General features: G+C 65.8%; 54 protein-coding genes and 3 tRNA genes (1 of these 57 cut by a window edge). 19 read left to right on the top strand and 38 right to left on the bottom strand.

Features of this window, described 5'->3' with window-relative positions; translation table 11 throughout:
* From lepB to QX010_RS00240, 10 genes are all read right to left on the bottom strand, one after another.
* Positions 1-113: the beginning of a signal peptidase I gene (gene lepB / locus QX010_RS00285; RefSeq protein WP_316176930.1), read on the bottom strand. Its footprint begins 670 nt before the window's first position; 113 of the gene's 783 nt are visible here — the first part of the coding sequence; it begins with the start codon at positions 111-113; its stop codon lies beyond the left edge, outside the window.
* Positions 114-271: 158 nt separating this feature from the next.
* Positions 272-1,615, bottom strand: coding sequence for an RtcB family protein (locus tag QX010_RS00280; RefSeq protein ID WP_316176928.1), 1,344 nt, complete (start codon positions 1,613-1,615; stop codon positions 272-274).
* A 159-nt stretch (positions 1,616-1,774) separates the two neighbouring features.
* Positions 1,775-2,263 (bottom strand): 2OG-Fe(II) oxygenase, encoded by a 489-nt coding sequence (locus tag QX010_RS00275; RefSeq protein ID WP_316176927.1) that lies wholly within the window; start codon positions 2,261-2,263, stop codon positions 1,775-1,777.
* Positions 2,264-2,401: 138 nt separating this feature from the next.
* Positions 2,402-3,553: a slipin family protein gene (locus QX010_RS00270; protein ID WP_315801112.1), complete on the bottom strand. Its 1,152-nt coding sequence runs from the start codon at positions 3,551-3,553 to the stop codon at positions 2,402-2,404.
* 356 nt (positions 3,554-3,909) lie between these two features.
* A tRNA-His gene (locus QX010_RS00265) sits at positions 3,910-3,975 on the bottom strand.
* 2 nt (positions 3,976-3,977) lie between these two features.
* Positions 3,978-4,050, bottom strand: a tRNA-Phe gene (locus tag QX010_RS00260).
* Between the two features lie 438 nt (positions 4,051-4,488).
* Positions 4,489-5,025 (bottom strand): HNH endonuclease, encoded by a 537-nt coding sequence (locus QX010_RS00255; protein ID WP_315801113.1) that lies wholly within the window; start codon positions 5,023-5,025, stop codon positions 4,489-4,491.
* Between the two features lie 42 nt (positions 5,026-5,067).
* Positions 5,068-5,142 (bottom strand) — tRNA-Asp (locus QX010_RS00250).
* Between the two features lie 42 nt (positions 5,143-5,184).
* Positions 5,185-5,373, bottom strand: coding sequence for a hypothetical protein (locus QX010_RS00245; RefSeq protein WP_315801114.1), 189 nt, complete (start codon positions 5,371-5,373; stop codon positions 5,185-5,187).
* A gap of 1,197 nt (positions 5,374-6,570) precedes the next feature.
* Positions 6,571-7,758 (bottom strand): tlde1 domain-containing protein, encoded by a 1,188-nt coding sequence (locus QX010_RS00240; RefSeq protein ID WP_316176924.1) that lies wholly within the window; start codon positions 7,756-7,758, stop codon positions 6,571-6,573.
* A gap of 540 nt (positions 7,759-8,298) precedes the next feature.
* Between QX010_RS00240 and QX010_RS00235 the strand changes: the two genes are divergently transcribed.
* Positions 8,299-9,096 carry an FkbM family methyltransferase gene (locus tag QX010_RS00235; protein WP_315801116.1) on the top strand — a complete coding sequence of 266 codons (798 nt, stop codon included), beginning with the start codon at positions 8,299-8,301 and terminating at the stop codon, positions 9,094-9,096.
* 8 nt (positions 9,097-9,104) lie between these two features.
* On the opposite strand, the gene QX010_RS00230 is transcribed toward QX010_RS00235, so the two are convergent.
* From QX010_RS00230 to QX010_RS00220, 3 genes are all read right to left on the bottom strand, one after another.
* Positions 9,105-10,622: a glycosyltransferase family 39 protein gene (locus tag QX010_RS00230; protein WP_316176922.1), complete on the bottom strand. Its 1,518-nt coding sequence runs from the start codon at positions 10,620-10,622 to the stop codon at positions 9,105-9,107.
* Positions 10,619-11,752: a glycosyltransferase family 2 protein gene (locus QX010_RS00225; protein ID WP_315801118.1), complete on the bottom strand. Its 1,134-nt coding sequence runs from the start codon at positions 11,750-11,752 to the stop codon at positions 10,619-10,621. Before QX010_RS00225 ends, QX010_RS00230 begins: the two co-directional genes overlap by 4 nt.
* A 351-nt stretch (positions 11,753-12,103) precedes the next feature.
* The gene (locus tag QX010_RS00220; RefSeq protein WP_315801119.1) at positions 12,104-12,304 is read right to left on the bottom strand and encodes a hypothetical protein; all 201 of its coding nucleotides are present in this window, start codon (positions 12,302-12,304) and stop codon (positions 12,104-12,106) included.
* A gap of 157 nt (positions 12,305-12,461) precedes the next feature.
* Here QX010_RS00220 and QX010_RS00215 point away from each other — a divergent pair, with 157 nt between their 5' ends.
* A complete protein-coding gene (locus QX010_RS00215) occupies positions 12,462-13,286 on the top strand; it encodes a DUF72 domain-containing protein (RefSeq protein ID WP_316176920.1) in 825 nt (274 codons plus the stop codon).
* Positions 13,287-13,302: 16 nt separating this feature from the next.
* On the top strand, positions 13,303-13,764 hold the full coding sequence (locus QX010_RS00210; RefSeq protein ID WP_316176918.1) for a DUF488 domain-containing protein: 462 nt from the start codon (positions 13,303-13,305) through the stop codon (positions 13,762-13,764).
* A gap of 4 nt (positions 13,765-13,768) precedes the next feature.
* Here QX010_RS00210 and QX010_RS00205 read toward each other — a convergent pair whose 3' ends face one another.
* The 18 genes from QX010_RS00205 to QX010_RS00120 form a co-directional block, all read right to left on the bottom strand.
* Positions 13,769-15,454, bottom strand: a complete 1,686-nt coding sequence (locus tag QX010_RS00205; protein ID WP_316176917.1) for a tannase/feruloyl esterase family alpha/beta hydrolase — start codon at positions 15,452-15,454, stop codon at positions 13,769-13,771.
* A gap of 91 nt (positions 15,455-15,545) precedes the next feature.
* Positions 15,546-16,856 carry an adenylate/guanylate cyclase domain-containing protein gene (locus QX010_RS00200; protein ID WP_316176915.1) on the bottom strand — a complete coding sequence of 437 codons (1,311 nt, stop codon included), beginning with the start codon at positions 16,854-16,856 and terminating at the stop codon, positions 15,546-15,548.
* A gap of 40 nt (positions 16,857-16,896) precedes the next feature.
* A complete protein-coding gene (locus tag QX010_RS00195; protein ID WP_315801124.1) occupies positions 16,897-18,054 on the bottom strand; it encodes an ABC transporter permease in 1,158 nt (385 codons plus the stop codon).
* Complete coding sequence (locus QX010_RS00190) at positions 18,051-18,989, bottom strand: ABC transporter ATP-binding protein (RefSeq protein ID WP_316176913.1); 939 nt, start codon at positions 18,987-18,989, stop codon at positions 18,051-18,053. The genes QX010_RS00195 and QX010_RS00190 overlap by 4 nt, the downstream gene beginning before the upstream one ends.
* Positions 18,986-19,777 carry an efflux RND transporter periplasmic adaptor subunit gene (locus tag QX010_RS00185; RefSeq protein WP_315801126.1) on the bottom strand — a complete coding sequence of 264 codons (792 nt, stop codon included), beginning with the start codon at positions 19,775-19,777 and terminating at the stop codon, positions 18,986-18,988. Before QX010_RS00185 ends, QX010_RS00190 begins: the two co-directional genes overlap by 4 nt.
* Complete coding sequence (locus tag QX010_RS00180) at positions 19,774-20,442, bottom strand: TetR/AcrR family transcriptional regulator (RefSeq protein ID WP_316176912.1); 669 nt, start codon at positions 20,440-20,442, stop codon at positions 19,774-19,776. The genes QX010_RS00185 and QX010_RS00180 overlap by 4 nt, the downstream gene beginning before the upstream one ends.
* A gap of 121 nt (positions 20,443-20,563) precedes the next feature.
* The gene (locus QX010_RS00175; RefSeq protein WP_315801128.1) at positions 20,564-21,844 is read right to left on the bottom strand and encodes an alpha-glucosidase/alpha-galactosidase; all 1,281 of its coding nucleotides are present in this window, start codon (positions 21,842-21,844) and stop codon (positions 20,564-20,566) included.
* Between the two features lie 96 nt (positions 21,845-21,940).
* On the bottom strand, positions 21,941-22,966 hold the full coding sequence (gene adhP, locus QX010_RS00170; RefSeq protein WP_315801129.1) for an alcohol dehydrogenase AdhP: 1,026 nt from the start codon (positions 22,964-22,966) through the stop codon (positions 21,941-21,943).
* Between the two features lie 122 nt (positions 22,967-23,088).
* Positions 23,089-23,502 carry a DUF2000 family protein gene (locus QX010_RS00165; protein WP_315759242.1) on the bottom strand — a complete coding sequence of 138 codons (414 nt, stop codon included), beginning with the start codon at positions 23,500-23,502 and terminating at the stop codon, positions 23,089-23,091.
* A gap of 121 nt (positions 23,503-23,623) precedes the next feature.
* On the bottom strand, positions 23,624-24,028 hold the full coding sequence (locus tag QX010_RS00160; protein ID WP_316176910.1) for a DUF4189 domain-containing protein: 405 nt from the start codon (positions 24,026-24,028) through the stop codon (positions 23,624-23,626).
* A 90-nt stretch (positions 24,029-24,118) separates the two neighbouring features.
* Complete coding sequence (locus tag QX010_RS00155; protein ID WP_316176908.1) at positions 24,119-25,723, bottom strand: molybdopterin-binding/glycosyltransferase family 2 protein; 1,605 nt, start codon at positions 25,721-25,723, stop codon at positions 24,119-24,121.
* Complete coding sequence (locus QX010_RS00150) at positions 25,720-26,421, bottom strand: XdhC family protein (RefSeq protein ID WP_316176906.1); 702 nt, start codon at positions 26,419-26,421, stop codon at positions 25,720-25,722. The genes QX010_RS00155 and QX010_RS00150 overlap by 4 nt, the downstream gene beginning before the upstream one ends.
* Positions 26,422-26,424: 3 nt before the next feature.
* The gene (locus QX010_RS00145; RefSeq protein ID WP_315750017.1) at positions 26,425-26,748 is read right to left on the bottom strand and encodes an XdhC family protein; all 324 of its coding nucleotides are present in this window, start codon (positions 26,746-26,748) and stop codon (positions 26,425-26,427) included.
* Between the two features lie 13 nt (positions 26,749-26,761).
* The gene (locus QX010_RS00140; protein WP_316176904.1) at positions 26,762-27,967 is read right to left on the bottom strand and encodes a VWA domain-containing protein; all 1,206 of its coding nucleotides are present in this window, start codon (positions 27,965-27,967) and stop codon (positions 26,762-26,764) included.
* 169 nt (positions 27,968-28,136) lie between these two features.
* Positions 28,137-29,045, bottom strand: a complete 909-nt coding sequence (locus QX010_RS00135; RefSeq protein ID WP_316176902.1) for a MoxR family ATPase — start codon at positions 29,043-29,045, stop codon at positions 28,137-28,139.
* A 31-nt stretch (positions 29,046-29,076) separates the two neighbouring features.
* Positions 29,077-29,934, bottom strand: coding sequence for a xanthine dehydrogenase family protein subunit M (locus QX010_RS00130; protein WP_316176900.1), 858 nt, complete (start codon positions 29,932-29,934; stop codon positions 29,077-29,079).
* 48 nt (positions 29,935-29,982) lie between these two features.
* Complete coding sequence (locus QX010_RS00125; protein WP_006612357.1) at positions 29,983-30,468, bottom strand: (2Fe-2S)-binding protein; 486 nt, start codon at positions 30,466-30,468, stop codon at positions 29,983-29,985.
* 131 nt (positions 30,469-30,599) lie between these two features.
* The gene (locus QX010_RS00120; protein ID WP_315801136.1) at positions 30,600-31,046 is read right to left on the bottom strand and encodes a carbon monoxide dehydrogenase subunit G; all 447 of its coding nucleotides are present in this window, start codon (positions 31,044-31,046) and stop codon (positions 30,600-30,602) included.
* A 232-nt stretch (positions 31,047-31,278) separates the two neighbouring features.
* Here QX010_RS00120 and pcaD point away from each other — a divergent pair, with 232 nt between their 5' ends.
* The gene (gene pcaD, locus QX010_RS00115) at positions 31,279-32,061 is read left to right on the top strand and encodes a 3-oxoadipate enol-lactonase (RefSeq protein ID WP_316176898.1); all 783 of its coding nucleotides are present in this window, start codon (positions 31,279-31,281) and stop codon (positions 32,059-32,061) included.
* Between the two features lie 22 nt (positions 32,062-32,083).
* Here the strand turns inward: pcaD and QX010_RS00110 are convergent, their stop codons facing one another.
* Entirely contained in the window at positions 32,084-32,632 is a 549-nt protein-coding gene (locus QX010_RS00110; protein ID WP_315801138.1) for a hypothetical protein, read from the bottom strand.
* A gap of 529 nt (positions 32,633-33,161) precedes the next feature.
* Between QX010_RS00110 and QX010_RS00105 the strand changes: the two genes are divergently transcribed.
* The 8 genes from QX010_RS00105 (at position 33,162) to QX010_RS00070 (ending at position 42,851) form a co-directional block, all read left to right on the top strand.
* Positions 33,162-34,367, top strand: a complete 1,206-nt coding sequence (locus QX010_RS00105) for an HlyD family secretion protein (protein ID WP_315801140.1) — start codon at positions 33,162-33,164, stop codon at positions 34,365-34,367.
* Complete coding sequence (locus QX010_RS00100) at positions 34,367-36,337, top strand: glycosyltransferase (protein WP_316176895.1); 1,971 nt, start codon at positions 34,367-34,369, stop codon at positions 36,335-36,337. The genes QX010_RS00105 and QX010_RS00100 overlap by 1 nt, the downstream gene beginning before the upstream one ends.
* A 10-nt stretch (positions 36,338-36,347) precedes the next feature.
* A complete protein-coding gene (locus tag QX010_RS00095; protein ID WP_316176893.1) occupies positions 36,348-37,460 on the top strand; it encodes a hypothetical protein in 1,113 nt (370 codons plus the stop codon).
* A gap of 297 nt (positions 37,461-37,757) precedes the next feature.
* Entirely contained in the window at positions 37,758-38,675 is a 918-nt protein-coding gene (locus QX010_RS00090) for an ABC transporter permease subunit (protein WP_315801143.1), read from the top strand.
* Positions 38,676-38,688: 13 nt separating this feature from the next.
* Positions 38,689-40,017: a high-affinity branched-chain amino acid ABC transporter permease LivM gene (livM, locus tag QX010_RS00085; protein ID WP_315801144.1), complete on the top strand. Its 1,329-nt coding sequence runs from the start codon at positions 38,689-38,691 to the stop codon at positions 40,015-40,017.
* Positions 40,014-40,847 carry an ABC transporter ATP-binding protein gene (locus QX010_RS00080; protein ID WP_315801145.1) on the top strand — a complete coding sequence of 278 codons (834 nt, stop codon included), beginning with the start codon at positions 40,014-40,016 and terminating at the stop codon, positions 40,845-40,847. Before livM ends, QX010_RS00080 begins: the two co-directional genes overlap by 4 nt.
* Complete coding sequence (locus QX010_RS00075; protein WP_315801146.1) at positions 40,844-41,575, top strand: ABC transporter ATP-binding protein; 732 nt, start codon at positions 40,844-40,846, stop codon at positions 41,573-41,575. Before QX010_RS00080 ends, QX010_RS00075 begins: the two co-directional genes overlap by 4 nt.
* A gap of 157 nt (positions 41,576-41,732) precedes the next feature.
* A complete protein-coding gene (locus QX010_RS00070) occupies positions 41,733-42,851 on the top strand; it encodes a branched-chain amino acid ABC transporter substrate-binding protein (RefSeq protein WP_315714776.1) in 1,119 nt (372 codons plus the stop codon).
* 124 nt (positions 42,852-42,975) lie between these two features.
* Here QX010_RS00070 and QX010_RS00065 read toward each other — a convergent pair whose 3' ends face one another.
* Complete coding sequence (locus QX010_RS00065; protein ID WP_315801147.1) at positions 42,976-43,377, bottom strand: response regulator; 402 nt, start codon at positions 43,375-43,377, stop codon at positions 42,976-42,978.
* 236 nt (positions 43,378-43,613) lie between these two features.
* On the opposite strand from QX010_RS00065, the gene QX010_RS00060 reads away from it, so the two are divergent.
* Both QX010_RS00060 and QX010_RS00055 read left to right on the top strand, forming a co-directional pair.
* Complete coding sequence (locus QX010_RS00060; protein ID WP_316176891.1) at positions 43,614-46,388, top strand: PAS domain S-box protein; 2,775 nt, start codon at positions 43,614-43,616, stop codon at positions 46,386-46,388.
* Between the two features lie 77 nt (positions 46,389-46,465).
* Positions 46,466-47,464 (top strand): P1 family peptidase, encoded by a 999-nt coding sequence (locus tag QX010_RS00055; protein ID WP_316176890.1) that lies wholly within the window; start codon positions 46,466-46,468, stop codon positions 47,462-47,464.
* Positions 47,465-47,466: 2 nt separating this feature from the next.
* Here QX010_RS00055 and QX010_RS00050 read toward each other — a convergent pair whose 3' ends face one another.
* Complete coding sequence (locus QX010_RS00050; protein ID WP_316176888.1) at positions 47,467-48,240, bottom strand: EF-hand domain-containing protein; 774 nt, start codon at positions 48,238-48,240, stop codon at positions 47,467-47,469.
* A gap of 229 nt (positions 48,241-48,469) precedes the next feature.
* On the opposite strand from QX010_RS00050, the gene rpe reads away from it, so the two are divergent.
* From rpe to QX010_RS00035, 3 genes are read left to right on the top strand one after another with little or no spacing between them, the layout of a single operon-like run.
* Complete coding sequence (rpe, locus tag QX010_RS00045; protein ID WP_315801151.1) at positions 48,470-49,171, top strand: ribulose-phosphate 3-epimerase; 702 nt, start codon at positions 48,470-48,472, stop codon at positions 49,169-49,171.
* Between the two features lie 15 nt (positions 49,172-49,186).
* The gene (locus QX010_RS00040) at positions 49,187-49,672 is read left to right on the top strand and encodes an ureidoglycolate lyase (RefSeq protein WP_316176886.1); all 486 of its coding nucleotides are present in this window, start codon (positions 49,187-49,189) and stop codon (positions 49,670-49,672) included.
* 45 nt (positions 49,673-49,717) lie between these two features.
* Positions 49,718-50,548, top strand: a complete 831-nt coding sequence (locus QX010_RS00035) for a bifunctional allantoicase/(S)-ureidoglycine aminohydrolase (protein ID WP_316176884.1) — start codon at positions 49,718-49,720, stop codon at positions 50,546-50,548.
* Positions 50,549-50,634: 86 nt separating this feature from the next.
* On the opposite strand, the gene QX010_RS00030 is transcribed toward QX010_RS00035, so the two are convergent.
* Together QX010_RS00030 and QX010_RS00025 are read right to left on the bottom strand one after the other, a co-directional pair.
* Positions 50,635-52,092: a bifunctional serine/threonine-protein kinase/universal stress protein gene (locus tag QX010_RS00030; protein ID WP_316176882.1), complete on the bottom strand. Its 1,458-nt coding sequence runs from the start codon at positions 52,090-52,092 to the stop codon at positions 50,635-50,637.
* A gap of 3 nt (positions 52,093-52,095) precedes the next feature.
* A complete protein-coding gene (locus tag QX010_RS00025) occupies positions 52,096-52,836 on the bottom strand; it encodes a metallophosphoesterase family protein (RefSeq protein ID WP_316176881.1) in 741 nt (246 codons plus the stop codon).
* A gap of 619 nt (positions 52,837-53,455) precedes the next feature.
* Between QX010_RS00025 and QX010_RS00020 the strand changes: the two genes are divergently transcribed.
* On the top strand, positions 53,456-53,686 hold the full coding sequence (locus QX010_RS00020; protein ID WP_315801156.1) for a hypothetical protein: 231 nt from the start codon (positions 53,456-53,458) through the stop codon (positions 53,684-53,686).
* A 111-nt stretch (positions 53,687-53,797) separates the two neighbouring features.
* Here the strand turns inward: QX010_RS00020 and QX010_RS00015 are convergent, their stop codons facing one another.
* Positions 53,798-54,688, bottom strand: coding sequence for a LysR family transcriptional regulator (locus QX010_RS00015; RefSeq protein WP_316176878.1), 891 nt, complete (start codon positions 54,686-54,688; stop codon positions 53,798-53,800).
* Positions 54,689-54,787: 99 nt separating this feature from the next.
* Here QX010_RS00015 and QX010_RS00010 point away from each other — a divergent pair, with 99 nt between their 5' ends.
* Positions 54,788-55,507, top strand: coding sequence for an SDR family oxidoreductase (locus QX010_RS00010; RefSeq protein WP_410051403.1), 720 nt, complete (start codon positions 54,788-54,790; stop codon positions 55,505-55,507).
* Between the two features lie 13 nt (positions 55,508-55,520).
* Here the strand turns inward: QX010_RS00010 and QX010_RS00005 are convergent, their stop codons facing one another.
* Positions 55,521-56,459, bottom strand: coding sequence for a S1/P1 nuclease (locus QX010_RS00005; RefSeq protein ID WP_316176873.1), 939 nt, complete (start codon positions 56,457-56,459; stop codon positions 55,521-55,523).
* Between the last annotated feature and the right edge of the window lie 206 nt (positions 56,460-56,665).

The raw sequence follows: 56,665 nt of genomic DNA, 5'->3' as shown, positions 1-56,665 counted from the left end.
ACCGGCGAAGCCAGCAGCAGGCAAAGAGCCACGAAGCCCGCGATGAAGATCGCTACGATCGCCCACCACGGCTCGCGCCTCGGCCCGGTCGCGCCCACCTCCAGGCTCGTCATCGCGTCTTCCCCCTCTTCACACCCTGAGGATGAGGGAAGGCCCGAGCCTGCGCAATCACCAAATGAACCGGAAGCCACGCGGCTGCCGATGATCTCCAGCCCCTGCCCATTCGTCAACGAGAGGCCGCCCGTGGGCGACCTCTCCCTGATCGTAGCTCTCACCGTCCCTTTCGCCACGGCGCGTCGGCTTCCCAGTCGCCGGCCATGATCGAGCCGTAAGGGATCACCTCGTCAATCACCTCGCCGAGCCCGTAGCGTGCGATCTGCGCCCGCACCGACGCGGCGTTCTTGTAGGCCTGCGGCAGCTCCGACAGATCGGGCTTGCCGCAATAGAAGCGCGCGTCGATGCCATCAGGCAGCTCGGGACGATTCTCGCGCAGAAAAGCCTTCCGCCCGAGATTGCGCCCGGCGCCATGTGGCGCGAAGCCGAGCGCGTCCTTGTTGTCCCGGTGCTTCAGGATCAGCACCGGCTCGGCCATGTTGAGCGGCACGATGGTGCGTCCGTCATCATCGGCCGAGAAGCCGGACCAGTTCGGCGTCGCCCCCTTGCCGTGATAGAACAGGCCGTCGCTCTTCTGGAAAACGAAGTTGTGCTCGTTCCAGAACCGGTCCGTGACGGCGTTGCCGAGCTTCGCCGCCGCGAGGTCATGGATCGCGTGGTGGTTGGCCCTGGTCCACAGCCGCGCCACCTGCAACGCCTCCCAATACGCCCGGCCGTCGTCGCTCGACGCCTTGATCCAGGCGCTGTGCTCCGGGACCTTCGGCGCGTGGATCGCGGTGTGCCGCTTCGCCACCGCCATGCCGCGCTTGTAGAGCTGCGCACCGAAGCCGCGCGAGCCGTGATGCGTCACCAGCGCCGCCTGACCGGTCGATTTGAGATGACCGACATAAGCGAAGTGGTTGCCGTCGCCCTGCGTGGCGAAGTGACCGATCGCGAAGCGCTCCAGCCCCTTCAAGAAGGGGTTGGCCTCGAACCCCGCCATCACCTCGTCGCGCGGCTGATGCAGCCGGTCGCGGCCGCCGGGACCGAAATGGGTCACCGCATTGACGGCATCGAGGATGCGCTTGGGATCGTCCTTGCGCGCGAACACGGTCACCGCCACCGAGCAGCAGATGTCGGAGGAGTGAAAGCCCGGATGGATCGCGTCCTCGCAGGCCACCACGCCGCCGACCGGAATGGTGCCGAGCGCCGTCCCCGACGGGCAGGCGTCCGGCATCACGGCGCCGGCCACGATGGTCGGCACCCGCATCAGGGCATCCATGTGCTGTGCGACCGCCGCGACGTTGGCGCGCTCGAGCTCGTTGTCGGCATCGATCAGCATCGCGAACGGCACGCCGTTGGTGCGCATCAAGGTCTCCACCGGCTGCAGCGCCTGCAGTGCCGCGAAGATCGCATCGTCGTTGGCGCCATCAGAGCGCATCGCATTCGCCGTCTCCAAGCCCTGCTTGAACCAGCGGCTGGGCTTGAAGCCCCAGGCGATCAGGGTGTTTCCGTCGATCATGGCACGTCTCGCATTTCATACAGGTCAGTTTGTAGCATCGGGCGGCGGCTGCGTTCATTGCCGGAACGGCGCGCAGCCTGTAGCCCCGATGAGCGTAGCAACATCCGGGGTCTCAAGATCAGCAGTGATCGACCCGCACGTCGCTTGCGCTCATGCGGGCTACGCTGTCCGCCGATACATCACGTCGGTTCGCAACACGTATTTGCGGCGCTGCGTGACAGGATCGCCGCGATGCATGATGGGATGATGGAACAGCAGCGCCATCCCTTTTTCCGGTGCGATGCGCAACGGACCATCCGGCATCAGACCGGTGTCGTCGCAGAACGACGTCGTGCCGCCTCCAAAATCATCGTTCAAATAGACCATAAAGGTGAATTGGCTGCGCTCACCATCGTCACGCTCGAAATGCCCGTCACGATGCCATTCAAACTTCTGTCCGACGTCGTAGCGATAGATCCGCAGCCGCTCGTTCAGCCCGACCGGCTGCCAGCGATGCTGGAACGACGGTGCCAGATGGCCGGCGAGGCGCTCGTAGAGATCCCGCGCGCGCCCGGCGTCATCGATGATGACACGATCGTTGTTGCGATGATCCTTCACGCCGCGAGGCGCAAACAACGTCGCCTCCTCGAACCCCATCAATTCACCCAAGCGGATATACTCCTCGCACTCAGCGATGGAGAAGAAATTCGCGATCGTCTCGATGTTGTCAGCTCTCTAGGTCATCTCGGTCATGATCTCTCCTCCGTTGGCAGCGAGAAGCCGCCCGTGGGCGGCCTCTCTTGTCCATCACGCCGCATCGGGCGCCTTCAGCCGCACCAGCCGCGTCAGCAGCGCGTCGAGGCCGGCCCCCTCACCGGCGTGCAGGTCGATGCGGCCGACCTTTTCGACCAGGCGCTCCAGCGACTCCAGCTCCTTGAGCCGCAGCAGCAGCGGGTTCTCCTCCATCAGCCTGGCGGTGTTCAGGAGCGAGCGCGTCGCCGCGGTCTCCTCCTGGCGGCGGATCAGGTTGGCCTTCGCCAGCCGCTCCGCCTCGACCACCTTGTTGACGAGGTCGCGGATCTCGCCGGGCAGGATCACGTCCTTCACGCCGAGCTCCGCGATCTCCACGCCCGAGCCGTCGAGCCGCGCGCGCACGTAGTCGCGCAGCTCCGCGTCGAGCGAGGCCTTCGCCGCCAGCACCTCGTCGAGCGTGCGCGACGCCACCGCCTCCCGGATCGCGAACTGCACCAGCCGGTACAGCCACGCGTCCACGTCGGGCGACGTCGCCACCGCCGCCTCCGGATCAACGATCCGGCGAAACGCCGTCAGCGTCACCCGCAGCGCGATGCGATCCTTGGTCAGCATCTCCTGCGCGGTGATTTCGAGCACCGTGGGCCTGAGATCGAGGCGCTTGACCTCGATCTTGCGGCCGACCGCCCAGAAGGCATGCCGGCCCGGCGCCAGCCGCTCGGTCAGCCTGCCGTCGACATGGAGCAGACCGGCCTCGTGGTTCTCGACCACGGCCTCGGTCACGATGCCCGGCCGGTTGCGCTCGATCATCGCCAGGTGCCGCGCGCTCACGCGCACGTCGCTGGTGATGTCGATGCGTTCGACCTCGACATCAGTCGCGACCGTCCAGTAGACGCGGGTCTGCCAGGGCGTGAGCAGATGCGTCGGCCGGCCGTCGAGGCTGACGATCGCGATCTCGTTCGCGCCGGTCTCCACCGCCTCGAACAGCTCCGCGGCGAGATCGGGCCGTGCGGCCTTCAGCACCGCGTAGCGCTCGGTGGTATATTCGGTGCGGACGACGTCGAACACCTGCACCTTCAGCCGGTGCAGCGGATCGAGCAGCACATGGCGGCCCGGCGCGAGCACCCGCATGAGCTGGCCGTCGCGCCAGACCAGCGCCCGCTCGCCATCCTCCACCGTCACGGTCTTCGTCACCAGATGCCAAGTCACAACACACTCCCACGGTTTGCTTTCCGGCCCATCGGCCAGAATGCTGATGTCATCGATCAAAGGACGTGAGGACCGGACGACGCTTCCTGCGTGAACTGAGCGGGCCGAGGCTTGAGCGTCTGACGATGCCGGGCGCACGCGCGCGGTCGCGCGAACCATAAGTCCGAGCGTCCTTGCGCAGCCTTCCCGACATCTTCGGACGCGGTATCCACCGCGGCGCAGAGCCGGCTCTGCAGTGTCTTTGATCTGGTCGAAATGCCCTCGAAATTTTCTTGGGCAAAACGGCCGGACCGCGACTGAAGCGCGCGTCCGGTCCTCGTCAGAGGCGATTAGCTTTTCAGGCTAAACCGAAGCGCTGGAGCGGGAGTCGAACCCGCGACCCGATGAATCATAATCATCTGCTCTATCCAACTGAGCTATCCTTTGGTGGTGTCGACCGGAATCGAACCGATGCCTTCGGGCCTTCAACCCGACGCTCTCCATGAGCTACAGACTCCTTGCTCTTTGCGACGACGGAACACGGGACCGGACACCGGCCGCGCCAGTCGGGATCTCAGCGAGCCCGAACCAAAGTCATCACGAAGGATCGTTCTGCTACATGCAATTCCCATTTTACGCAAGACAAACATCTCGCTCATTTTCACTGCCGATCTCGTCGTTACTAATTAGATACACTTCGATCTCTCGATCATCAAAGAATGTCGCCCGCATGAGCGAAGCGGCATGCGGGTTCATACACGCAGCTCGTGATACCCCGAATATCGCTGCGCTCATCCGGGCTACAAACGCGCCACTACAAGCACGTGACCACCACGTAGCCCGGATGAGCGTAGCGACATCCGGGTTCACACGCGCAGCTCGTTGAACACCGCATGTCGCTCACGCCGCCGCCCGACGGGCGACGACGTGAGCTCATCTGGGCACCACGGCCATCGTCAGCGCTCCAGCTCCACGTCCCAGTAGAGATAGTCCTGCCACGTCTCGTGTAGGAATCTCGGCGGGAACAGGCGCTGTGCGGCCATCAGCTCGTGCCGCGTCGGCTCGAACGGCGGCCGCCGCGGCTTGAGGTGACGCCGGTCCTTGCGCGCGTTGCAGGGACTGCAGGCAGCGACGATGTTGCTCCACGACGTCTCGCCGCCATCGGCGCGCGGCACCACGTGGTCGAACGTCAGCTCGCCGTGGAGATAACGGCCGCCGCAGTACTGACACGTGAAGCGATCGCGCAGGAAGACGTTGAAGCGCGTGAACGGCACCCGCGTCGCCGGTCTGACGTAGTCGCGCAGCGCGATCACCGACGGCAACCGCATCGTGACGCTCGGGCTGCGAACGACCCGATCGTACTCGGCAACGACGACGTGCGATCCGCCGACCACGGCCCTGACCGCATCCTCCCAGCTGAACACGGACAACGGAAAGTAGCTCAGCGGCTGGAAGTCGGCGTTGAGAACCAGTGCCGGATTTGTTGCTGACATCGTCGACCTCCTCTCTCGGCTCGTGATCTCATCGGGTCATGTTGGCGCCGATGACGGGAATCGAACCCGCCTTACCGGATCGACAGTCCGGTCCCTTCGCCAGATGGGAACATGGGCCTGTTCGCCGCGCCCGGCCTGCGCCGGCACGATCATGGTCAATCAGTCGAATCCAGCCGGAGCATGCTCCGGCCGAACGCCATTGATGTAGTCGAGATAGATCTGGCGAGCGCGCGCCTCGGTGACGCCGCGGCAGGCCATGACGATGCGCACGAAGGCAAGCGCCACCGGCGAGCACAGTGCTCGCGTGTGGTCGGTTGTCTCGGAATCTGGGCTCATCATGCGGGTCATCAGACCCTCCGCTCTTGGTGCGGAGGGTCGAGATCCCGCCGCGAGTTACACTTGTGCTGGAATTCGCAGTCCCGATTTGTCCAGGGACAGCACGAGATTGGCAGGACCCTGACATGCGACGCCCATGCCGGACCCATCGCGCGACCAGGTAAACGGTCGTTCGTTGGCGGGGGCGTTCGCGAGATGTGAGCGTAGGCTCAACACGGTCGTGGTCCTCAAGAGCGCGCCGGCAAACGGCGCATCGATTTCGATGGGGCAGAGCTATGCGCAGAATTTCCCGAAGCCGTCAAGGCCGCAGCGCGAAGCGATGGCGTTGCAGTCCCCTGCACCGCGACAGATTTGCAACAACCAGACTGCTCGCCGGGCAAATCAGTTGCGCATTCTCGCGAGCTACAAGGTCGCAAATGGTCATTCGAGCGATCGAAAATGCGTGCGCGCGGAAGCTCATTTGTCGAGCACAGCCAATGGGATCACCACGCTCACCGCCGAGCCCGAACATTTTCCTCTTTCCAAAAATCAGAAATCATGCATTCTATGCCGGTCCCGCCCTCATGAGAGGGGCGCTTCGCGATCGTCATGAACGTGGAGGGCGGGATGCGGTGGGCGCATCGCCTCGCAGCGTGACTGCGGTCATGCCGACGAACGCGGAGATGCGCACGGCGAAGTCGTGATGTCCTGACACCCCGACGCTGGTGTCAAGGTCGAGAGAGACGAATGCTCCGACCGATGGTGGCCAGACAGCCGGCGCACCAGGGAGACCACGTATAAGCCGTCAATCCATCGCGCGGGGAATGCCGGATGATGCGGCTGAACCTGTGGTGACTGCCGCCTGCTTTCTTTGTTGCAGGCGGGCCATGGGTGAGGCCCTCACCCGGCATTCCCCGCGCCCTCTTGTTTGCAGAGGGTGATCCAAAGCCAAGGCTCGAACGCGAAAGCGGGTGCGAGGCTGATGACGCATGCCGGGCATCATTGTGAGCGAAGCGCCTGTGCGGCGGCTCTCTCAGTTCGTCATTCCGGGACAGCCGCGCAGCGGCTGGGCCCGGAATCCATACTTCCGATCGTGTTATGGATTCCGGGCTCAGCCCTGCGGGCTGCCCCGGAATGACGATGCGGAGAGAGCAGACGAAAATCCGGTGCCGAAATGACGAAGAGGACCGAGTCGGCGCTATGACAACGGCAGAACGTGGCCGGCGCCGCTCACTCGATGCGGGCGAGGACGGCGAGCTTGCGGATGCCCTTGTTCTTGTAGGCATCGAGGAACGCGTAGTAGTCGCGGAACGACACGCAGCCGTTGGAGTCGCCGTTCGGGCCGAGCATGAACGTGTGCGCCAGCAGGCCGTTGCGGCCGTGGATGGCGTCCTCGCCGCCGATCGGGTTGAGCCGCAGCGCCGGCACGCCATGGAACAGCGCCTCGCGCGGCTTCAGCTCGTAGATGTGCGGCGGCGTGACGCCGCGCATCTTGATCTTCTCCGAGCTCGGCTTGTCGAGGTTCTCGCCGAGGCCGGAATGCGCCTCGAGCTTGGTGCCGTCGGGCAGATACACCGCCTTGGCCGAGATGTCGTAGACCGCGGTGCTCAAATCATACGGCGGCCGGCCGCCGCGGGTCGGATCCTTGGCGATGCTGGCGGTGATGTTGGAATCAGCCGAGGCGTAGGCCAGGAGCCCGCCATCCTGGTTCTCCGGCTTGCCCCAGAGCTTTTCCTGGATCGAGTGGCGATCACCCGCGATCGACAGCACCGCCGCCTTGGCGCGCTCGGTCATCGCGCGCAGCGAGAAGCCGCTGCTCTTCGGCGCATTGGCCTCGGCAGCCTGCGCCGGCGTCACGGGCTGCTGCGGCTGCGCGGCCGGCTTGGTATTGGCGAGCGCCAGCTGCATCGGCGGCCGGGCATCCTTCTTCGGCGCCTCGGCAACCTTCGCAGGCTCAGCCGACTTGGCTTCGGACGGCTTCGTCTCGATCTGCCTGGCCTCGACGGGCCTGGGCGGCGCGGCTTCGGCGAGCTTGGACAGCGGCGGCGCGCCGTTCGCGGCGTTGGAGGCCACGCCCTGCGGCACGGCCGCGCCGAAGCGGTCGTTGAACATCTGCGGCGTGATGGCGGCGACCGTGGTGACGGGGGGAGATTCCGGGAATGCCGAGAAGGCGTCGCCCACCGCTTCGGCGGCGCTGCGCGTCGCGAGCCGCGGCGCAGGGCGCACGACGGGCTCGTCCTGCTCGATGCTGCCCAGGGTCGGATAGGCGTCGGCCGCGATGATCTTGGTATAGACCGTCACGGCGCAGCCCCCGATCAGGCATGCGATTGCCGCGCCACCGATCAATTTGTGAGAGAACGCGATCAGGGAGGACTTCCTGCGATTTCGTGCGGCCAACGCAGCTCGACTGTTACTCATTCACTCACGCCCGAACGAATACTCGACAACTCTCGCTCGATGCGCCACGGACACCCGCTTTGCATCTCGCAGAAGCACAGAGCTTCATTAAGGCGACTTTTAGTTAAATGCTGATTAAGTTTTGGCGGATTAGGGGCGGGTTAACCTTCAGGGCCTGTTTTGCCGTCAAAGAGGGCGGAAACAGGGCAAAACTGCAGCCACATGCAATATTACCGTACCGGGAAAATCCGGAGAGGCAGCATCCGTCGGCTGCGCCGATCCGTAAAACAGCGCACGCCGCGTTAACGATTGGGCCGGGGCGGCGGCGCGCGATCGATGATCTCTCGTTTGCGCGCGCTGACGAGGTAAAGGCCGCAGATCTCGCCGGTCGAAAGCCCCCGCTCCGGCAGGCCGGGCGCGACAAGCGCATCCGTAGCAACCCGGAGCTACAGGCGCTGTGGCCGCTGGCGGCAGTATGGTACGGGACGATTCTCTGCGACACTCCGTCGGCGAATCGTACCGCGTCCGCTCCCTGCCGAGACGACACGAGAGGACCTCTCCATGCAGATCCCCGACCGGAAGCTGGCCTTCGTGCTGGCCTCGACCAATCAAGGTACGATGATCGTCAACCGGCTCGACTATCGCATGATCGACGCCAACCGCGGCTACGGTGTCGGCTTCCAGATCCTCAACACCGGCGCGTTCGATCCGGGAGAGGTGCAGCTCGCCGTCCGCCTGCTCGGCGTGCGCCGCAGGCACTATGGCGACGGCGCGGTCGCAATCGACTGTGGTGCCAATATCGGCGTCCACACCGTCGAATGGGCGAAGGCGATGACCGGCTGGGGATCCGTGCTCTCGATCGAGGCGCAGGAGCGGATCTACTACGCGCTCGCCGGCAATATCGCGATCAACAACTGCTTCAACGCGATCGCGATCCATGCCGCGGTCTCCTCGGAGCGCGGCGTGCTCAACATCCCAAGCCCGAACTATCTGACCCCGTCGAGCTTCGGCAGCCTCGAGCTGCGCCAGCGTCCCAACACCGAGTTCATCGGCCAGGCCATCGACTACGCGAACGATACCGTCGAGGTGCGCAAGCTTCCGCTGGACGATTTCAACCTGCCGCGCTGCGACCTGATCAAGCTCGATGTCGAGGGCATGGAGCTCGAGGCGCTCGAAGGGGCGGCGGCGACGATCGAGCGCTGCACGCCGATCATGCTGGTCGAGAAGATCAAGACCGATGCCGACCAGTTGCGGCAATGGTTCGATCGCCGCGGCTACAAGACCGTCGACGCCGATATCAACATGGTTGCGATCCACGGCCGGGACAAGGCGCTGGCCGATATCATCCCGCAGGCCTGAGGCGCGCGTCAGCGCTGCAGCTCCGGCGGCGACGTGCGGTCGAGGAGCTCGGCCTTCGGCTCGCCGAGCGAGTAGAACGCGTAGGTCTCGATGGTCAAGGGCCCGCGCTTGCGCGCGGCCTCGCCGACCTTCTCGATGCGGCCGAACGTTTTGCTCACGTAGACCCGCGTCGCGATCTGTGCCTCGTCGACGAACAGTTGCGTCCCCGCGAGCTTGGCCGGATCAGGCTCGGGAAAATTGACCCAGCGGATGCGCTGGATCGGCTGCAGCACGCAGGTCCCCGGCGGGAGATAGAACGACAGCCAGGCGGTGGTGCCATAATCCATCGCCAGCACGCAGGAGGCGCCGACGCGCACGCGTGCCGCCTCGATCTCGTCGGCCAGTGGGCGCCAGCCGACGCCGACACTGCGCACCGTGGCGTCGCGCCGGTAGCCGGACAGCAGGCCCGTGTTCGCCTGCACGATCAGCGCAACGAACATCACGACGCCGGCGGGCAGCGCCCAGCGCAGGCAGAATGCCGCGGTGCGCTGCTCGCGCGCCGACCAGGCGACGAGATGGGCCGCCGCCGCAGCAGCCACTACGAAGGCCGGATAGATTGGCGCGAACCAGTTGGCCTCGACGCGGGCGTGCAGCGAATGCCAGACGAAATAGGCGACGATGACCCAGACCATCGCCTCGATCAGGACGCGTGCCGCCGCGTCCCCTGCCCGGCGGCGGGCCAGGCCATAGAGGCCCATCACGCCGAGGATGAAGACCAGCGGGGTGGCGAAGGCGAACTGCGTCGGGATGATCTCGGCGATGTAGACGGGCCTGACCGCCTCGACCCTGGCGCGGCCGAGCTGCTTGATGAACGACACCCATTGGTGATCGGCATTCCACAGGATCACCGGCGAAAACAGCGCCAATGCGACGAGGCCGCCGAGATAGGGCCAGGGCGAGGCCAGCCAATGGCGCAGCCTCGGCACGGCAACGAGCCAGATCAGGATCGCCGCGCCGAAGAACAGCGATGTGTATTTCGACAGCAGCGCCGCGCCGACCGCAGCACCGACGGCGAGCCACCAGACGCCCCTGCCGGTCTCCAGCAGCTTGGCGCAGAAGAACAGCACGAAGCTGGAGGCGACCAGCAGCGGCGCGTCGGGGGTCACGATCAAGGTGCCGACTGCCGCCATCAGGGTGACGTTGAGCAGCAGCGCCGCGGTCGCCGCCACGCGCACGCCGCCGAACAGGATCTCGGCCGTGCGATAGACCGCATAGCTCATGGGCAGGCCGAGCAGGATCGAGACCAGCCGCACGCCGAGCTCGCTGTCGCCGGCGATCAAGGTGCCCAGCCGGATCACGACCGCCACCATCGGCGGATGGTCGTAATAGCCGCCGGCGAGATGCTTCGACCACATCCAGTAATAGGCTTCGTCGAAAGTGATCGGCGTGACCGCGGCCGCGATCAGCCTGACAATGACGAGGCCTGCGATGGTCAGCCAGACATTGCGGACCAGCCGGGCGTCGTCGGCGCCTGCCGCAGAGGTCATCGCTTGCGCCAGACGAACAATCCGGAGATCGCGTAATTCCACACCACGCCCATCAGCGCGCCGGCCGCGCCCGCCAGCCACCAGATCGGCTCCTGGTCGTAGACCGAGAAGGCGACGCCGACATTGGCCAGCAGCCCGACCGAGCAGACCAGATAGAACACGAGCAGGCCGCGCAGGATGGCAAAGCCCTTCAGCCGCTGGTCGCGATAGGTGAGGAAGTTGTTGAGGATGAAGTTCGAGGTCATCGCCACGAAGGCGCCGAGCGCCTGTGCCTCGGCGAACGGCATGTCGAACAAATTGAGACCGAGAAACAGCGTGGCGAGATGGACCACCAGGCCGGTGCCGCCGACCATGGCGAACAGCAGGAAGCGCAGCGACACCACGTCGTTGGTCATCTTGGCCAGCACGAGGCCGAGGAAGTCGAGCGCGACCATCGAGTCGAGCTTGCTCTCGCCATGCAGGCGCGAGCCGAACGTATAGGGCACCTCGACCGTCTTCAGACCGCCCTCGGCGCTGGCGATGATGTCGAGCAGGATCTTGAAGCCCTGCGTCGACAGTTTTGGCGCGATCTCCTCGAACCGATCGCGGCGGATCATGAAGAAGCCGCTCATGGGGTCGTTGACCTCGACCTTGAGCGCGCGGCGCGCGATCTCGGTGGCGAAGGCGCTGGCCCCGGCCCGCTTGCTGTCGAAGCTCGCCGCGCTGCCGCCCTCGATGTAGCGGCTGCCCACCACGAGCTCGGCCGCGCCGCTCTGCAGCAGCGACAGCATCTTCGGCAACTGGGTCTCGTCGTGCTGCAGATCGGCGTCGATCACAGCCGCATAGGGCGCGCTGGCAGCCAGGATACCCTCGATGCAGGCGCCGGACAGGCCGCGCCGGCCGATGCGGCGGATGCAGCGGACGCGCTGGTCGTTGCGCGACAGTTCGCGCACCACCTGCCAGGTGCCGTCCGGCGAGTTGTCGTCAACGAACACGACCTCCCACGGCACGTCCTTGAACGCCGCCTCCAGCCGCCGATACAGCGTGGTGACATTGTCGCGCTCGTTGAAGGTCGGAACGACCACCGAAACGATCGGAATTTCAACGGTTTGCTGGGCCACTTGCGGGGCCGGTCGGAGGGCGTCGGTCATGGTGCGGATGCGTATATCCGCCGCGTTCCGCACTGCCAAGCGCGACGGCCGCCGGAAACTGCAAAAAGGGCGAACTGTGGCGCCGCCGTGCACCGCCGCGAATCCGGCCCAAAAACGCCAACGACCACAAACAAAGGGCGCGCGTACATCCGGCGCAGCCGCTCTGCCGTGGTCGTCTCGGTGCCGGAGCCGTTGAGCTCGACGTCACCCTCCTTCCCCAAATGGGGTGCGCCGGCCGAAATGCAAGGGCCGTCCGCCGTAGCCCGGCTGAGCGGAGCGACATCCGGGTTCAGGCGAACTCTTCGGGAGACCCCGGATGTCGCTCCGCTCAGCCGGGCTACGAAAGCCAGCCTAGTTCGGAACCTCGCGGACGACCGGTCCCCGCACCGCCGGGGCCACTGGGACGGTCTGCACCGGCGTGGGCGGCAGCTCGACCTTGGCCGGCTGCATCTGACGGGCCATCGGCCCGACGGGAACATAATAGAAGGCTGCCGCCAGCACGGCGGCCCCGACGATCGCGCCCAGCAGGCCACCGACCGATTCCGCTCTCATTGCCATATCTCCCCTTCCCGGCCCACGTCCTGGATACACGAGCCTCCGGAGCACGGGAAGAGCGACGCCCCAACAGCGCCGAACTGGCCAGAACCGGTCCGGTTGACTATCGTCTCCGTACCGCAACACCCTCGGCAATCAGCATCGGAATCGGTCCGTGAGCAAAGCCCCCGCACGCGCCTCGCAATCCAAGAGCCACATCTACATCGGCATTGGCGGCTGGACCTTCGCGCCGTGGCGCGGCGTGTTCTATCCGGACAAGCTGCCGCAATCGAAAGAGCTCGAATACGCCGCCTCGAAGCTGACCTCGATCGAGATCAACGGTACCTATTATGGCTCGCAGAAGCCGGAGAGCTTCCGCAAATGGGCGCGCGAGGTGCCGGACGGCTTCATCTTCTCGCTGAAGGGACCGCGCTTCGCGACCAATCGCCGCGTGCTTGCCGAAGCCGGCGATTCCGTGAAGCGCTTCTACGACACCGGCGTGCTCGAGCTCGGCGATCGGCTCGGACCGGTGCTGTGGCAGTTCGCGCCGACCAAGAAGTTCGACGAGGCTGATTTCGGCAAGTTCCTCGAGCTGTTGCCGCGTGAGCTCGACGGCCGCAAGCTGCGTCACGTCGTCGAGGTCCGCCATGACAGTTTCTGCGTCCCCGGCTTCGTCGCGCTGCTGCGCGAGTTCGCGACGCCGGTGGTCTTCGCCGAGCACGGCAAATATCCGGCGATCGCCGATGTCGTGGGTGATTTCGTCTATGCCCGGCTGCAGAAGGGCAATGACGAGCTTACGACGTGCTATCCGCCGAAGCAGCTCGACGCCTGGGCAAAGCGATTGCAGCTCTGGGCCAGCGGCAGCGAACCGGACGACCTGCCCCGGGTTGACGACAAGCCGGCGAAGAAGATGCCGCGCGACGTGTTTGCCTATGTCATTCACGAGGGCAAGGTGCGCGCGCCAGCCGGGGCGATGGAGCTCATCGAGCGCGTGAGCTGACGCGAGGGGACGCACGATGGCCAAGAGCAAGACCCTGTTCACCATCGGCTACGAGCACACGCCGGCCAAAGCCGTGCTCGACGAGCTGCAATCGGCCGGCGTCAAGCTGCTGGTTGACGTGCGCGCGGTGGCGGCCTCGCGCCGGCCGGGCTTCTCCAAGAGCCAGCTCGCCGCCGGGCTCGACGAGCGCGGCATCGGCTACGTCCATCTGCGCGGGCTCGGCACGCCGAAGGAGGGCCGCGAAGCCGCGCGCAGCGGCCATTACGACACGCTGCACAAGATCTACAGCGCGCACCTGAAGACGCCGCAGGCGAAGGAGCAGATGGACGAGCTGGCCGCGCTGGTGAAGAGCGCCGGTCCCGTCTGCCTGCTCTGCTACGAGCGCGACCACGCTCATTGCCACCGGCAATGGATCGCCGAGATCATCGAGGACCGCGACCAGGTCAAGGTGAAGAACCTGGTCGCGCCGCAGGTCTGACGCCTCACTCCGCCGCACAGGTGAAGGATGACGCCTGCTCGACGTCGCCGCTGACATATTTGGCGAATGTCGGCCACGGGCACAGCGGCCGCGTTCGCTGCGGGCTCCATGTCGATGGCAGCTCCTTGTTGGCCGCATTGACCGAGGCCGTGATCGCCTCCGGCGCCTTGCCCTTCTCGACCCAGTCCATCAGCGCGCCCAGCGCATCGAATTTCTCCAGCGCGATGCCGCCGCCGCAATGTGTCTCGCCGGGCAATGCAAACAGGCGCACAAACGTGTCGGCCTTGCCCTGCACGTTGGCGTCGAGCTTCTCGTACCAGCGGATCGTGTCGTTGAACGAAAACACCGGATCGGCCTGACCGTGGTAGATCAGCATCTTGCGGGCCCCATTCTGGAACGCCGGCAAGGTCGGGTTATCGACCGCGGGCGGCGCCATGAAGTCCATCGCCGACTCCGTGAACGGGCCTTCCTTGGCGTAGATCTTCGGCGCGTCCTTGTCGAAGTCGAAGGTCTGCAGCTTCTCGACGAGCTTGTCGGGCGAGCCCTCGATCTCGACCGGCGGCGTGGAGAAGATGTAGTTGAGCGAGGCGCCGCCCATGGTGGCGATGATCGGAAGGTTGTTCCAGGGCGCCACCGGGCTCTCGACCTTCCAGGCGCGCCAATTGCCGGTGCCGACGCCACCATCCACCGGCCAGTCGGAATACAGCGGCTCGCCCTTGGAATTGTGTGGGCCAGCGAACACTTTCTTCAAAGCATCGACCTTGGCGGCCGGCAGGCAGGCGTCGGTCGCGCCGGCGGCGCAGCGGAGGCTGTCGAAATTGAAGGCCTTCTGGCAGGCTTTCAGGTTGGCCGTGAGGCCGTCCTTGGCGCCGTCGAGCCCGTCGCAGACCTCCGTGATCCTGGAGGCAATCAGCCTGGCATCGTCCCGCGTGATCGACTTGCGAATATCGGCATCGGCCTTGGTCAGCGCCTGCACGTCCCAGGCGTGCTGCACGGCCGCGCGCGGCAGGTTGAAGCCGGGGTTGCCGACCAGGAAGCCGTCATACTGCTCGGGCATGCGCTCGGCAGCGACCATGGTGTGGCGACCGCCATTGGAGCAGCCGGCGATGTAGGAATAATCCGGCTTCCTGCCGTAATGCGCCGAGATGATCGCCTTCGCGATCGGCGCCAGCGTGATGTCGGCCGAATAGCCGTAGTCGCGGCGTGCTTGCGGATCGAGGCCGAAGGCGGAGCCGGACGCAAGCCCGCGCGGCTTGTTGGCGGGATCGTTGCCGGAGTGGCCGCTGTCGGACGACAGCACCGCGAAGCCGCGGGCCAGCGGCGTGATGCCACCGCTGACGAGACCATCGGCCTTGTCGCCGAGCGCCGGCACCACGACGCCGTCATTGCCGCCATTGACCTGATGCAGGAAGCGGCCGTTCCAATTCTCCGGCAGCCGGATCTCGAACTGGATCGCATAGGCATGGCCGTCGACGCCGGTGCGCTCATTGACCTTGCCGGAGAGGATGCAATGCCGCGGCAACCCGTCGGCGGCCTCCTGCAGCTTCGATCCCGTCAGGGTCAGCCCTGGGACCTTCAGCGCCTCTGCCGTCACCTTGCTGCAGGCAGCATCCTCGGCTCCCGCTGGCCCCCCGCCGGCTGCGCACGCGAGGCTTACCCCAGCCAAAAACAGCGCCCCGGTTCGGATCATGCATTCCCCCCTGATGATGCTTCTCATTGGGGTCAGTTAAACGCGGAGACCGTGCAATGTAAATCTCCGACAGCGAGCGACGGGTTGCCAGTCAGTGCAATTGCCAGACCTCGAACGGCCGATCGTAGCCGCGCACCGACACCGCGCCGTGGAAGACGGCGTCGCGCGCCCCGTCGCCGGCGGCCTGCCGCACCGCGCTCGAGATCAGGAGGCGCGAATCGAGCTCCTTGTTCAGCGCCTCGAGGCGGGAGGCGAAGTTCACGGTATCGCCGATGACGGTGTATTCCTTCCGCCGCGGCGACCCGATGCTGCCGGCAACGACCTCGCCGAGATGAACACCGATCCCGATCCGCAGCGGCCAGGACGACATCGCATTGACGCGGTCCATGGCGGCGACCATCTCGCGGGCCGCCGCGACTGCCTGCGGGGCCGCATCGCGCGACTCGAACGGCGCGCCGAACAGCGCCAGGAAGCCATCGCCGAGGAACTTGTTCACGATGCCGCCATGGCGCTCGAGAATCTCGACGAGAACAGCAAATGCGCCGTCGAGCCGGTCAACGACCTCCTGCGGCGTCTTCGACCGCGCCGCCGCGGTGAAGCCGCGGAAGTCGACGAACATCACCGCGACCTCGTGGATGTCGCGTGCCTCCGCCGTCCCCTCCTTCATCAGGCGCTCGACGACCTGGGGCGAGACGTGCTGGCCAAACAGATCCGTGACGCGGTCGCGCGCCGACGCGGCCTCGATGCTCGCCGCGAACTGGCGTCGCAGCTGCACGCTGACAGCACCAGCGAGCATCCCGCACAGCAGGATGATGAAGCTGCGCTCACCGTGATAGTAGATCTCCGGATTCTGGCTGAGATCGATCGAAGGCCGGTCGAACAGCGCCACCACCAGCAGCTCTACCGCGGCAACCAGACCGGTGAAGCTCGACAGCCAGAAATCGAGACGAAGCGTCGAGAGAACGATGAAGATGAAATAGACAAGTGGCGCGCCGAAGCCCAGTGCCTTGTCGTGACCGATGCCCTCGATCTGCAGAACGAGGACGAACGTTGGCAGCGAGGTCTCGACCAGCGCGCTGACATAGCGCCAGATCACCGGCACGTCACGGCCGTGGCGGATGTCCGACTTGATCCTGAACAGGATGAGAGTCTCGAAGCCGATGAAGACCACGATGATCGCGTAGACGTAGAGGACCCCGATCCGGCTCGGCCAGATCCACTCCGAGATCTTGGGTTCGAAGGTTTCGACCAGCACCGATATCACGAGAAACAGCGCCGCAGTGCTGATCAGCACCCTCACGCGCAACAGCTCGGTGTTCAACGTCTGGCGCATCAGCGCCTGGTTGAACGTAGCCGACGCCGCCGGCTCCGCGCCGGCCTGCCCTTCCCACGAGATCGTCATCCTGCCCCAGCCATCTTCTGAGCCCGGCCGCCATTGTGCCTCAATCGAGGGTGCGGCGGAAGCGCAAGACGGCGACCGTCATGGCGAACAGCATGAGGCCGAACAGGGCGATCGTGTCATGCTGCAGGTTCTGGAGCGTCGAGCCCTTGAGCATGATGGCGCGCACGATGCGCAGATAGTGCGTCAGCGGCAGGCATTCACCGAGCACCTGCGCCCATTGCGGCATGCCGAGAAACGGGAACATGAATCCCGACAACAGGATGCTAGGCAGGAAGAACATCATCGACAGCTGCATCGCCTGCAATTGGTTCTGCGCCAGCGTCGAGAAGGTGTAGCCGATCGAGAGGTTGGTCGCGATGAACAGCGTCGACAGCAGCGCCAGCAGCAATAAGCTGCCCATGATGGGAACGCCGAACAGCAGCACGCCGATGCCGATGATGATCGTCGCCTGCAGGAAGCCGACCATCACATAGGGGATGATCTTGCCGAGCATGACCTCGACCGGCTTGATCGGCATCGACAGCAGGCTTTCCATCGTGCCGCGCTCGATCTCGCGCGTCACCGAGAGCGCGGTGAAGATCAGCATGGTCATGGTCAGGATGGTGCCGACCAGGCCCGGCACGATGTTGAGCCGCGACGAGGCCGCCGGATTGTAACGGGCATGGGCCCTGATTTCGAACGGCGTGGTGACGGGATTGCCGGTGTAGAGATCATGCGCCAGCGCGGTCTGCACGATCATGCCGAGCGAGGACAGTGCCGAGGACGCCGCGACCGGATCGGTCGCGTCGGCCGCGACGAGCAAGGCCGGCCGGTCGCCGCGGCGGACCGCGCGCTCGAAGCCGCGGGGGATCTCGACGCCGAACAGGACCTTGCCGGACAGCAGGAGATCGTCGAACTCAGCGACGCTGCTGACTTCCCGGGTGAAACGGAAATAGGCGGTGTTCTCCATCGCCTTCAGGATCGAGCGGCCGAGGTCGCTGTCCTCCTGCAGCAGCACCGCCGCCGGCAGATGATGCGGCGTGGTGTTGATGGCGTAGCCGAACAGCATCAACTGCATCACCGGGATCATCACGATCATCGCAAACGAGACCCGATCGCGCTTGAGCTGGATGAACTCCTTGACGAGCATCGCATAGGTGCGCCGCCAGAAGCCGAAGCGCGGCTCGGAAGACGTGGGATGGACGGCCGCATCGCTCATTGGAAGTTGTCCCGCGAACGGTTCATCAGGTCGATGAAGACGTCCTCGAGCGAGGGCGCGGCGGGCTGCCAGTGCAGGTCAGCCTTGTCGCGCCAGGACGCGATCGCCGCGTCCAGCGCGTTGCGGTCGCGGCCGGACACGTGCAGGCTGGTGCCGAACGGCGCCACCATGTCGACACCCGGCTTGCCGGTGAGGTCAGCCGTGAGCTCGCGCAGATCGTCGCCGCTTACCGTGTAGGTCGTGAGCGCCGATTGCGCGATCACCTCGGCGACGGTGCCGTGCGCCAGCAGATGACCATAGGCGATGTAGGCAATCTCGTGACAGCGCTCGGCCTCATCCATGTAGTGGGTCGAGACGAGCACGGTCAGCCCTTCGCTGGCGAGCGCATGAATCTCGTTCCAGAAATCGCGCCGCGCCTTGGGATCGACGCCGGCAGTGGGCTCGTCGAGCAGCAGCAGTTGCGGGCTCGGCAGGGTGCAAGCCCCGAGCGCCAGCCGCTGCTTCCAGCCGCCCGACAACTCGCCGGCGAGCTGCCGCTCGCGGCCGGCAAGCCCGAGCCGCTGCACCATGTCGCGCGCGGCCCGGCGCGGATCGGACATGCCATAGAGGCGCGCCACGAATTCGAGGTTCTCCCGCACCGAGAGGTCCTGATAGAGGCTGAAGCGCTGCGTCATGTAGCCCACCCGGCGCTTGATCTTGTCAGCGTCGCGCCGGATGTCGAAGCCGAGGCAGGTGCCCTCGCCGCCGTCGGGTGTCAGCAGGCCGCACAGCATCCGGATGGTCGTGGTCTTGCCCGAGCCGTTCGGGCCGAGAAAGCCGTAGATCGAGCCGCGCTTCACCTGCATCGACAGATCATGCACGACCTCGCGGCCGTCGAAGGACTTGGTCAGTCCCTGGACGTCGATCGCGATCTCGGCCGGTCCCGCCCCGTTCATTGCTTGTCCGCCACCGGAGTCTTCCGATCGGGAGTCTTGAGGTTTGGATAGATGCTGACCGGCTGGCCGACGCGCAGCGCGTCCGGCCGCGAGGGCCGCGCCTGGATCAGATAGACGAGCTTGTTGCGCTCATCGAGGCTGTAGATCACCGGCGGCGTGTATTCCGCCGAGGTCGCGAGGAAATAGATTCTGGCGGTCAGATCATCAGCGCAATTGTCACAGGTGACGCGGACCTCGTCGCCGATGGCGAGTTTCGGCAGATCAGGCTCGGGCACGTAGAAACGCAGCTTCATGTTGCCCGGCGGCATGATCGACAGCACCGGCCGCTGCGCCGCGACCATCTCGCCCTCGCGGAAGTAGATCTGCTGGACGGTCCCCGCGACGGGCGCCACACCTTTGCGCCTTGCCAGCCGCGTCTGTGAGGTCACGAGATGGGCCTCGGCGACGCGCAGCGCCGAAACGGCGGAGTCGAGCGTCGCCTGCGTCCCAGCGCCCGTCTTGCTCAAGGCGGCGGCGCGGTCATAGGTCTGCTGCGCATTGGCCAGCGTCGCCTTGGTCTGGTTGAGATCGGCCTGCTGCAGATCGTCGTCGACCGAATAGAGCGGATCGCCGATCTTGACCACGTCCCCCTCATGCACGTTGAGCTTCGTGATCCGGCCCGCTTCGTCCGGACTGACGAAGATCATGTCGGCCTCGACCCAGCCCTGATAGCCGGGATCGCGCGTCTCCTTGCAGCCGTTGAAGGTGAAGGCCGTCACCAGCACGGCAAGACAGTGCAGCAGGCTCATATCGGCCCCCTCGCGCCAAAGATCAGATCGAGATGCGTCTGCAGCATCGCTTCCGCGTCGAGTGGCGCATGCCGCTCGAACAGGCTCTTCCAGATCACCGCGACCATCATCGGCGCGATCATCAGTTGCGGATGTTGCGCCAGCTTGGGCTCGCGGATCTCGCCGCGCGTGATCGCCAACTGGATCAGCGCACGCATGGCCGCGAGACCGCGGGAGACGACCTCGCGATAGTAGAAATCGGCAATGGACGGAAAGCGCGGCCCTTCCGCGATGATGAGCCGGACGAGATCGGCCCGCCGCGTGCCGGCGATTTCCTGCAGGAACATGCGCGCCAACGCCTCGACCATGTCGCGCACCGAGCCGCCGGCCGGCGGCGGCGCCGCAAGACGGCCGACGAAGGGCACGATCGCGGTCCGGATCAATTCCTCGAACATCGATTCCTTGTCCTTGAAGTGCAGATAGATCGTCCCCTTGGCGACCCCTGCCCGCTTGGCGACGTCGTCCAGCCGCGTCGCCGCGAAGCCTCGGGCGATGAACTCGTCCATCGCCGCCTGCACGATCGCCGCGCGGCGCTCGGCGGAGCGATCCGCCCGGCGCGAGGCGCCGGCTGCCGCCGGCTTGACGGGCTCAACTCTGCGCTCGGACAATTTCGACGGCTTCGACATTGAACAATTATGACTGACTAGTCAGTCATTGTAAAGAGGCCCCGAGAAGGCTGAGCCGTCGGCGCGGGTCAGGAGCCCGACCCGACCGCGCGCGGCCCCTCATCAGACGAAGTCAGCGCGATCACGCGCAGGACCTGATGTAAGGCCGATTGATCTCCCAAAGCTCGTCCACGATCTGGCGCGCGGCGGCGGCCGAGTTGACGACGGGATCGATGAGGAGCGCCTGCAAGGCGAGATCCTTGGACGCCGTCATGGCCGCCTGCACCGCCAGTTGCTGAACCTGAACCTGGACCGACATCAGCTTGGCGACGGCATCTGGAAGCGGGCCCAGCGAAACCGGATGGATGCCGACGCGATCCGCGACAACGGGCACTTCGACAGCGGCCTCGGCAGCCAGGTTGGGAATGACGTGACGGTTCAGAACGACGCCGGACTCGATGACCTGCTTGCGATCGTGCAGCACCGAACCGATCACGGTGACCGCGCGCTCTCCGGATGGCATTCGCCACCAGTCCGGCATGCCGGCTTTGCCCGCCAGGACCTCGTCGATCTGCCGGATCAGCTTGGCCCGCTCCGCCTCGTCCCACGCAAAGTCGTACCCGCTCTCGCCCGCTTCCCAGCCATACGCGAGATACTCGCCGACATGGCTGTCGCCGCAGCCCAGCCAGAAGCCGAAGTCGCGCAACAGCGCCCGCGTCAGCGGCGCGACCTTGGGGTCGTGGCTCCCGGCCTTTTCGCGAAGCAGTGGATAGAGATCGGCCCCGGTGTCGCGATCCCGGATCTGCACGAGGCATTGGAAATGATTGAGCCCGGCGCCCCACACGTCCACGCGCTCCTCGGCGAGTCCCAGAATGGAGGCCACCTGGCTGCGCGCGATGAAGATGCCATGGCACAGGCCGATATGCGCGACGCGGCTGTGAAGCCCGAGCGCGAGGATGATGCGGCTCTCGGGATTGGAGAAGTTGATGAACAGCGCGTCCGGACAGCGCCGCTCCATCTCGCGCACGAAGTCGAAGACGACCGGCAGGGTACGGAGCGTGAAGAACAATCCACCAGGCCCGCCATTCTCACCCAGCGTGTGTCGGATGCCGTATTTGCGCGGCACCTCGAAATCGAGCTTCCACAGGCGGTTGCGGTCGATCGCGGTGGCATGGATCACGAAGCCGGCGCCGTCGAGCGCCGCGCGCCAATCCGTGGTCGCCTCGATCTTGAGGCCGGCGCCGGAGAGGTCGTTGAGCAGCCGGGCGAGTGCTTCCGACCGGGCAAGCCGGACCGGATCGCGGCCGATCAGCACGAGCGTCGAACCGGCGAGATCATGCGTCGAGAACAGGTCTCGGAAAACGCTGAGTCCGAAGGACGCGCTGCTCGCGCCGAGGAAGACGATCTTGGTGACGGCTGCCATGAACAATTTGTGCCAGCGCCGCGCGTCCCCCTTCCTGATCCAGATCAAACCGCCGCGAAGTGTTCGGCGCGGCGGCGCACCAATCGGTCATGCTGATCAGCCGAAGTCGAGCACCACGCGACCGTCGATCTTGCCGGCCTTCATGCGGTCGAAGACGGTGTTGATCTCCGACAACGGCGCCGTGGTCACCTCGGCCGTCACCTTGCCGTCCGCGGCAAACGCAATGGCTTCGTCGAGGTCACGCCTGGTGCCGACGATCGAGCCGCGCACGGTGATGCGCTTCAGCACGACATCGAAGATCGGCGTCGGGAATTCGCCCGGCGGCAAGCCGACAAGGCTGACCGTGCCCTTGCGGCGGACCATGTGCAGCGCCTGGGCAAAAGCCGGCGTCGACACCGCGGTGACCAGCACGCCATGAGCGCCGCCGCCGGTGATCCGGATCACCTGCTCCACGGCATCCTTGTCGAGCGCGTTGACGGCATGTTCGGCGCCCGCCTCCAGCGCGAGTTTCAGCTTGTCATCGGCGATATCGAGACCGATCGCCTTCAGCCCCATCGCCTTCGCGTACTGGATGGCGACATGACCGAGGCCACCGACGCCGGAGACCACCACCCACTCGCCGGGCCGCGTGTCGGTCTCCTTCAAGCCCTTGTAGGTGGTGACGCCGGCGCAGAGGATCGGGGCGATCCTGGCGAAGTCCACATTGGCCGGCAGACGCGCGGCGAACGCCGCGGACGCGATCACGTATTCGGCAAAGCCGCCATTCACGCTGTAGCCGGTGTTGTGCTGGTGCTCGCACAGTGTCTCCCAGCCGGTCTCGCAATACTCGCAGCGCAGGCAGGCATCGTGCAGCCAAGCCACGCCCACGGCGTCGCCGACCTTGAAGTCGGTGACCCCTGGCCCGAGCGCCGCGACGATGCCGGCCGCCTCGTGACCCGGGATGAACGGCGGCACCGGCTTCACCGGCCAATCGCCGGAGGCGGCGTGAAGATCGGTGTGGCAGACGCCGCAGGCCTTCACCCTGACCAGAATCTCGCCGGGTCCCGGCGCAGGAATTGGAACGTCCTCGATGACCAGCGGCTTGCCAAAGGCTTTGACGACGGCGGCTTTCATGGTCTGCATCTGTCTGCTCCTCATGTCGCGGCGCAAACTAACGACGTCGGAGTCGTCCGGTCTTGATCGGCGTCAAGCCGCGCCGCCGCATGAAGTAACAGTTTGATGACAGCGCAATGCGCCCGTTTCTGTCAGGCGTGAAATTTGAGTCCGTCGACGACCTTGTCGACCACCTTGCGCTCGGCACGAAACGCCAGTCCCACCAGATTGAGATCGGTGCGCGCCACCGCCTTCACGGCATCGCGGTTGGCCTCGTCATGCGTGGTCTTGAACATGTCCTCGGTGTAGAGCGCAGGCTTCACGCTGCGCGACAGCGCCCGATCCAGAGCACGCGCCAGCGCGGCACGATCCGGCGCGCCGTAGATCAGGATCGGCTGCCCGATCAACGCGTGATACAGGGTTGCCGAGCCGTCCTCATAAGGTGCGCCAATGCATTCGGGAAATGCGGCCGCGATGCCGCTGGAAAGAAACGCCGCGACGTTGAGCTTCTGCCAGGCCTCGAGATCGTTGCGGATGATCAGCGCGATCTTGGTGTCGAATTGCATGTCACTTCCAGGGTTCGATGTCATCGAACGCCGAGAATAGCCGAGCCGTTCTCGGGATGAAGCATCGAAATGAAAGCGGACGTGGAACTCCAGCCGAGCCGCTGCGATCATCAGACTCCAATCACCCCTTGGCGTCGCAGACCCAGGCGCGGATGACGCATTCCTTGCCGCCATATTTGTAGCATTCCCGGGTCGCCTCGTTGAGCGAGGTCGAGATCGTCGGCCGAACAGCATAGCCGTGGGCGCCGCAGGGATTGGTGAGATCGACCGCGAACGCGGCGCAGGCCTTCTTCATCGTCACCGCGGTGCAGTCGCCCTTGCACTGCTTGAGCGCGGCGGCCTTGGCGAGATGCTCCGCCGGATAGTCGAACGCCTGGCCGTAGGCGGCGCACTGGCCCATGGCGAAGGCGCCGGCGGCGTGGGCCGGGCTGATGGCGCTGGTGCTCGCGATGCGCGCGGCAGCAACGATCACGGTCAGTCCAAATGCAAACAGCGCGACACGGCGCGCAGCGGTCGAAATGATCACTCTCTCCTCCCCCGAGGCCCAATGTCGGCAAATCTAGCCGGGGGTCGTTGAGACTTGGTGAATGGGAGGTTGAGGGCGGGCTACGTGGGCTCAGCCACGCCGCGCGGCTTCCAGCGCCTGCGGCGTGTCGATGTCGAGAAACGCACTGTCACCATCGACCGGCACCTCGGCGACGGCCTCGGTGTGCTTGGCGATCAGGTGCCGCGCGCCGACGTCGCCGTCCAGCGTCATCAGCTCGGCGAAGAAGCGGCGCGACCACAGCACGGGGTTGCCGCGGCGTCCTTCGGACACGGGCACCACGATCAAATTGCCGCGATCGGGCGCGAACGCGGCGATCAGACGGTCGAGCAGATCCGAGGAAACCATCGGCATGTCGCCGAGGCACACGACCGCGCCATCGACGCCCTCAGGCACCGCGGCAATGCCTGATTTCACCGAGCTGGCGAGGCCGCCGGCGAAATCGGGATTGCGGACGAAGCGGACCTTCAGGTCGGACAGCGCCTGTTCGACCAGCTCGGCCTGATGACCGGTGACGACGATGACCTCACAAGCCTTGGAGGCCAACGCCTGCTCGGTCACGATCCGCACCAGCTTCTTGCCGTCCAGCTCGGCCAGCAGCTTGTTCGGCCCCCCCATCCGGGTCGAGCGTCCGGCGGCAAGCACGACCGCGGCGACCTTGCGTTCGCCCTCGGCCTCCGGCTTGGCACGCGGCTGCGGCCGCGTCACGATTTCCATCAGCAGGCCGCCGACGCCCATCGCGGTCAGCTCGGCGCGGGTGACCTTGATGCCGGCGAGCAGCCGCATCAGCACCCAGTCGAAACCGTTCTCGGCCGGCGAGCGGGCGCAACCGGGCGCGCCGAGCACCGGCACACCGCCGGCATTGCCGATCAAGAGCAGATTGCCGGGATCGACCGGCATGCCGAAATGCTCGATGGCCCCGCCGATGCCGGTGATCGCGGCGGGAATGACGTCGCGGCGGTCGGCGATCGCGGACGCGCCGAACACGATGACGAGCTCGGCGCCCAGCGCCAGCAGCTCCCTGATCGCAGCCGCCAGCGCGGCCTGCTCATGCGGCACGCGGCGCTCGGCGATGATGGTGGCGCCGGCCGGTGCGAGCCGCTCTGCGGTGACGCGCAGCGTCTTGTCGATGACCTTGGGCGCGAGCCCAGGAAGAAGCGTCGAGACCACGCCGACGCGCTTGATCACATAGGAGGCGATGCTGAGCGCGCCCCTGCCCGCCGCAGCGACGGCGGCATCGCGCAGGCGGCCTTCGACGCCGAACGGGATCAGCTTGACGGTGCCGACCATCTCGCCTTCGACCACCGGCTTGAACGCCGGCAGGGTCGCAAAGGTGATGGCCTCGTCGACGCCGTTGATGCGCTCGACCGCGGCGCGGTCGATCATCAGCACGCCGGGCTGCGCCGCGAACAGATTGGCGCGCCCGGTGAAGGCGCGATCGACGTGAATGCCCGCGCCGGCGACGACCTTGGCGACATCGGCGGCCGCCTCGTCCTCAGAGACGTCGCCGGCCTCGAGCCGGACGACGACGATCTCCTTGACCTCTTCCCGGGCCAGCGCCTCGACCTCCGCGGGACCGATCAGCGTGCCCTTCTTCAGCACCAATGATCCCTTGCGCAGGGTGTGCACCGTCACCCCGCCGATCGCATCGGCCGGACTGGCAGGACCGAACTTCATGCCGCCTGCTCTTTCTCCTTGGCCGGCAGCCGCAACGTGGCGGTGATCTGGGCCATGATCGAGACCGCGATCTCCGACGGCGACACCGCGCCGATGGCGAGCCCGATCGGCGCATGGATGCGGGCGATGTCGGCGTCGCTGGCGCCCTGCGCCCGTAGCCGATCATGACGCTTGGCATGCGTCTTCCGCGAGCCGAGCGCGCCGATGTAGAAGCAGTCGCGCGAGAACGCGTGCAGCAGCGCCGGATCGTCGATCTTGGGATCATGCGTCAGCGCGACGAAGGCCGTGTAGTGATCGACGTTGAGCGGCGGCAGCGCCACGTCGGGCCATTCCGCGATCAGCGGCACGTCGGGGAAGCGTTCGGGGCTGGCGAAGGCCGTGCGCGGATCGACGACGGTGACGTCATAGCCCAGCGACTTGGCGATCGGCGCCAACGCCTGGCTGATATGGACGGCGCCGATGATCACGAGCCTGGCCGTCGGGGCGTAGACGTTGAGGAACAGCCGCTTCCCGTCCACCTCGACCATGCCGCTCTTGCCCATGCGCAGATGCGTCGACAGCTCGTTGCGCAGCGGGTCAGTCGCGATGGCGGCGGCCTTGACCAGGCGCTGCGCGCCGGACGCGACGTCGGTGACGAGAATGGCCGGGCGACGCGCGGCACGCTCGGCGTTCAGTTCTGCCAGCGTTGCAAGTTGCATCGGTCAGCCCACTTTCTCGACGAACACGCGGATGGTGCCGCCGCAGGACAGCCCGACGTTCCAGGCGGTCTCGTCGGCGACGCCGAACTCAAGCATCTTCGGCTGGCCGCTGGAGATCACGTCCAGCGCCTCGGTGACGACCGCGCCCTCGACGCAGCCGCCGGACACCGAGCCCAGGAAGGTGCCCTCGTCGTTGATCACGAGGTTGGAGCCGACCGGGCGCGGGGCCGAGCCCCAGGTTTCGACCACGGTGGCGAGCGCCACGCCGTGACCGGATTTGTGCCAGTCCTCGGCGGCCCTGAGGATGTCTTCGTCGCGATTGAGCATGGTCATCTCCCTCTCAGGCGGCGGGCCGGATCGCGCTGCGCTGATGCGGCGGCAGCGGCGACGACAGCGCCGAGATCAGCGTCTCGATCGAGGTCAAGTTATGCACCGGGCGGAATTCGTCAACGTGGGGCAGCATGGTTTTGATGCCCTGCGCCTTCGCCTCGAAGCCGGAATAGCGCAGCAGCGGGTTGAGCCAGATCAGCCGCCGGCAGGAGCGGTGCAGCCGGTCCATCTCGAAGGCGAGCTTGCTGTCGGCCTCGCGCTCCAGCCCGTCGGAGATCAAGAGCACGATGGCGCCCTGCCCGAGCACGCGCCGCGCCCACTGCTTGTTGAAGGTCTGCAGCGAGGTGGCGATCCTGGTGCCGCCGGCCCAGTCCTCGACATTCGCCGAGCAGCTCGCCAGCGCCTCGTCGGGATCGCGCTGGCGCAGCGCCCGCGTCACGTTGGTCAGCCTCGTGCCGAACAGGAACACCGAGACCCGCTTGCGCGCATCGGTGATGGCGTGGAGGAAATGCAGGAACAGGCGGGTGTACTCGCTCATCGACCCGGAGATGTCGAGCAGCGCCACGATCGGCGCCGGCTTCTCGATCCGCCCCAGGCGATGGAAATTGATGATCTCGCCCTCGGTGCGCAGCGCCTGGCGCAGGGTCTTGCGCATGTCGATGCGGTGGCCGCGCGGATCGGTGGTGTGGCGGCGCGTCTTCAGCTCGGCCTGCGGCAGCCGCATCTTGGCGATCGCCCTGGTGACGTCGGCGATCTCCGCCGCGCTCATCTGCGCAAAGTCCTTCTTCTGCAGCACCTCGCGGTCGGACACCGAGAGCCGCAGGTCCTGCTCCTGCGCCTGCGGCTCCTCATGCATCTGCGGCTGCGACATCGCCTCCTGGACCCGGCGCGAGGCCGGCGGCGGCTTCTTCTTGGCGTGGTCCGGCAGCGGCACCGAATCGAGCATCGACTTCCATTCCTCGGCGGGACGGAAGAACAGGTCGAAGGCCTGGGCGAAGATCAGCGCGTGCTCGTGGCGCTTGACGAAGATCGATTCGAGCGTGGTGAAGACATCCGGCCGCTTGCCGATGTCGATGGCCTCGAGCGCGGTCATGGCATCGATGACGGCGCCGGGCCCGACGGGCAGGCCCGCGGCGCGCAGCGCCCGCGCAAAGCCAGCGATGTTGTCGGCGATGCCGCCGGTCGGCGGCGCGAGGTGATTGATGCTGGTGGGCATGGCTCTATCCCCTCGTCATTCCAGACACACCTCAACTTGAGATCGTGATTCCGGGGCGCCGGAAGGGCGAGCCCGGAATCCATACTCACGATCGTGGTTATGGATTCCGGGCCTGCGTGCTGCGCACGCATCCCGGAATGACGACCTTTGTTAGAGGCACCAGCGTGAACTACGTCTCGCTGGTCGCGTCTTTGATCACCTTGTTCAACGCATCACCCTGCATGCGGGCGATGTCGTCCTGGTACTTCAACAGCGCACCCAGCGTGTCGCCGACGACCTCGGCGTTCAGCGAGCGCGCATCGAGCTCGGTCAGTGCGGTCGCCCAGTCGAGGGTCTCGGCGACCCCCGGCGACTTGTAGAAATCCTGGTCGCGCAGCGCTTGGACGAAGCGCACGATCTGATGCGACAGCCGCTGCGAGATGCCGGGCAGCCGGGTCTTGACGATGGCGAGCTCGCGCTCGGCGGAGGGATAATCGACCCAGTGATACAGGCAGCGCCGCTTCAGCGCGTCATGGATCTCGCGGGTCCGGTTCGAGGTGATGATGACGATCGGCGGATGCGGCGCCTTGACAGTGCCGAACTCGGGGATCGTGACCTGGAAGTCGGAGAGGATCTCGAGGAGATAGGCCTCGAACGCCTCGTCCGCGCGGTCGAGCTCGTCAATGAGCAGAACCGGCGCGCCGGCAACATCCGGCTCCAGCGCCTGCAACAGCGGGCGCTTGATCAGGTAGCGGTCGGCGAAGATGTCCGACGTCAATTGATCGCGGTCGACCTCGCCGCCCGCTTCCGCCAGCCGGATCGCGATCATCTGCGCCGCAGAGTTCCATTCGTAGACGGCGGAGGCGACGTCGAGACCCTCGTAGCATTGCAGCCGAATCAGCTTGCGGCCGAGCGCCGCCGACAGGACCTTGGCGATCTCGGTCTTGCCGACGCCGGCCTCGCCTTCGAGGAACAGCGGCCGGCCCATGCGCAGCGACAGATAGGTTACCGTCGCCAGCGATCGCTCGGCCAGATAGCCGCGCGAGGACAACAATTCGAGCATCGCGTCGACCGATGCTGGCAGGGCCGGAGCACTCATGGGCGAGACCGCTTCCTTCTTCACGCGTCCGTCACGAAGCCGGAGCCTCGGGTTCGGCGGCTCCCTCCGACGCGGTTGAGGCCTTGGCGCCGGTATTGGCCGCATCGACCGCACGGCGCGCCAGCACGCCGATCAGATGGGCACGATATTCGGCGCTGCCGTGAATGTCGCTGTTGAGGCCTTCCGCCGAGACCGGAATGCCCTCCAGCACTTTCGGCGAGAACCGCTTCTGCAGCGCCTCCTCGAAGGCGGGGACGCGGAACACGCCGTTGCCGCCGGCGCCGGTCACTGCGACCCGCACGTCCGACGGACGGCGCGCGACGAACACGCCGACCAGCGCGTAGCGCGAGGCCTGGTTGCGGAACTTCACATAGGCCGCCTTCTTCGCCAGCGGAAAGCTCACCTTGGTGATGATTTCGTCGGGCTCCAGCGCGGTCGTGAACAGCCCGAGGAAGAACTCCTCGGCCTTCAGCTTGCGCTTGTTGGTGACGATGGTGGCGCCGAGCGCGAGGCATGCCGCCGGATAGTCCGCGGTCGGATCGTTGTTGGCGATCGAGCCGCCGATGGTGCCGCGATGGCGCACCGCGGGATCGCCGATCAGGCTCGCCAGATGTGCCAGCGCAGGAATCGCCTCGCCGACAGTGGCGGAGTTGGCGACGTCGGCGTGACGCGCCATCGCGCCGATCACGAGGTTGCGGCCCTTCACCTCGATCGTATCGAGCCCCTCGACATGGGAGAGATCGACCAGATGCGGGGGGCTTGCGAGCCGCTGCTTCATGACCGGCACCAGCGTGTGGCCGCCGGCGACCAGCTTGGCGTCTTCGTTCTTGGTGAGGAGATTGGCGGCCTGGCGCACGGTCGCCGGCCGATGATATTTGAATTCGTACATGGGGAAATGTCCTGTGCGCAGCGGGCGGACTAAGGCGAGGTCAGACGTTTAGGCGAGGTCCGATTTGGCCATCGCCTTGGCGCCGGCGGCGATCGATTGCACGATGTTCTGATAGCCGGTGCAGCGGCAGAGATTGCCCTCCAGCTCCTCGCGGATGGTCTCTTCGCTGAGCTCATGTCCCTTGCGATGGACGAGATCGACCGCGGTCATGATCATGCCGGGCGTGCAGAAGCCGCATTGCAGGCCATGGTGCTCGCGAAACGCTTCCTGCATCGGATGCAGCGGCGCGCCGTCGGCGGCGAGCCCCTCGATCGTCCTGACCTCATGACCATCGGCCATGACGGCCAAGGTCGTGCAGGACTTGACCGCCTTGCCATCCAGATGGACGACGCAGGCGCCGCATTGCGACGTGTCGCAGCCGACATGGGTGCCGGTGAGGCGCAGATTCTCGCGCAGGAACTGCACCAGCAGCGTCCGCGGATCGACGTTCGCCGTGACGGGATTACCGTTCACAATCATGGAAATCTTGGCCATTCAGGACTCTCTATTATCCGCGCCACAGCGTTGCACTGCAGCGCAGCCCAGCAAAATCAGTCGAAAACCATCATATGGGCGCTCCCGGCGGCGGGCAACCTCGCCCCCGGCCGCGCATGGGTCGGTTGCGATCAGCCTTGAACCGCCTTGGCGAAGTTGGCGAAGAACTCGTCGGCGAGTTTCTTGGCGGTGCCGTTGATCAGCCGCTGGCCGAGCTGCGCCAGCTTGCCACCGATCTGCGCTTCGACATTGTAGGTCAGCAGCGTGCCGCCGTCCTTGTCCGCCAGCGCGACGACCGCGCCACCCTTGGCGAATCCGGCGACACCGCCCTCGCCTTCGCCTGAGATCTTGTAGCCGTTCGGCGGATCGAGATCGCTCAAGGTCACCTTGCCCTTGAAGCGCGCGGAGACCGGTCCGACCTTCATCTTGGCGACGGCGCGGAGGCCGCCATCCTCGGTCCTCTCCAGCTCCTCGCAGCCGGGAATGCAGGTCTTGAGCACCTCCGGATCATTCAGCTTGTCCCAGACCTGCTCTCGCGAAGCGGCCAGCTGGACCTCGCCCGTCATCGTCATTGCCATGTGCATCTCCCCCCGATTGGCGCGGTTAGAGGCATTCAAGTAAAGCACCGAACGCCCAAAAGGAAGGGCGGGCAGCGCCCGGAAGCGTTGCAGAAAAGCCGGAGCACCGCAGCATTCCGGACCTCGCCGCCGTCGGGTTTTGATTGGCAGACGGCGGCGGCGGTGCTTAGTTCGCCATCAAATCTGCACGATTCCTCCGGCGGCGCGACCGCCTGCGACAAGGATTCCGCCCATGCCGATGATCGATGCCGACGGCTGTCTGTTGAATGTCACCGTCGAGGGCCGCGACGGCGGGCCGACCCTGATGCTGTCGAACTCGCTCGGCTCGACCCTGCAGATGTGGGAGCCGCAGATGCGCGCCTTCACTCAGGTGTTCCGCGTGATCCGCTATGACCGGCGCGGTCATGGCAAATCGCAAGTGCCGCCCGGGCCCTACTCGATCGAGCGATTCGGCCGCGATGCGCTGGCGATTCTCGATGACCTCAACATCGAGAAGGTGCACTGGTGCGGCGTGTCTATGGGCGGCATGGTCGGGCAGTGGCTCGCCGCCCATGCCCCTGAACGCGTCGGCAAGCTCGTGCTAGCCAACACCACCTGCTACTACCCCGATCCGGCAATCTGGGACGCCCGCATCAAGGCGGTCGAGGACAGCGGACTCGCTGGAATCGCCGACACCGTCATCGCCGGCTGGCTGACACAGGAGTTTCGCGATCACAATCCTGATGTCGCCGATCGGATGAAGGCGATGCTCGTGGCCACGCCCGTCGAGGGCTATCTTGCCTGCTGCGCGGCACTGCGCGCCTCGGATCTGCGCGAGGATCTGCCGGCCATCAAGAGCCCTACCCTCGTCGTGGCCGGCCGCTACGACAAGTCGACGCCGATCGCGATGGCGGAAGCGATCCGCAGCCGGATCGCCGGCGCCAGCATGACCATCGTCGATGCCGCGCACATCTCGAATGTCGAAGCGGCAGGCCAGTTCAACGATGCCGTGCTGGGCTTTCTGACCCAGCGCTGATGCACCGCGACGGATCGGGGCGTCATGCCTGCTGCGGCGACGGCGTCGCCGTGGACTCCATCATCTTCGGCGGAGCGGATGCGGAGGACGGCGAGGCCTGCGTCGACGGCTTCTCCACGAGCATGACGATGGCCGTGCCGAGCAGCATCAGGAGTTCCGTGGCATGCAGACGCAACGCCTGGGGCTCCCCGACTTTGGCGGCCATGATCATGCTGAAGAAGGCGAGCATGCTGCCGAAGCCGAGCCCGATCGACAGCGCCTCGACATAGCCGGCCACCTTTCGCACCCGCGGAACCAGGATCAGCACCAGGAACATCGCGAAGAAGCCTGCGACCGTCAGTCGCGCCAGCGCAAGCAGCCAGGCGGCACGGACCGTCTCGATGCCCGACAGCTGCAGATGGTCGCTGATGAACAGCGCCACCGCGATATTCGGCCGCGCGAACAACCCCTGGATCGGCGAAACCATGATCTGAAACGCGATGATGGTCCAGGCGGGCACGAAATAGAGCGCCAGCAGCACACCGTTGACGCAGCTGAGCCGCCAATTCCTGATCACGCAATCCTTGATCATGTCACGCCCACCTTTGCATCCCACAAACCGCCCGTCCGGCCGATTTCCAGACGAGCTAACGCCCGGCAAACCCGCACGGCAATTTAAACCATTCGTTTACCTTAACAGGGGGGCGACGGGCGCGAGAGTCCACCGTCCAATCGCCGTGGAGACGGTGCTGATGACCTCGCCGGTCAGGCCTCGAATATCCGCGTGACAGCGGCCTTTCCGGCCATCGACGCGTCCTCGAACATCTGCATCGCATCGAACATTGCGCCCGCTCGGTCTTCACCCCCCGCGATGCGGCTCCTCCGGCGAAAGACCGCCGTCGCCGACGCCTGCATCGGGGCACGATCGATGCGCCGGCAGCCCGATCGCGGCGGCAGCCGCTGATATCGTCCAGGCGCCTCGCAATTCTGTGCCGCCCCATCGGTGTTCTTGACTAGCGTCAAAGTAGCCGGACAATTAAATACTATCTTAACACGAGCACCACTGCGTTTCGCACAGCGGGATGGTGATGCGGCAGGCAGCTGCCGAGCGGGAGTACCGCATGAGAGTAGCTCGGATCTTCGTCGGCATCCTCCTGCTCGCCGGCGGCCTTTACATCCTGATCGGCGAGCATTTCGCGGGAACTTCAGGCGACGCGACCGTCAATGCCCGGCTGTACGTCGTGCGCGCGCCGATCGAAGGCCGCGTGACGCTGGGGGTGAGCAATATCGGCGCCAGGGTCAATGCCGGGGAACTCATGGCCGAGATCGTCGATGACCGATTCGACACCACGCGCCTGCTCAATCTCGAGCGCGAACGTGACGAGCAGAAGATCGCGCTCAAGCGGGTTCCAGCGCAGCGTTCGGCGCTCGAGCAGGCCCGGGCCGCCTTCGCGACCCAGTCGGCCAACTACAAGACCGGCCGCGTCCGGCAGATCGCGGCACGCATCGCCGAGGCAAAGGCGGCGGAAGATGCCGCGGCCGCCCGGCTGAAGCTCGCGGATCTCACCTTCACGCGGGCCAACGAGCTGAAGGAACGCGGGGTCCAGACGATTGCCAGCCTCGACCAGGCCAGCGTGTCGCTCGACATCGCCAAGCAGGATGTCGAAAGCGCGAAGCAGCGCACCAACTATTTCGAGACCGAGCTGGGCTCCGCGCAATCGGGGGTCTTCATCGGCGACTCCTACAATGACGTGCCGTTCTCGATGCAGCGCATCCACGAGCTCGACCTGCGTCTCGCCGAACTTGCCGTGGACGAGCAGCAGATCCAATCCCGCCAGCTCCAGTACGAGCAGCAGATCAACGCCGAGCGCGTCCGGATCAATCGACTGACCTCGGCGACGCTGAGGGCCCGCGTGCCGGGCATGGCTTGGGACTTCCTCGTCGACGATGGCGAGTATGCCCGTCGCGGTCAGGATCTCGTCAAGCTGGTGGACTGCAACAGTCTCGTGGTGACCGCGAGCGTTCCCGAAAGGCTCTACGACAGCCTGTCGATCGGTGTCCCGGTGCAGTTCCGTCTGTTCGGCGACGACCGGATATTCGATGGAACGGTGACACGTCTCGGCGGCTCGGGCGCCTCGCAGCTCTACGCCAATCTCGCCGTCGGCCCGACGCCGCAGCACTTGCAGCGCTTCGACGTCACCGTGGCGGTGCCAGATCTCGCCAAGCAGCCGGACCTGTCCTGCGCCATCGGGCGCACCGGCCGGGTGATCTTCACCAGCGGACCGGTCGCGGCATTCCGCCGCTTCGTCGCCCGGTACGGCTACTGATGCCGACGCTGTCACCATTTCTGTCCGCGTTCGCAGTCATTGCAGTCGTCATCGGACTGCGCCTCCTGGTGTTGCCCCTCCTGGACCCGAGGAAATGGTACTGGCGGGCCCTGCTCCTGAGCGGCTCGATCCTGCTGGCCTGGCGCTATGTCGCCTGGCGCTTCACGGAGACTCTTGCCCCGCTTGGCCTTACGCCGGATGGGATCCTCAGCTGGGGCTTCGCCATTCTCGAAGCGCTCACCGTCGTGTCGTCGTCCTTCGCCTTCCTGATCCTGACCCGGACCAAGGAGCGGACGACGGAAGCTGATCGCCATGCCGGCTGGTGGCTTCCGAGGCCGCCGCCTCGGGTCGACATCTTCATCACAACCTATAACGAGCAGCTCGAAGTCCTGGAGCGAACCATCGTCGGCGCCAAGGCCATCACTTATGCGGCATTACGCGTTTTCGTCCTCGACGACGGCAGCCGGGCCTGGCTCCAGAATTACTGCGCCGAGCACGGCATCGGCTATGTCGCCCGTACCGACAAGTCGCACGCCAAGGCCGGCAACATCAACAATGCCTTGCGGCTGCGCGCGGCGGATGCGGACCGGCCGGACTTCGTCGCCGTTCTCGACGCCGACTTCGTGCCTCATGTCGACTTCATCGAGCGGACGATGGCGCTGTTTCACGACCCGGCTGTCGGCCTCGTACAGACGCCGCAACACTTCTTCAACCCGGACCCGATCCAGCACAATCTCGGCATCGGCGCAGCCTACCCCGACGAGCAGCGCCACTTCTTCGACAACGTCGAGCCGGCGCGCGACGCCTGGGGCATCGCCATGTGCTGCGGGACCTCCTCGATATTCCGCGTCTCCGCCGTGGAGGAGATTGGCGGCGTCCCGACCGAAAGCGTCACCGAGGATTTCCTGCTCACGCTGCGCCTGTCTGCACACGGCTACCAGACCGTGTACCTGAACGAGGCGTTGTCGGAGGGATTGGCGCCGGAAGGCCTTGCCGAATACGTCGTGCAGCGCGGCCGCTGGTGCCTCGGCCTCATGCAGATCGCGCGCAACGTCTACAATCCGTTCGGCTCCCACGGTCTCGATGTCTTCCACCGGCTCAGCGTGCTCGACTCGCTGCTCTACTGGACGTCGACCTATCCGTTCCGCCTCGCCGCGCTGATCTGTCCGCTGCTTTACTGGTGGGGCGGCGTGACCGTGGTGAATGCCTCGATCGCCGACATCATCCGGTACTATGGCCCATATTATCTCTCGATCATGTACACGCTGAACTGGCTGTCCAAGGGACTGTTCATTCCGATCGTCAACGATGTCTCGCAGATCGTCGCAGCATGGCCCGTGCTCCGTGCCGCCGCTCTCGGCCTTCTCTCCCCCGGCCCACACAAATTCTCGGTCACCGCCAAGGGCGGCGACCGCGCCAAGATCATCGTCCAATGGCCGCTGATGCGGCCCTTCCTGATCCTGATGACGCTGACGGTCGGTGGCCTGATCGTGTCGCTGACGTCCGATTTCGTGTTCAATACCACGGCGACCGCGGGAGACGGCGTCGTCATCGTGATGTTCTGGACGGTCTACAACATTCTGGTGCTGTCGGTGGCGATCGCCGTTTGCATCGATCGTCCACGCTACAACCGGCCGCAACGTCAGATCGTCGAGCCGATAACCCTGACGGTCGACGGCAAGGCGCAACGCGGCTGGATCGTCAATCTCGGTCCCGGCGGCGCGCGCGTCAGCGGTCCCGTCGGCCTTGCGACCGGCACCACCGGCACGCTCACCCTGCCCCTGATCGGCGAAATCCAGACCAAGGTCGCGGCTCCGACAAACGACGGCTACCGGCTCATATTCGGCGTAACGCCGCAGCAGCGCGCCCAGATCATCGAGCGACTACACACGGCAAGTGGAGTGCCGGGCGCCGACAGCGGCGATCTCGGCCGCATGCTGAAAGAACTCGCGCGAGCCGTGGCCGATTGAGGAGAACACGATGACCAGGCGACGGTGGAGCTTACAGACTACGGTGTTCCTCGGCGGCGCGACGCTGATCCTCGTGACGGCGCTGGCCGTGGCCATTCTCTATTCGGCGTCTCTGCAGCGGCGCGGCGAGGAACTCGCGATCGAGCAGTTGAGGACCCGCGGTGAGCTCAGCACAAACCTGCTGGCGCGACAGATGTACGGCACGTGGAGCGACGTGTCGCGGCTCGCCGCGATCATCGACCCAGCCGACGTCGCCGAGGCGCGCCGACAGATCCAGTTCGTGAGCGAGCTCGAGCCGCGCTATGCCTGGCTAGGCATCGCCGACCCCGGCGGCAAGGTGATCGCGAGCAAGGACCGGATGCTGGAAGGACGAAGCGTGGCCGACATGCGCTGGTTCCGGCAGGGTCTCGGGACGCCGACGGCTGTCGATGCCCACGAGTCGGAGGCGCTAGACCGGTTGTCGCAGACCGCTTCGGGATCGTACCGCTTCATTGCCATGTCGGCTCCGCTGATGCGCGACGGCACTCCCGGCGGCGTCATCGGGGCTCAAGTCGATTGGAAATGGGTGATCGAATCCGTCGCGGCGCTGGCGTCGCGCAACATAGACCTGGTGTTGCTGTCGCGCGAAAGTATCGTGCTGTTCGGGCCGCCGGATCTCGTCGGCAATCAACTGACGATCGGCTCGGCGCAGGCCGCAAGCCGCGGGGCCTCGGTCGCGCTCATCGAGCGATGGCCCGACGACAAGGACTATTTCACCGTCACCATCCCCACCGTGGGCTACGCCGATCTGCCGAGCTTCGGCTGGTCCGTCCTGGTCCGGCAGGACGCCGTTGCCGCGATGGCCCCGACCCGCCAGTTGGTGCGCTCGTTCTGGTTCAATGTTGCCGGCGGCGTGTTCTCGATTCTGGTCCTGCTCAATTTCGCCGCGCAATGGGTGGCGACGCCGATGCGCCGTCTCGCCCAGGGCGCCGAGACCATGGTGAAAGATCCGTTCTCCGGCCTGCTGGCTCGGGAAACCCGGTACGACGAGGCGACGCGGCTGCGCGACGCCCTGGTCCGGCTTCAGTCGAAGCTGATGGGGAAAGTGCCTGGGCCGCCGGAAGACAGCGGTAGCGGCATATAGCGGCGCCGCAACCAGTGCGAGACCCCCCCTTTTCGGCGCTCGGTGCTGGGTTCCCTGGCGTTCGTTTGATGGCGACGGCCGGCCCCGAGGAAGGCAGGGGGAACCGCGCCATCAAAGGAGGCGGGATAAGCCCGCAATTGTGGCACTGCACGCTGTTGCGGCACCCGGTTCCTAGCTGTTAGTACTGCCGCACGCGTCGCCTTGGGCGCGGGTGCATCTCCAGGCATACCAGCACCCGCTCTGCAAGGCCCCCGCCGCGTTGCGAACCGGTATCGGCAGTCTCACCCACGGCAGTTCATGGATTATTTCGCGCAACAGCTCATCAACGGCCTCGTCCTCGGCTCGATCTACGGCCTGATCGCCATCGGCTACACCATGGTTTACGGCATCGTCGGCATGATCAATTTCGCCCATGGCGACATCTTCATGATCGGTGGCTTCATCGCGCTGATCTCCTTCCTGGTGCTGGTATCGCTGGGCCTGACTGCGGTTCCGGTGATCCTGCTGATCGTGCTGCTGGTGTCGATGGCCATCACGGCGCTCTATGGCTGGACCATCGAACGCGTCGCCTATCGCCCGCTGCGGCACTCGTTCCGCCTGGCGCCCATGCTGTCCGCCATCGGCATGTCGTTCGTGCTCACCAACTATTCGCAGGTGTCGCAGGGCGCGCGCGTCAAGCCGGTGCCGCCGATCATCACCGGCGGCTACACGCTGCACGAGGGCGCGAGCGGCTTCGTCGTCCAGCTCTCCAACATCCAGATCGTGGTGGTCATCACCACCATCGTTCTACTGGCGCTGTTCACCTGGCTGGTATCCCGCACGCGGCTCGGCCGCGACATGCGCGCCTGCGAGCAGGATCAGACCATGGCGGCACTGCTCGGCGTCGACGTCGACCGCACGATCTCGATGACCTTCGTGATCGGCGCGGCGCTCGCTGCCGTCGCCGGCATGATGTACCTGCTGTATTACGGCCTGGTCGATTTCTTCATGGGCTTCGTCGCCGGCATCAAGGCGTTCACGGCGGCGGTGCTCGGCGGCATCGGCTCGCTGCCGGGTGCGATGCTCGGCGGCCTCGCGATCGGACTTATCGAGACGTTCTGGTCGGCCTATTTTTCCGTGGAGTACAAGGACGTCGCGGCGTTCTCGATCCTGATCGTGGTGCTGATCTTCCTGCCGACCGGCCTGCTCGGCCGGCCCGAAGTCGAAAAAGTCTGAAGATGGAGTCCGCGTGAGCGCGTCCCTTCCCGCCTCGTCGAAAGGCTCCGAACCGGTTGGAGCCGCCTTCATCCTCAGGAAGGCCTTTCTCAGCGCACTGGTCGCTCTCGGCCTGTTCTCCCTGATGGTCGGCGTCCGCACCGAAGCGGGCCAGAGCGGCCAGCTCGTATACTGGACCCGCTTCGGCGACCTCGCCAGCCTGGTTGCGGCGGTGTTCGTCGGCTCGATCGTGGTCGAGCTGCTGCGGCTATGGCTCGGACCGCGCGGCGGCCTCGGCAGCTTCGTTCCGCCGTCCGTGCAGAGCGGCATGTCGGTCGCCGGCCGCTATCTCGCGCCGGCGCTGCTGATCTTCACCCTCCTGGTGCCGGTGATCTTCTACAATCAGCGTTACATCCTCGACCTCGGCATTTTGGTCCTCACCTACGTCATGCTGGGTTGGGGCCTCAACGTCGTGGTCGGTCTCGCCGGCCTGCTCGACCTCGGCTACGTCGCGTTCTACGCCGTCGGCGCCTATTCCTACGGCCTGCTCTCGACCACCTTCGGCCTGTCGTTCTGGATCTGCCTGCCGCTCGCCGGCATCCTCGCCGCATTCTGGGGCGTGCTGCTCGGCTTTCCGGTGCTGCGGCTGCGCGGTGACTACCTCGCCATCGTCACCCTGGCCTTTGGCGAGATCATCCGCCTTGTCCTCATCAACTGGCAGGACGTGACCGGCGGTCCCAACGGCGTCTCCGGGATTCCGCGACCGACGTTGTTCGGCATTCCGCTCACACCGGGCGAAGGCGGCCTTGCGTCGATGCTCGGCATCCCGTTCTCGCCGACGCATCGCATCGTCTTCCTGTTCTATCTGATCCTGGCGCTGGCGCTCTTGACCAACTGGGTCACCATCCGGCTGCGCCGGCTGCCGATCGGCCGCGCCTGGGAAGCGCTGCGCGAGGACGAGGTCGCCTGCCGCGCGCTCGGCATCAACATCACCACCACCAAGCTGACCGCATTTGCGACCGGCGCGATGTTCGGCGGTTTCGCCGGCGCCTTCTTCGCGACGCGCCAGGGCTTCATCAGCCCGGAATCCTTCACCTTCCAGGAATCGGCGCTGGTGCTCGCCATCGTCGTGCTCGGCGGCATGGGATCGCAGCTCGGCGTGGCGCTGGCGGCGCTCGCCATGATCGGCGGCTTCGAGCTGTTCAGAAGCCTCGAGGACTACCGCATGCTGGTGTTCGGTCTCGCCATGGTGCTGGTGATGATCTGGCGTCCCCGCGGCATTGTCGGCCATCGCGCGCCGACCGTATTCCTGGAAAAATCCAAGAGCATCTCTTCGGACCTCGTCAAGGAAGGCCACGGATGAGCTCCGCTCCCATTCTCGCACTCGAAAACCTCACCATGCGCTTCGGCGGCATCGTCGCCGTCAATGCGCTGTCGTTCACCGCACAACGCACGCAGATCACGGCCCTGATCGGCCCCAACGGCGCCGGCAAGACCACCGTGTTCAACTGCATCACCGGCTTCTACAAGCCGACCTCCGGCGTCATCCGCCTGACCCATGATGACGGCGCGCAGTTCGAGATGCAGAAGCTGAAGGACTTCAACATCTCCAAACAGGCCAAGGTGGCGCGGACGTTCCAAAACATCCGGCTGTTTCCGGGCATGACGGCGCTCGAGAACCTGATGGTCGCGCAGCACAACGCGCTGATGCGCGCGTCCGGCATGACGCTGCTCGGCCTGCTCGGCGTGCCCTCGTGGCGCGCGGCCGAGCAGAGCGCGATCGACAATGCGGTGTTCTGGCTGAAGCGCGTCGGTCTGATCGACCGCGCCGACGACGCGGCCGGCAATCTGGCCTATGGCGACCAGCGCCGGCTGGAGATCGCGCGTGCGATGTGCACCTCGCCGGCCCTGCTCTGCCTCGACGAACCGGCCGCCGGCCTCAACGCGCGGGAGAGTGCGGCGCTGAGCGAGTTGCTGCTGTCGATCCGGGCCGATCACGCCACGTCGATCCTGCTGATCGAGCACGACATGAGCGTCGTCATGGAAATCTCCGACCGCGTCGTCGTGATGGACTACGGCGTCAAGATCGCCGAGGGCACGCCGCGCGAGATCCGCGACGACCCGAAGGTCATCGCCGCCTATCTCGGCACCGATGAGGAAGAGGCCGCAGCCGTGATGGAGGCCGAGGCGTGAGTGCGTCCCTGCTCGCGATCCGCAATCTTCGCGCGTCCTACGGCAAGATCGAAGCGCTGAAAGGCGTCGATCTCGACATCAAGCCCGGCGAGATCGTCGCGCTGATCGGCGCCAACGGCGCCGGCAAGTCGACGCTGATGATGTCGATCTTCGGCCGCCCGCGCGCGAGCTCCGGGCACATCGTCTATGACGGCAACGACATCACGCAGGTGCCGACGCATCAGATCGCGCGGCTGCGCATCGCACAGTCGCCCGAGGGACGCCGCATCTTTCCGCGCATGAGCGTGGCGGAAAACCTGCAGATGGGCGCCGATGCCGGCGAGACGACCGACGCCGAGCGGGCCGCCACGCTGGAGCGCGTCTTCGCGCTGTTTCCCCGGCTGAAGGAGCGCATGGACCAGCGCGGCGGCACGCTGTCCGGCGGCGAGCAGCAGATGCTTGCGATCGGGCGCGCGCTGATGAGCCGGCCCCGCCTGCTGCTTCTGGATGAGCCCTCGCTCGGCTTGGCGCCGCTGATCGCCCGCCAGATTTTCGACGCCATTCGGACACTCAACCGCCAGGACGGCCTCACCGTGCTGATCGTCGAGCAGAACGCCAATCATGCGCTGAAGCTCGCCCATCGCGGCTACGTACTGGTCAACGGCATGATTACGCTGTCGGGCACCGGCACCGAGCTGCTGCAGCGGCCGGAGATCCGCGCCGCCTATCTTGAGGGCGGCCGCCACTGAGGCGGGCCCTCAAAACCCGGCCAGAATGGCCTTAGTCCTTCGTAGGTGTGGTCAAAAATTGCCGGTGACTTCGCCGGAAAATCAGCCACAATGCGCGCGGTCTGCGGCCCGCCGTTCGGGCCGTTCCGTGTCGACCTACCCCCCGCGAGGATTTCTCATGAAACCACTCAAACTCATCGGCTTGGCCCTGGGCGCATCGCTGGCGCTCTCGACCGCAGCTTTCGCCGAAGACATCAACATCGCCGTGGCCGGCCCCATGACCGGCAGTGAATCGGCCTTCGGCCGCCAGATGCAGAACGGCGCCGAGATGGCGGTGGCCGACCTCAACGCCGCCGGCGGCGTGCTCGGCAAGAAGCTCGCACTGCAGGTGGGTGACGATGCCTGCGATCCGAAGCAGGCACGCTCGGTTGCCGAAAAGCTCGCCGGCTCCGGCATTCCGTTCGTCGCCGGCCATTTCTGCTCGTCGTCGTCGATCCCGGCCTCCGAGGCCTATGCCGACAGCAACGTCCTGCAGATCACGCCCGCCTCGACCAACCCGCTGTTCACCGAGCGCAAGCTGTGGAACGTGGCGCGCGTCTGCGGCCGCGACGATCAGCAGGGTCTCGTCGCCGCCAACTACATCGCGAAGAACTTCAAGGGCAAGAACATCGCGATCCTCAATGACAAGACCACCTACGGCAAGGGTCTCGCTGACGAGACCAAGAAGGCGCTGAACAAGGCCGGCGTCACCGAGAAGATGTTCGAGTCCTACAACAAGGGCGACAAGGACTTCAACGCGATCGTCTCCCGCTTGAAGCGTGACAACATCGATCTCGTGTATGTCGGCGGCTATCATCAGGAAGCCGGCCTCATCCTGCGCCAGATGCGCGACCAGGGTCTCAAGACCATCCTGATGGCGGGCGACGCGATGAACGACAAGGAGTTCGCCTCGATCACCGGTCCTGCCGCGGAAGGCACGCTGTTCACCTTCGGCCCCGAGCCGCGCAACAAGCCGAGCGCGAAGGCGATCGTCGACAAGTTCAAGGCCAAGAACATCGATCCCGAGGGCTACACGCTCTACACCTACGCCGCGATCCAGGTCTGGTCGCAGGCGGTGAAGAAGGCCAATACCACCGACGCCAAGAAGGTGATGGACACCATCAAGGCCGGCGAGTGGGACACGGTGCTTGGCAAGCTCGGCTTCGACGCCAAGGGCGACATCAAGCAGATCGACTACGTCGTCTACAAATGGGACGCCAAGGGCGGCTACGCCGAGCTCGGCGGCAAGGGATCCTGATAGGAACTCCCGCTTCGACCATCAGCTGGATGCAAACGCCCCGGTCATCGACCGGGGCGTTTTGTCGAAGCGCCTGAAGGAAATTGCGAAACTCCGTCATACGGAGAGAAAGTAGCAGGCCCGCTCAGCCGGCACAGGCCGAAAGCGATGCGGCCCCCTTCGCCGCGACTGCCGACCGGGCCGTTTCGACGGCGCGCATCAGCTCCGCCGGGCGGAACGGTTTCTGCAAGTACACGACACGGGTCAGCTCGTCCGACATCGACGCGCCATCGAAGGCGTTCATGCCGGAGACGGCGACCACCGGCACGTCGGGAACCAGCGCACGCATGCTACCGATGAGATCGAGCCCATTGGAATCATCGAGATAGATGTCGACGATGGCCGCATCGAATGCCTGGTCGCGGAACAGCTGCAGTCCGGACGCGGCGGTTCCCGCTTCGACCACGTCGAACTGATTGACGCGCAGCACCATGGAGATCATGGCGCGCACATCCTTCTGATCGTCGACCACCAGAATCCGTGGCATCAACTTCTCCAGAATTTTTCCGTTGGACAGCCTACAACATCGAAGGAAATCGAGCACAACTACCGGTATATTTATCTCATTAGCGGTAAAGGTGCAGTTACTTCTACTATCGACTCATTCTACAGAACGTCTCGATCTGGTACCATACAACCTTCATTAGAACATTGATTTTTATCGCGCACAAGTGGTGGCCGCCGCGTTTTGCACGTTGGCTCTGTTGCGCAGGATTCCTGGAGATGCAGAGCATCGAGGATCATCGCGAAGTCCTTCTGTCGACGTCCACCGCGACGCGCCGAGACCAGATCGCAGCATTGGCTGCGATTGCGATCTCGACCCTGCTGTTTGCCGCTGCCGCTCCCTTTGCAAAGGTGCAGTTGCCGGCAGTGCCTGCGTTCGTCGCGAGCTACCAATCGGCGTTGGCGCTAAACGATCTCATCACTGCGTTCCTGCTGTTCTCCCAGTTCGTGCTGCTGCGCTCCCGACCACTGCTGTGGCTGGCCTCCGGTTACCTGTTCACCGCGCCGGCGTCGCTGCTGCATACGCTGGTGTTTCCGGGGCTGTATTCTCACAGCGGCCTGCTCGACGCAGGGCCGCAGACCGCGGTGTGGATCTACATGATCTGGCACGGCGCGTTCCCGCTGTTCGTTCTCGCCTATGCGCTGCACGACCGTGTCCATCCGACACCCGTCAAATCCGTCGCGCTGTCGCTGTCGGTCGCCACTCTCGGCGTGGCGATCGCGCTTGCGGCACTGACCTGGGCGGTGATCGCCCATGATGCAGCGCTGCCCGCGCTCGTCCGCGCCGACGCTGCCACGCCGGCATTGAAGATCGTGGTCGGCGCCATCTGGTGCGTGACGTCGGCTGCCCTGCTCGTGCTGGCGCTGCGCCGGCCGCACAGCATTCTCGACCTCTGGGTCATGGTGGTGCTGTGCGCCTGGCTGTTCGATCTCTCGCTCTCCTCGCTGCTCAACGCCGCCCGATTCGACCTCGGCTACTACGCAGGGCGCATCTACGGCCTGCTGGCAGCGAGCTTCGTGCTTGGCGTCCTGCTCGCGGACAATGTCAGTCTGCAGGCAAGACTCACGCGGCTGTTGCAACGGCAGCGCCGCGAGAGCGAGAGCGAGCGGGCACGCTTCATCGCGCGCGAGCGGCTGTTCAGCGCCGTGGTGGAATCCTCCAGCGACGCCATCATCACGCTGACGCTGCAGGGCAAGATCACATCATGGAACCGCGCTGCCGAACACCTGTTCGGATATCGCGCAGACGAGGCGCTTGGCCACGACATCGGCCTGATCGTGCCCGCGGAACGACGCAGTGAGGTCGATCGCATCCTGAGCCGGATCGGGGACGGCGAGAACATCGAGCATCACGAGACGATCCGCCGCCACAAGGACGGCCACGAGATCGAAGTGTCGCTCGGCGTGTCCCCGATTCTCGACGCGCGTGGCGCGGTCGTCGGCGCCTCCAAGGTCGCGCGCGACATCACCGAGAGCAAGCGCACCCGAACCGCCCTGACCCGTGAGACCGAGGAGCGCCGCCGCATCTTCGAGACCTCGCAGGACCTGATCCTGGTGGCCAACTCCTACGGGCAATTGATGCAGGTCAGCCCGAGCGCGATGGACGTGCTCGGCTACCGGCCGGAGGAGATGGTCGGCCGCAATGCCAGCGACTTCGTCTATCCGCCCGAGCTCGAGGCGGTCCGTAGCCAGATGCGCGCCTGCCGCCGCGGCCGCGACGTCCACAATTTCGAGGCGCAGCTCCTGCACAAGGAAGGCCGCGGCGTCGTCCTGAACTGGATGGCTAGCTGGTCGGACCCGGTGCAGCGCCACTTCTTCGTCGGCCGCGACCTCACCGAGAAGCGCGCCGCTGAGGCGCAATTCCGCCAGGCGCAGAAGATGGAGGCGGTCGGGCAGCTCACCGGCGGCGTCGCCCACGACTTCAACAACATCCTCACCGTCATCACCGGCAGCATCGGCATTCTTGCCGACGCCGTGTCCGACCGGCCGGAGCTCGCCTCCGTCGCCAAGCTGATCGACGACTCCGCCGACCGCGGCGCGCAGCTCACGCGGCAGTTGCTGGCCTTCGCCCGCAAGCAGCCGCTGCAGCCGACGGATCTCGACGTCAACGCGCTGTTGAACGAGACCGCAGCCTTGCTGCAGCCGACGCTCGGCGCGCAGATCGAGATCGAGCGCACGCTCAGCTCCGATCCATGTACCGCACTGGCCGATCCGAACCAGCTCGCCACCGCGATCGTCAACCTCGCGCTCAATGCACGCGATGCGATGCCGCAGGGCGGCAAGCTGACGCTGGAAACGGCCAACGTCGCGCTCGACCAGGACTATGCCGACGCCCATAGCGAGGTTGCCGTCGGCGATTACGTGATGATCGCCGTCAGCGATACCGGCTGCGGCATCCCGCCCGCCTATCTCGAGAAGGTGTTCGATCCGTTCTTCTCGACCAAGGGCACCGGCAAGGGCACGGGCCTCGGCCTCAGCATGGTGTTCGGCTTCGTCAAGCAGTCGGGCGGCCATATCAAGATCTATAGCGAGGTCGGCCACGGCACCTCGATCAAGCTGTATCTGCCGCACTCGGCGTCCGCTCCAGCCGCCAGCGCGGGCCTGCAGGCGCCGGACGCGCGCGGCGGCAACGAGACGATCCTGATCGTGGAGGACGATCCGCTGGTACGCCAGCACGTGATCGCCCAGGTCGGCAGCCTCGGCTACACCACCCTGGCCGCAGCCAATGCCGCCGAGGCGCTCGACGTGCTGGAGCGCCATCCGGAGATCGACCTGCTGTTCACCGACGTCATCATGCCCGGCGCCATGAACGGCCGACAGCTCGCCGATGCCGCCCGCGCGCGGCGGCCGTCGCTGCGGACGCTGTTCACCTCGGGCTATACCGAGAATGCGATCGTGCATCACGGCCGCCTCGACGCCGGCGTGCTGCTGCTGCCCAAGCCCTACCGCAAGCCCGAGCTCGCACGCATGATCCGCATCGCGCTGGAGCGATGAAGCAGCGCGCTGTTGCATTGAGCCGCCGCGTCGGCCGCGCTATCCATCCGGCATCATCACCTGCAGCGAGGGCGACCGTGCAGAACCTCCTCACCGACATCCCTGGCGTGCGCGTGGGACACGCCGATGACGCGGCGCTCGCATCCGGCGTCACCGCGATCCTGTTCGATCAGCCGGCGGTCGCCGCGATCGACATCCGCGGCGGCGGGCCTGGGGTGCGCGAGGACGCTCTGCTCGATCCTGCGAATACCGTGGAACGGGTCGACGCCATTGCCCTGTCGGGCGGCTCGGCGTTCGGGCTGGAGGCCGCGAGCGGCATCCAGGCCTGGCTGGCCGAACAGGGGCGCGGCTTTGCCGTGCGCGACGCGCTGATCCCGATCGTCCCCGGTGCGATCATGTTCGACCTCTTGAACGGCGGCAACAAGGCCTGGGGTCGCTACGCGCCCTATCGCGAGCTCGGCTACGCAGCCGCAGCGGCGGCCAACACGACCTTCGCGCTCGGCAGCGTCGGTGCCGGGCTCGGCGCCACCACCGCCAACCTGCAGGGCGGACTTGGCTCGGCGTCAGCGACGACGACAGGCGGCATCAAGGTCGCGGCCGTCGCGGTCGTGAATGCGGTCGGCAGCGTCACGGTCGGCGACGGTCCGTGGTTCTGGGCAGCGCCGTACGAGGTCGACGGCGAGTTCGGCGGCCGCGGCCTGCCGGCCGCCTTCACGCCGGACATGCTGGCGATGCGCATCAAGGGCGGCCCGGCGGCGTCGGCCTCCGAGAACACCACGATCAGCCTCGTCGTGACCGACGCCGTCCTGACCAAGGCGCAGGCCAAGCGGCTCGCGATGATGGCGCAGACCGGCATGGCGCGTGCGATCTATCCGGTGCATCTGCCGCTCGACGGCGACATCGTGTTCGCGGCGGCGACCTGCGCCAGGCCGATCGAGCCGCTGGTCGAGCTGAGCGAGCTCGGCATGGTCGCGGCCAACGTCCTGGCGCGCGCGATCGCCCGCGGCGTCTATCACGCGAGGCCGCTGCCCTTCGCCGGCGCGCTGCCGTCCTGGCAAGGCCGCTTCGGCAGCTGAGCCTACGCGCTGACCGCGGTCGTTGAAGTCGTGGAGGCCGACAGCATGTTGGACTGCCGCTGGATCAGCTTCTCGATCATGTTGTAGGACGAGGTCGCAGCGCTGGACGCGGTGGTGGCCGCCGGCGTCGTCAGCGTCACCTTCGAGCCATCCGCGTAGGTGATCGTGGTGGTGGTCGACCCGTCGCTGTTGGTGGACGAGGAGCTCGAGGCGCCCGACAGCGCCTGCATCAGCGCATCCGCTCCTGCTCCCGACGAATTGCCGCTGCTGCCCGACCCGCCAGAGCCGGCCTGATGACGATGATGGCCACGACCGCTGCCCGCGCCCTTCAGCGCCGATGTCAGCTCGTCCATGCTGACACTGCCGTCGCCGTTGCTGTCGAGCTTGCCGAACACCTTGTCGGCATTCGCAAGGTTGGTGCCGCCGGCGCCGAGCGCAGTCTCGAATTCCGACTTCGTGATCTGCCCGTCGCCGTCGCCGTCGATCTGCGAGAACAGGTCCTGCAGCGGATTGGCGCTCGAGCTCGCGCTCGACGTCGTGCCAGACTGGCTCTGCGCCGCCAGCAGCGCGTTCATCGTCTCCGGCGCGATCTGCCCCGAGCTGCTGCTGCCGGAGCTCGACCACGGGGCGAAATTGCCGGAACTGCCCGCGTTGCCGCCGCTGAGGCTGAACAGCCCGCCGCCAGCATTGCCCGATTTGCCGGAACCGGACTTGGTGGATCCCAGCGACTGCAGTCCATCCAGGACCGACGCCGCGGCCCCCAGTGCAAACCACATGGTGAAACTCCGAGAAGGCCGCAGCGAACGGCGGCGACATGCGAACGTCCGCTCTCCTCGCAATCGCCATGCCATCGCCAAACTGCTGATATGTCCGGACATTTCGCGATGTTGCGGATGCCCCAACCCGGCACTTCATGCCGCGCCCGGCAGATTTTTCCTGCTCGCGTTGCCGGACTGGCCCCTGCATGATACGGCGACAATCCCGATCGCACTGGAACAGCCGTCCATGACCCAGCCCTTCACGCCGCGTCCGCTCGTCATCGCGCCTTCGATCCTGGCGTCGGATTTCTCCAAGCTCGGCGAGGAGGTTCGCGCCGTCGATGCCGCCGGGGCCGACTGGATCCATCTCGACGTCATGGACGGCCATTTCGTGCCGAACATTTCCTACGGCCCTGACGTCATCAAGGCGCTGCGCCCGCACACCACCAAGATCTTCGACGCGCATCTGATGATCACGCCCTGCGATCCCTATCTCGAAGCCTTTGCCAAGGCCGGCTGCGACCACATCACGGTCCATGCCGAGGCCGGCCCGCATCTGCATCGCTCGCTGCAGGCGATCCGCGCGCTCGGCAAGAAGGCCGGCGTCTCGCTCAACCCGTCGACGCCGCTCAATGTCATCGAATACGTGCTCGACCTCGTCGACCTCGTGCTGATCATGTCGGTCAATCCCGGCTTCGGCGGCCAGGCCTTCATCCCCTCGGCGATCGGCAAGATCCAGGATCTGCGGGCGATGACCGCCGGCCGGCCGATCGATATCGAGGTCGATGGCGGCGTCGGCCGCGACAATGCCGGCGCGCTCGCCGCCGCCGGCGCCAACGCCTTTGTCGCAGGCTCCGCCGTGTTCAAGGGCGGCACGGAGGAGGCCTATCGCAGCAACATCGCCGCGATCCGCAGCGCCGCCACGTTGGCGCGCGGCGAAGCGATCTGAGGCACGCGAGGCGGGATGCACACGCTCACGCCGCAGCCGCTGGCGAAAGCCGCGTTCGCCGCCTTCGGCGACGTCGTCGAGACCGATGGCGCCCAGCCCATCGACATCAACCAGGGCTTTGCCCGCCGCTGCAACGGCCTCGCCGCCATCGACGTCACCTCGGGCGGCGTCGACGTCAATATCAGCCTGTTCGAGGCCAAGCCGCGGCCGCTCCCGATCGAGATCAGGCTGATGGAGCGGCATCCGCTCGGCACCCAGTTGTTCATGCCACTGCAGGACCGGCCTTGGCTGGTGCTGGTCTGCGCCGATCCGCGGGATCCCGCGAGCTACCGCGCCTTCGCCGCCAGCGGACGCCAGGGCGTGAACTACGCGCGCAACGTCTGGCATCATCCGCTGCTGGTGCTCGACGAGGCCTCGCGCTTCATGGTGGTCGACCGCATGAGTCCCGACAATCTCGAGGAGCTGTGGCTCGACCAGCCGCTGTTCCTGAGCATCCCCTGAATCATGGCGCGCGGGCGTGCCGATCCGCGCGCAGGAGAGACGACGATGGACAAGCCGAACTACTTCGTGCCGCAGGGCGGCCACCCGCCGCAGACCGATCTTCTCACCGGACGCGCCGTGTTCACCGAGGCCTACGCCGTGATCCCGAAGGGCGTGATGCGCGACATCGTCACCTCGGCGCTGCCGTTCTGGGACAAGACCCGGACCTGGGTGATCGCGCGTCCCCTCTCCGGCTTCTCGGAGACGTTCTCGCAATACATCGTCGAGGTGTCGCCCGGCGGCGGCAGCACCCAGCCGGAGCCTGATCCCGAGGCCGAAGGCGTGCTGTTCGTCGTCGGGGGCGAGATCGCGCTGACCATCGCCGGCACCGAGCATCGCTTGGGCAAGGGCGGCTACGCCTTCCTGCCGCCCTCCTGCAAGTGGACGCTGAAGAACGCCAGCGCGGCGCCCGCGACCTTCCACTGGATCCGCAAGGCCTATGAGGCCGTCCCCGGCATCCCCGCGCCGGACGCCTTCGTCACCAACGAGGCGACGACTGCGCCCGTCGGGATGCCCGGCACGGACGGCCGCTGGGCCACCACGCGCTTCGTCGATCCGCTCGACGTCCGCCACGACATGCACGTCAACATCGTCACCTTCGAGCCCGGCGCCGTGATCCCGTTCCTGGAGACGCATGTGATGGAGCACGGACTCTACGTGCTCGAGGGCAAGGCCGTCTACAAGCTCAACCGCGACTGGGTCGAGGTCGAGGCCGGCGACTTCATGTGGCTGCGCGCGTTCTGCCCTCAGGCCTGCTACGCCGGCGGCCCCGGCCGCTTCCGCTATCTGCTCTACAAGGACGCCAACCGCCACATGAAGCTGCGCCCGTTCCGGTGAGGGGCGCGGGCCCGCGAATGCTCCGGCAACGCCGGACCTCGTAGGACGCGCGATCGGAACCGGACTTCTATCTCAACTCTAACGTCTCACGTCCCCGATACGGCCTTGCCCGGCGCGTCGTCATCCTCATCATCCGCCTCTCGCGCGGCGTGGCGTGTGCGGACGACGGTGACAGTGCAGCCCGCCTCCGCGGCGACCTTCGCCGAGACGCTGCCGAGCAGCGAACGCAGCACCGAATCGCGACGGGCGCCGATGATGATGTGGTCGACCTGGTTGGCCTCGGCGAACTCGATGATGGTGGCGGCCGGATCGACGGCCTCCAGCACATGCACCGTCAGCCGGCTGGCGTCGAGCTTGAGCGGCGTCGCCCAGTGCTTCAGCGCGACCATGCGGTCGATGTGCTTGTTGTTGCCCTCCTCGTCCAGGGTGCGGTCGATGGTGAGGCGCCCGAGCTTCAGCACGTTGACGCAGGCGAGCCGCGCCGCAGGCAAGGTCGCGAGGATGCGCTGCGCGGTGAGCCGCAGCGCGCCGTTGAGCTCCTCGCCGCCTTCCGCGGTGTCGATCGCGACCGCCACGATCGGACTGGAGGCGATCTGCACCGCGACATCGGATGCTTTCTGTTCCGGCTGCACCAGGCCGCGGTTGAAGCGGCGCCGCCACACGGTCGTGATCGGATCGCGCTTGACCTTCTCCGCGCGCGCCGTGAGCTTGACCTGGTCGGGATGGCCGAGATCGAAGGCAAGCTGCGCCGCGGTCGGGTAGCGCCAGACCGGCTCGATCTCCAGGCAGCGCAGCACGATCTCCTGCAGCCACGGTGGATAGTCCGGCTTCAATTGCCGCGGCGGATAGGGATCTCGCCAGAGACGCCGGCGCATGCCCCGCAGCGTCTCGGTCTCGCCGAACGGCCGCACGCCGGTGGTGAAGAAGTAGAGCAGCACGCCGAGCGAAAAGATGTCGCTGCGCGGATCGCTGCGCGTGCCCATCATGCGCTCGGGCGCCATGTAGGGCGCCGTGCCGTAAGGCAGGCGGAACTCCTCCTGCAAGAGATCCGGCAAGTGCTTGTGGCAGGACAGGCCGTAGTCGATCAGCACCGCCTCCCCTGACGGCCGGAACATGATGCTGGAGGGCTTGATGTCGTGATGGATGACGTGCTGCCGGTGAATATCGGCGAGCGCAGTCGCGATCTTCGCAACCAGCACCCGCGCCTCCTCGTAAGCCAGCGGCAGCTCGGGCAGCCGCTTGTACAGCGTTTCGCCCGGAATCTGCTCGATCACGACATAGGCCTGGGTGGCGAAATCGCCGGTGCCGAAACAAGCCGGCACATGCGGCCCGGACAGTTTCGGCAGGATCATCTGCTCCATCTCGAAGCTGACGATCGCCGCGGGGTCCTCGCCCTCGGAGACGCGCGGCACCTTCATCAGGATGGGCCGGTCGATGTCCGGATGGGTGACGCTCCACAGCGTCGCCATGCCGCCGGAATGCACACATTCGCCGACCGTGAAGCCGTCGATCACGACGCCCGGCTGAAGTTTCGCTCTTGGCATGCTCTACCGCCCCATCGAGAGCCGCTGCGCCAGCCAGGGCGGCAGGCCGTTGTCGCGAATGCGCTGCGCCGCCGCGTCGACGTCATAGGGCACGCGGCAATAGGTCAGCTCGCGGGTCTTGGTGTCGAAGGTCACGAACGACGCGGCCGGATCGCCGTCGCGCGGCTGGCCGACCGAGCCGACCACGGCCAGCCATTGCCGGCCGCGCAACAGCTGAATGGGCATGTTGGCGGTCGGGGTGAAGCTCGTCATCTTGGCGGTGGCGGACATCGAATATAGCGCCGGACGGTGGATGTGGCCGCAGAACGTCACCTGCGCCTCGGTCGCGATCATGCTGCGCGCGGCATCGGCCGACGACTGCACATAGCGCCAGCGCGGCGGGCTGGACGCCTCCGCATGCACGAACAACCGGTCGTCGTCACCGATGCTCATCGGCAGCTCGGCGAGAAAGTGGCGCTGCTCGGCGCTGAGCCGGCCGCGCGTCCACTCCATCGCCGCCTGCGCCTCGGCATTCATGCTTTCGCTCGCCGTCGAGACGGCATTGTCGTGGTTGCCGCGCACCGCCAGCCCGCCCTCAGCGACGATCTCCATGACGGTGTCGACCGACCATTCCGGATCGGCGCCATAGCCGACGATGTCGCCGAGACAGATGAGACGATCCGCGCCACGGGCACGCGCCGCCTCCAGGCAGGCCGCAAAGGCCTGCCGATTGGCATGGATATCGGTGAAGATCGCAAGCAGCACGCTGTTCCTCCCGGTTCAACCGTACAAGTGGGCTTCGCACGGAATTTGAGCAACATCAAACCAGGCGGATCGGAGCTAGGAGTTTTTCGGCGCGGCCGATCCATCGGCGTCACGACGTCGCGTTCTCGCGGCGGACCTCGCCCGAGCTGTGCGATCGCTGTGCCCCATCGAACGAGCGAGAGGGCGCGGGGAATGCCGGGTGAAGGCCTCACCCATGGCCCGCCTGCAGAAAAAAAGCAGGCGGCAGTCACCACAGGTTCAGCCGAACATCCGGCATTCCCCGCGCGACGGTTTTAACGCTTATATCGTGATCTCCCCGGGGACCGGCTTGTTGACCCCGTCATTGACGCAGCGCGCGAGCGCTGGCGTCAGCTTGACCTCGGCACCGGGAGGCCAGGACGACACGACTTCACGTCCGCAGGCCAAGCGCTCGTCTCACGCTAGCCCAGCGTCCATCGCTTCCCCGCCCCACGTGTCGTGACGATCGCGCGCTACGCCCCTCTGCTCGGGACGGGATGATAGCGTATAGCATGATTTCTGAAAAAATGAAATAGATTTCTTGGATGGCGCTTGCTACACGGCGAAATCCGTTCCCGCGTCTCACGCTCCGGAATAACCGATGATTATCGCTGTTTGGAACGAAGTACTTGGTGGTGTCGATCTGATGGTCGATACCGACGGCGTCGATGTGTTGATAGATCAATTGACTAGACTTAAGACGCAAAACAGAAATCACCTGCATATTTATGATGTCGGGCTGACATCTCCTTGGGGACACAAGCAGGTTGCCAAGCAGATCGTCATCAATTGGATTGGCGAACCTGACCTCTTTGAGGAGGAGGAGTCGTAGTCCGTGTGCCCACGCCGGAAGCGGCAGTCGAGTGTCTCACGCGCTCTGTCGGTGAACCCGGATATCGCTTTCGCTCTTCCGGGCTACACGATGATGAAGACCTCGCTGCTGTCATAGTCCCCGCCTCGCATGGTCGATGAGCGCGCGGAGCTTGGGCGCCAAGTTCCGGCGCCTTGGAAAGTACAGGTAGAATCCGGCAAACGGCGCGGAAAAGCTTTCGAGCAGCGGCACCAGTTCGCCACGCGCGACGTAGGGCTGGAACGTCTCCTCCATGCCGAAGGTGATGCCGCCGCCCGCGCATGCGGTGCGGATCATCAACGACATGTCGTTGGTCGTCAGGCTGGGCTTCACCTCGACATTGAAGTCCCTGCCCGCTTCGGTGAACTCCCAGCGATAGGGCGCGACCAGCGGCGCGGGCCGCCAGCCGATGCAGGCATGATGAATCAGGTCGCGCGGGTGCGCCGGCGCGCTGTGTTCTTCCAGATAGCTCGGTGCGGCGAAGGCCAGCTGCCTCTGATCTCCGGACACCGGGACAGCGATCATGTCCTGCGCGATGACTTCTCCGAGGCGCACCCCCGCGTCGTAGTGCTCGGCGACGATGTCGAAGGTGTCGTCGGTGATGGTGATGTCCAGTTCGATCGCGGGATAGGTTTGCATGAACGAGGCCAGCAAGGGCCCGGAGAGGAAGCGTTCGGCGATGGAGGACACGGCCAGCCTCAGCAGGCCGGACGGCGGCCCGGCCTTGTCGCCGATCTGCTCGGCGGCGGCATTCAGCGCGCCGATCGCCGGCGCGACGTCCGCATAGAAACGGCGTCCCGCCTCGGTCAGGCTGAAGCTGCGGGTCGTCCGGCTGACCAGGGAAATCCCGAGATGGTCTTCCAGCCTGCCCATGGCCTGGCTGACGGCAGACCGCGTCACGCCCAGACGGTCCGCGGCAAGGCGGAAGCTGCCGGCATCGGCGACCGCCACGAACAGCTCGATCATGTTCTTGTCGATCCGCATTGGTTAGACACGCTTACCACCGAGACAATTATTGGGCAAATTGTCGTGACAATGCCGGCAAACTAGCTTCCGTCCGTCACCAACCGACGGGAGTTGAACATGGACAAGGTCATCCTGATTACCGGGGCTTCGAGCGGCATTGGCGCTGGGATCGCACGCGAGCTGGCCGCCACGGGCGCGCGGCTGCTGCTGGGCGCGCGCCGCCTGGATCGCCTGGAGGCGCTGGCCGCCGAGCTGCGCGCGGCCGGCCAAACCGCCGAGGTTCGGGCGCTGGATGTGACCAAGCGCGCCGATGTCGCGGCCTTTACCGAGGCTGCGCGCGCATTGTGGGGGCACGTGGACGTCATGATCAACAATGCCGGCATCATGCCGCTCTCGCCGATGGCCTCACTGAAGGTCGGCGAGTGGGATCGCATGGTCGACGTCAACATCAAGGGCGTGCTGAACGGCATCGCGGCGGTGTTGCCCGGCATGCTGGCCCGCGGCTCCGGACACATCATCAACATCGCCTCGATCGGCGCTCTGCAGGTGGTGCCGACCGCCGCCGTCTACTGCGCGACCAAGCACGCCGTGCGGGCGATCTCGGACGGGCTCCGGCAGGAAAATGACAAGCTGCGCGTCACCTGCATCCATCCGGGCGTGGTCGAGAGCGAACTCGCCAGCACCATCACGGACGAGACCGCAGCCGAGATGATGCGCAGCTACCGCGCGATTGCCCTGCAGCCGGACGCGATCGGCCGCGCCGTGCGCTATGCCATCCAGCAACCCGACGATGTCGACGTCAACGAGATCGTCGTTCGTCCGACGCGGGCGCCGTGAGGCGCAGGCGGCTCTACCGCAACACCACCTCGAGAAGGTTGGCGAGCCGCGCAGCGGCGAGCGCGGCCTGCTTGCGGGCAAGGTCGCGGGCGTTGGTCTCGTACTCGCGGGTCAATTCGACCGGCTGCTTGTCCGTGCGAACGGGAGCGGCATAGGCCACCGTCTTGGCGAGATCGAAGCTCTCTTGCGCCCACACCGCGGGGTCGATGATCTGCGCCTTGCCAGCGTCGGGCATGACGGTCGACAGGCCTCCGCGCTGGTCGGCGTCGAAGATCGCGCCGAACACGGTCGAATAGCCGCCGAAGATGCCGTCCCAATAGGCGTGCAGATTCTGCGTCTCGCCGTTGGCGGCGATCACCTGCTCCTCATTGCCGCCGCGGTCGCCGCCTTTGTCGGGAAGCGCGGACGAATAGCGGGCGATGGCGTGCAGCGGCTGGTGCAGATCGCCGACGAGGTGGATGCTCCAGCTGAGGCTGTACGAACGCAGCGGCTCCGAGGCGTCGGTGTTCGCCGGCAGCTTGGCGATCATCAGCTTGAGCTGCGACACCGCATCCACAGCATCAGGGCGCGGCAGCGGCGTGTCGTCGGCCGAGAACAGCGCGTCCTTGTAGTGCCAGTACTGATGCTTGAGGTGGCCGTACGGCACCAGCTGCTTCGCTGTCGAATCCGTCACCTGATCGTCGTAATAGTCCGGCTTCATCTTGATGTCGTCCGGCCAGGTCGCCGCATGCACGAAAGCGTATAGTTTCTCCTGTCCCGCAGGCGCGCCGGCAACCCAGCTGGGGTAGTCGGGATTGAGCTTGAGCAGCGCATCGGCCCGGTCCCGCGTCGCCGGGGATAGCTTCTTGTAGGCCAGATAGGCGATCTGCATGTGGCCCTCGTCCCACCAGGCCAGAGCCGGTCCGGCCGGCCACAACATCAGGGCCAAAAACGCAATCATCAGCTTACGCATCGCGAAGTCCCCCTCGAGATTCAATCAACAAATGAAACGCGCATTCGGCTGGATTACTAGACGATCCCGAGCCTAGCTTGAATGGAAAAAGTTGGCAATTTCACCGCTTGCGCCGCGGTCATTTTCCGCCGTCATTGCGAGCGCAGTGTTTAGCCCGGAGACATAGCTTACACCTGTTCGGGGACATGGTTGACACTTTTGGGGTC

This window comes from Bradyrhizobium sp. SZCCHNRI1009 (assembly GCF_032487575.1).
In the GTDB taxonomy this organism is placed as follows: Bacteria; Pseudomonadota; Alphaproteobacteria; order Rhizobiales; family Xanthobacteraceae; genus Bradyrhizobium.
Note: the sequence above shows the minus strand (reverse complement) of the source record. Positions and strands in the feature narration are given on the sequence as shown.

Excerpts from the sequence above, each read along its gene's own strand:
- QX010_RS00220 (WP_315801119.1), bottom strand. The coding sequence starts at position 12,304 with ATGAGAGCGGAATCGGTCGGTGGCCTGCTGGGCGCGATCGTCGGGGCC.
- QX010_RS00095 (WP_316176893.1), top strand. The coding sequence starts at position 36,348 with ATGACCAGGCGACGGTGGAGCTTACAGACTACGGTGTTCCTCGGCGGC.
- QX010_RS00280 (WP_316176928.1), bottom strand. The coding sequence starts at position 1,615 with ATGATCGACGGAAACACCCTGATCGCCTGGGGCTTCAAGCCCAGCCGC.
- QX010_RS00205 (WP_316176917.1), bottom strand. The coding sequence starts at position 15,454 with ATGATCCGAACCGGGGCGCTGTTTTTGGCTGGGGTAAGCCTCGCGTGC.
- QX010_RS00010 (WP_410051403.1), top strand. The coding sequence starts at position 54,788 with ATGGACAAGGTCATCCTGATTACCGGGGCTTCGAGCGGCATTGGCGCT.
- QX010_RS00070 (WP_315714776.1), top strand. The coding sequence starts at position 41,733 with ATGAAACCACTCAAACTCATCGGCTTGGCCCTGGGCGCATCGCTGGCG.
- QX010_RS00230 (WP_316176922.1), bottom strand. The coding sequence starts at position 10,622 with ATGACCTCTGCGGCAGGCGCCGACGACGCCCGGCTGGTCCGCAATGTC.
- QX010_RS00190 (WP_316176913.1), bottom strand. The coding sequence starts at position 18,989 with ATGAACGGGGCGGGACCGGCCGAGATCGCGATCGACGTCCAGGGACTG.
- QX010_RS00140 (WP_316176904.1), bottom strand. The coding sequence starts at position 27,967 with ATGCCCACCAGCATCAATCACCTCGCGCCGCCGACCGGCGGCATCGCC.
- QX010_RS00245 (WP_315801114.1), bottom strand. The coding sequence starts at position 5,373 with ATGACCCGCATGATGAGCCCAGATTCCGAGACAACCGACCACACGCGA.
- QX010_RS00060 (WP_316176891.1), top strand. The coding sequence starts at position 43,614 with ATGCAGAGCATCGAGGATCATCGCGAAGTCCTTCTGTCGACGTCCACC.
- QX010_RS00135 (WP_316176902.1), bottom strand. The coding sequence starts at position 29,045 with ATGAGTGCTCCGGCCCTGCCAGCATCGGTCGACGCGATGCTCGAATTG.
- QX010_RS00200 (WP_316176915.1), bottom strand. The coding sequence starts at position 16,856 with ATGACGATCTCGTGGGAAGGGCAGGCCGGCGCGGAGCCGGCGGCGTCG.
- QX010_RS00110 (WP_315801138.1), bottom strand. The coding sequence starts at position 32,632 with ATGATCAAGGATTGCGTGATCAGGAATTGGCGGCTCAGCTGCGTCAAC.
- QX010_RS00165 (WP_315759242.1), bottom strand. The coding sequence starts at position 23,502 with ATGCAATTCGACACCAAGATCGCGCTGATCATCCGCAACGATCTCGAG.
- QX010_RS00155 (WP_316176908.1), bottom strand. The coding sequence starts at position 25,723 with ATGAAGTTCGGTCCTGCCAGTCCGGCCGATGCGATCGGCGGGGTGACG.
- QX010_RS00125 (WP_006612357.1), bottom strand. The coding sequence starts at position 30,468 with ATGGCCAAGATTTCCATGATTGTGAACGGTAATCCCGTCACGGCGAAC.
- rpe (WP_315801151.1), top strand. The coding sequence starts at position 48,470 with ATGACCCAGCCCTTCACGCCGCGTCCGCTCGTCATCGCGCCTTCGATC.
- QX010_RS00030 (WP_316176882.1), bottom strand. The coding sequence starts at position 52,092 with ATGCCAAGAGCGAAACTTCAGCCGGGCGTCGTGATCGACGGCTTCACG.
- QX010_RS00120 (WP_315801136.1), bottom strand. The coding sequence starts at position 31,046 with ATGGCAATGACGATGACGGGCGAGGTCCAGCTGGCCGCTTCGCGAGAG.
- QX010_RS00225 (WP_315801118.1), bottom strand. The coding sequence starts at position 11,752 with ATGACCGACGCCCTCCGACCGGCCCCGCAAGTGGCCCAGCAAACCGTT.
- adhP (WP_315801129.1), bottom strand. The coding sequence starts at position 22,966 with ATGCAGACCATGAAAGCCGCCGTCGTCAAAGCCTTTGGCAAGCCGCTG.
- QX010_RS00180 (WP_316176912.1), bottom strand. The coding sequence starts at position 20,442 with ATGTCGAAGCCGTCGAAATTGTCCGAGCGCAGAGTTGAGCCCGTCAAG.
- QX010_RS00040 (WP_316176886.1), top strand. The coding sequence starts at position 49,187 with ATGCACACGCTCACGCCGCAGCCGCTGGCGAAAGCCGCGTTCGCCGCC.
- QX010_RS00185 (WP_315801126.1), bottom strand. The coding sequence starts at position 19,777 with ATGAGCCTGCTGCACTGTCTTGCCGTGCTGGTGACGGCCTTCACCTTC.
- QX010_RS00145 (WP_315750017.1), bottom strand. The coding sequence starts at position 26,748 with ATGCTCAATCGCGACGAAGACATCCTCAGGGCCGCCGAGGACTGGCAC.
- pcaD (WP_316176898.1), top strand. The coding sequence starts at position 31,279 with ATGCCGATGATCGATGCCGACGGCTGTCTGTTGAATGTCACCGTCGAG.
- QX010_RS00035 (WP_316176884.1), top strand. The coding sequence starts at position 49,718 with ATGGACAAGCCGAACTACTTCGTGCCGCAGGGCGGCCACCCGCCGCAG.
- QX010_RS00150 (WP_316176906.1), bottom strand. The coding sequence starts at position 26,421 with ATGCAACTTGCAACGCTGGCAGAACTGAACGCCGAGCGTGCCGCGCGT.
- QX010_RS00105 (WP_315801140.1), top strand. The coding sequence starts at position 33,162 with ATGAGAGTAGCTCGGATCTTCGTCGGCATCCTCCTGCTCGCCGGCGGC.
- QX010_RS00050 (WP_316176888.1), bottom strand. The coding sequence starts at position 48,240 with ATGTGGTTTGCACTGGGGGCCGCGGCGTCGGTCCTGGATGGACTGCAG.
- QX010_RS00240 (WP_316176924.1), bottom strand. The coding sequence starts at position 7,758 with ATGAGTAACAGTCGAGCTGCGTTGGCCGCACGAAATCGCAGGAAGTCC.
- QX010_RS00195 (WP_315801124.1), bottom strand. The coding sequence starts at position 18,054 with ATGAGCGATGCGGCCGTCCATCCCACGTCTTCCGAGCCGCGCTTCGGC.
- QX010_RS00065 (WP_315801147.1), bottom strand. The coding sequence starts at position 43,377 with ATGCCACGGATTCTGGTGGTCGACGATCAGAAGGATGTGCGCGCCATG.
- QX010_RS00005 (WP_316176873.1), bottom strand. The coding sequence starts at position 56,459 with ATGCGTAAGCTGATGATTGCGTTTTTGGCCCTGATGTTGTGGCCGGCC.
- QX010_RS00255 (WP_315801113.1), bottom strand. The coding sequence starts at position 5,025 with ATGTCAGCAACAAATCCGGCACTGGTTCTCAACGCCGACTTCCAGCCG.
- QX010_RS00235 (WP_315801116.1), top strand. The coding sequence starts at position 8,299 with ATGCAGATCCCCGACCGGAAGCTGGCCTTCGTGCTGGCCTCGACCAAT.
- QX010_RS00015 (WP_316176878.1), bottom strand. The coding sequence starts at position 54,688 with ATGCGGATCGACAAGAACATGATCGAGCTGTTCGTGGCGGTCGCCGAT.
- QX010_RS00130 (WP_316176900.1), bottom strand. The coding sequence starts at position 29,934 with ATGTACGAATTCAAATATCATCGGCCGGCGACCGTGCGCCAGGCCGCC.
- QX010_RS00210 (WP_316176918.1), top strand. The coding sequence starts at position 13,303 with ATGGCCAAGAGCAAGACCCTGTTCACCATCGGCTACGAGCACACGCCG.
- QX010_RS00020 (WP_315801156.1), top strand. The coding sequence starts at position 53,456 with ATGATTATCGCTGTTTGGAACGAAGTACTTGGTGGTGTCGATCTGATG.
- QX010_RS00090 (WP_315801143.1), top strand. The coding sequence starts at position 37,758 with ATGGATTATTTCGCGCAACAGCTCATCAACGGCCTCGTCCTCGGCTCG.
- QX010_RS00080 (WP_315801145.1), top strand. The coding sequence starts at position 40,014 with ATGAGCTCCGCTCCCATTCTCGCACTCGAAAACCTCACCATGCGCTTC.
- QX010_RS00100 (WP_316176895.1), top strand. The coding sequence starts at position 34,367 with ATGCCGACGCTGTCACCATTTCTGTCCGCGTTCGCAGTCATTGCAGTC.
- QX010_RS00175 (WP_315801128.1), bottom strand. The coding sequence starts at position 21,844 with ATGGCAGCCGTCACCAAGATCGTCTTCCTCGGCGCGAGCAGCGCGTCC.